At 30.1% G+C, this 57,671-nt stretch carries 53 protein-coding genes (1 of these 53 running past the window's edge); 27 read left to right on the top strand and 26 right to left on the bottom strand.

From position 1 onward, the window contains the following. On the bottom strand, nucleotides 1–669 hold the 5' portion of the coding sequence (locus ACW9UN_RS08655; RefSeq protein WP_459485825.1) for a cation:proton antiporter. The gene continues 570 nt to the left of window position 1, outside the view; 669 of the gene's 1,239 nt are visible here — the first part of the coding sequence; it begins with the start codon at nucleotides 667–669; its stop codon lies beyond the left edge, outside the window. Between the two features lie 250 nt (nucleotides 670–919). Between ACW9UN_RS08655 and ACW9UN_RS08650 the strand changes: the two genes are divergently transcribed. Then, entirely contained in the window at nucleotides 920–2,371 is a 1,452-nt protein-coding gene (locus tag ACW9UN_RS08650) for an L-lactate permease (RefSeq protein WP_459485823.1), read from the top strand. Nucleotides 2,372–2,436: 65 nt separating this feature from the next. Here ACW9UN_RS08650 and glyA read toward each other — a convergent pair whose 3' ends face one another. After that, nucleotides 2,437–3,711 (bottom strand): serine hydroxymethyltransferase, encoded by a 1,275-nt coding sequence (gene glyA, locus ACW9UN_RS08645; protein WP_459485821.1) that lies wholly within the window; start codon nucleotides 3,709–3,711, stop codon nucleotides 2,437–2,439. Nucleotides 3,712–3,908: 197 nt separating this feature from the next. Here glyA and fahA point away from each other — a divergent pair, with 197 nt between their 5' ends. Continuing rightward, entirely contained in the window at nucleotides 3,909–5,186 is a 1,278-nt protein-coding gene (gene fahA / locus ACW9UN_RS08640; protein ID WP_459485819.1) for a fumarylacetoacetase, read from the top strand. Between the two features lie 79 nt (nucleotides 5,187–5,265). On the opposite strand, the gene capB is transcribed toward fahA, so the two are convergent. The 3 genes from capB to ACW9UN_RS08625 all read right to left on the bottom strand — a co-directional run bounded on the left by capB (nucleotide 5,266) and on the right by ACW9UN_RS08625 (nucleotide 9,858). Continuing rightward, the gene (capB, locus tag ACW9UN_RS08635; protein WP_459485980.1) at nucleotides 5,266–6,510 is read right to left on the bottom strand and encodes a cysteate-C-fatty acyltransferase; all 1,245 of its coding nucleotides are present in this window, start codon (nucleotides 6,508–6,510) and stop codon (nucleotides 5,266–5,268) included. An 85-nt stretch (nucleotides 6,511–6,595) separates the two neighbouring features. Beyond that, the gene (capA, locus tag ACW9UN_RS08630) at nucleotides 6,596–7,591 is read right to left on the bottom strand and encodes a cysteate synthase (protein ID WP_459485817.1); all 996 of its coding nucleotides are present in this window, start codon (nucleotides 7,589–7,591) and stop codon (nucleotides 6,596–6,598) included. A 170-nt stretch (nucleotides 7,592–7,761) separates the two neighbouring features. Continuing rightward, complete coding sequence (locus tag ACW9UN_RS08625) at nucleotides 7,762–9,858, bottom strand: S9 family peptidase (protein WP_459485978.1); 2,097 nt, start codon at nucleotides 9,856–9,858, stop codon at nucleotides 7,762–7,764. Between the two features lie 138 nt (nucleotides 9,859–9,996). Here ACW9UN_RS08625 and ACW9UN_RS08620 point away from each other — a divergent pair, with 138 nt between their 5' ends. The 4 genes from ACW9UN_RS08620 (at nucleotide 9,997) to ACW9UN_RS08605 (ending at nucleotide 13,705) form a co-directional block, all read left to right on the top strand. Next, a complete protein-coding gene (locus ACW9UN_RS08620) occupies nucleotides 9,997–10,320 on the top strand; it encodes a YbaB/EbfC family nucleoid-associated protein (RefSeq protein ID WP_459485814.1) in 324 nt (107 codons plus the stop codon). Nucleotides 10,321–10,324: 4 nt separating this feature from the next. Beyond that, on the top strand, nucleotides 10,325–10,624 hold the full coding sequence (locus tag ACW9UN_RS08615) for a DUF2752 domain-containing protein (protein ID WP_459485812.1): 300 nt from the start codon (nucleotides 10,325–10,327) through the stop codon (nucleotides 10,622–10,624). Between the two features lie 9 nt (nucleotides 10,625–10,633). Then, a complete protein-coding gene (locus ACW9UN_RS08610) occupies nucleotides 10,634–10,966 on the top strand; it encodes a CCC motif membrane protein (protein WP_459485810.1) in 333 nt (110 codons plus the stop codon). A 135-nt stretch (nucleotides 10,967–11,101) separates the two neighbouring features. After that, the gene (locus ACW9UN_RS08605) at nucleotides 11,102–13,705 is read left to right on the top strand and encodes an AsmA family protein (RefSeq protein WP_459485809.1); all 2,604 of its coding nucleotides are present in this window, start codon (nucleotides 11,102–11,104) and stop codon (nucleotides 13,703–13,705) included. Nucleotides 13,706–13,721: 16 nt separating this feature from the next. Here ACW9UN_RS08605 and ACW9UN_RS08600 read toward each other — a convergent pair whose 3' ends face one another. Continuing rightward, nucleotides 13,722–14,171 carry a DUF5362 family protein gene (locus ACW9UN_RS08600; protein ID WP_459485806.1) on the bottom strand — a complete coding sequence of 150 codons (450 nt, stop codon included), beginning with the start codon at nucleotides 14,169–14,171 and terminating at the stop codon, nucleotides 13,722–13,724. A gap of 110 nt (nucleotides 14,172–14,281) precedes the next feature. After that, nucleotides 14,282–15,562: an ornithine--oxo-acid transaminase gene (gene rocD / locus ACW9UN_RS08595; protein WP_459485804.1), complete on the bottom strand. Its 1,281-nt coding sequence runs from the start codon at nucleotides 15,560–15,562 to the stop codon at nucleotides 14,282–14,284. Nucleotides 15,563–15,960: 398 nt separating this feature from the next. Here rocD and rlmD point away from each other — a divergent pair, with 398 nt between their 5' ends. Further along, the gene (gene rlmD, locus ACW9UN_RS08590) at nucleotides 15,961–17,412 is read left to right on the top strand and encodes a 23S rRNA (uracil(1939)-C(5))-methyltransferase RlmD (protein ID WP_459485802.1); all 1,452 of its coding nucleotides are present in this window, start codon (nucleotides 15,961–15,963) and stop codon (nucleotides 17,410–17,412) included. 142 nt (nucleotides 17,413–17,554) lie between these two features. Here the strand turns inward: rlmD and ACW9UN_RS08585 are convergent, their stop codons facing one another. Next, entirely contained in the window at nucleotides 17,555–20,536 is a 2,982-nt protein-coding gene (locus ACW9UN_RS08585) for a BspA family leucine-rich repeat surface protein (RefSeq protein ID WP_459485799.1), read from the bottom strand. A gap of 273 nt (nucleotides 20,537–20,809) precedes the next feature. Between ACW9UN_RS08585 and ACW9UN_RS08580 the strand changes: the two genes are divergently transcribed. The 9 genes from ACW9UN_RS08580 to ACW9UN_RS08540 all read left to right on the top strand — a co-directional run bounded on the left by ACW9UN_RS08580 (nucleotide 20,810) and on the right by ACW9UN_RS08540 (nucleotide 26,617). Beyond that, nucleotides 20,810–21,100 carry a 4a-hydroxytetrahydrobiopterin dehydratase gene (locus tag ACW9UN_RS08580; protein ID WP_459485798.1) on the top strand — a complete coding sequence of 97 codons (291 nt, stop codon included), beginning with the start codon at nucleotides 20,810–20,812 and terminating at the stop codon, nucleotides 21,098–21,100. Nucleotides 21,101–21,104: 4 nt separating this feature from the next. Further along, entirely contained in the window at nucleotides 21,105–21,557 is a 453-nt protein-coding gene (locus tag ACW9UN_RS08575; RefSeq protein WP_459485796.1) for a DUF6452 family protein, read from the top strand. After that, nucleotides 21,538–22,260 carry a DUF6048 family protein gene (locus tag ACW9UN_RS08570; RefSeq protein ID WP_459485794.1) on the top strand — a complete coding sequence of 241 codons (723 nt, stop codon included), beginning with the start codon at nucleotides 21,538–21,540 and terminating at the stop codon, nucleotides 22,258–22,260. The genes ACW9UN_RS08575 and ACW9UN_RS08570 overlap by 20 nt, the downstream gene beginning before the upstream one ends. 130 nt (nucleotides 22,261–22,390) lie before the next feature. Beyond that, nucleotides 22,391–23,338: an isopenicillin N synthase family dioxygenase gene (locus tag ACW9UN_RS08565; RefSeq protein ID WP_459485792.1), complete on the top strand. Its 948-nt coding sequence runs from the start codon at nucleotides 22,391–22,393 to the stop codon at nucleotides 23,336–23,338. A gap of 74 nt (nucleotides 23,339–23,412) precedes the next feature. After that, the gene (locus tag ACW9UN_RS08560) at nucleotides 23,413–23,736 is read left to right on the top strand and encodes a translation initiation factor (protein ID WP_459485789.1); all 324 of its coding nucleotides are present in this window, start codon (nucleotides 23,413–23,415) and stop codon (nucleotides 23,734–23,736) included. Nucleotides 23,737–23,795: 59 nt separating this feature from the next. Further along, the gene (locus ACW9UN_RS08555) at nucleotides 23,796–24,740 is read left to right on the top strand and encodes a DUF1835 domain-containing protein (RefSeq protein WP_459485787.1); all 945 of its coding nucleotides are present in this window, start codon (nucleotides 23,796–23,798) and stop codon (nucleotides 24,738–24,740) included. Then, nucleotides 24,741–25,610, top strand: a complete 870-nt coding sequence (locus tag ACW9UN_RS08550) for a nucleoside phosphorylase (protein WP_459485785.1) — start codon at nucleotides 24,741–24,743, stop codon at nucleotides 25,608–25,610. It abuts the gene before it with no gap. Then, on the top strand, nucleotides 25,610–26,470 hold the full coding sequence (locus ACW9UN_RS08545) for a substrate-binding domain-containing protein (RefSeq protein WP_459485783.1): 861 nt from the start codon (nucleotides 25,610–25,612) through the stop codon (nucleotides 26,468–26,470). Before ACW9UN_RS08550 ends, ACW9UN_RS08545 begins: the two co-directional genes overlap by 1 nt. Before the next feature lie 18 nt (nucleotides 26,471–26,488). Beyond that, nucleotides 26,489–26,617 carry a hypothetical protein gene (locus tag ACW9UN_RS08540; RefSeq protein WP_459485781.1) on the top strand — a complete coding sequence of 43 codons (129 nt, stop codon included), beginning with the start codon at nucleotides 26,489–26,491 and terminating at the stop codon, nucleotides 26,615–26,617. A gap of 92 nt (nucleotides 26,618–26,709) precedes the next feature. Here ACW9UN_RS08540 and ACW9UN_RS08535 read toward each other — a convergent pair whose 3' ends face one another. Together ACW9UN_RS08535 and pheT are read right to left on the bottom strand one after the other, a co-directional pair. Beyond that, a complete protein-coding gene (locus ACW9UN_RS08535; protein WP_459485779.1) occupies nucleotides 26,710–27,744 on the bottom strand; it encodes a quinone-dependent dihydroorotate dehydrogenase in 1,035 nt (344 codons plus the stop codon). Between the two features lie 233 nt (nucleotides 27,745–27,977). Continuing rightward, nucleotides 27,978–30,404 carry a phenylalanine--tRNA ligase subunit beta gene (pheT, locus tag ACW9UN_RS08530; RefSeq protein WP_459485778.1) on the bottom strand — a complete coding sequence of 809 codons (2,427 nt, stop codon included), beginning with the start codon at nucleotides 30,402–30,404 and terminating at the stop codon, nucleotides 27,978–27,980. Between the two features lie 133 nt (nucleotides 30,405–30,537). Here pheT and ACW9UN_RS08525 point away from each other — a divergent pair, with 133 nt between their 5' ends. Both ACW9UN_RS08525 and ACW9UN_RS08520 read left to right on the top strand, forming a co-directional pair. Further along, nucleotides 30,538–31,752 carry a TlpA disulfide reductase family protein gene (locus ACW9UN_RS08525; RefSeq protein ID WP_459485775.1) on the top strand — a complete coding sequence of 405 codons (1,215 nt, stop codon included), beginning with the start codon at nucleotides 30,538–30,540 and terminating at the stop codon, nucleotides 31,750–31,752. Nucleotides 31,753–31,885: 133 nt separating this feature from the next. Then, a complete protein-coding gene (locus ACW9UN_RS08520) occupies nucleotides 31,886–33,889 on the top strand; it encodes an LTA synthase family protein (protein ID WP_459485773.1) in 2,004 nt (667 codons plus the stop codon). Here the strand turns inward: ACW9UN_RS08520 and ACW9UN_RS08515 are convergent. From ACW9UN_RS08515 to ACW9UN_RS08495, 5 genes are read right to left on the bottom strand one after another with little or no spacing between them, the layout of a single operon-like run. Continuing rightward, complete coding sequence (locus tag ACW9UN_RS08515; RefSeq protein WP_459485770.1) at nucleotides 33,878–34,438, bottom strand: phosphatase PAP2 family protein; 561 nt, start codon at nucleotides 34,436–34,438, stop codon at nucleotides 33,878–33,880. The genes ACW9UN_RS08520 and ACW9UN_RS08515 overlap by 12 nt on opposite strands. A 1-nt stretch (nucleotide 34,439) precedes the next feature. Beyond that, nucleotides 34,440–35,597 (bottom strand): peptidylprolyl isomerase, encoded by a 1,158-nt coding sequence (locus ACW9UN_RS08510; RefSeq protein WP_459485766.1) that lies wholly within the window; start codon nucleotides 35,595–35,597, stop codon nucleotides 34,440–34,442. After that, nucleotides 35,598–36,326 carry an FKBP-type peptidyl-prolyl cis-trans isomerase gene (locus ACW9UN_RS08505; protein ID WP_439132163.1) on the bottom strand — a complete coding sequence of 243 codons (729 nt, stop codon included), beginning with the start codon at nucleotides 36,324–36,326 and terminating at the stop codon, nucleotides 35,598–35,600. It lies immediately after the preceding gene. 4 nt (nucleotides 36,327–36,330) lie between these two features. Further along, nucleotides 36,331–36,864 (bottom strand): gliding motility-associated peptidyl-prolyl isomerase GldI, encoded by a 534-nt coding sequence (gldI, locus tag ACW9UN_RS08500; RefSeq protein WP_439132162.1) that lies wholly within the window; start codon nucleotides 36,862–36,864, stop codon nucleotides 36,331–36,333. Then, entirely contained in the window at nucleotides 36,854–37,882 is a 1,029-nt protein-coding gene (locus ACW9UN_RS08495) for a DHH family phosphoesterase (RefSeq protein ID WP_459485763.1), read from the bottom strand. The genes gldI and ACW9UN_RS08495 overlap by 11 nt, the downstream gene beginning before the upstream one ends. 76 nt (nucleotides 37,883–37,958) lie before the next feature. Here ACW9UN_RS08495 and ACW9UN_RS08490 point away from each other — a divergent pair, with 76 nt between their 5' ends. Then, on the top strand, nucleotides 37,959–38,996 hold the full coding sequence (locus ACW9UN_RS08490; protein WP_459485761.1) for an alkaline phosphatase D family protein: 1,038 nt from the start codon (nucleotides 37,959–37,961) through the stop codon (nucleotides 38,994–38,996). A 46-nt stretch (nucleotides 38,997–39,042) separates the two neighbouring features. Further along, on the top strand, nucleotides 39,043–39,462 hold the full coding sequence (locus ACW9UN_RS08485) for a nucleoside-diphosphate kinase (protein WP_459485759.1): 420 nt from the start codon (nucleotides 39,043–39,045) through the stop codon (nucleotides 39,460–39,462). A gap of 100 nt (nucleotides 39,463–39,562) precedes the next feature. Here the strand turns inward: ACW9UN_RS08485 and ACW9UN_RS08480 are convergent, their stop codons facing one another. From ACW9UN_RS08480 to ACW9UN_RS08470, 3 genes are read right to left on the bottom strand one after another with little or no spacing between them, the layout of a single operon-like run. Beyond that, the gene (locus tag ACW9UN_RS08480) at nucleotides 39,563–39,883 is read right to left on the bottom strand and encodes a hypothetical protein (protein ID WP_459485757.1); all 321 of its coding nucleotides are present in this window, start codon (nucleotides 39,881–39,883) and stop codon (nucleotides 39,563–39,565) included. 10 nt (nucleotides 39,884–39,893) lie between these two features. After that, complete coding sequence (locus ACW9UN_RS08475; protein WP_459485754.1) at nucleotides 39,894–40,739, bottom strand: sulfurtransferase; 846 nt, start codon at nucleotides 40,737–40,739, stop codon at nucleotides 39,894–39,896. A gap of 3 nt (nucleotides 40,740–40,742) precedes the next feature. After that, a complete protein-coding gene (locus ACW9UN_RS08470; protein ID WP_459485752.1) occupies nucleotides 40,743–42,068 on the bottom strand; it encodes a dicarboxylate/amino acid:cation symporter in 1,326 nt (441 codons plus the stop codon). A 116-nt stretch (nucleotides 42,069–42,184) separates the two neighbouring features. Here ACW9UN_RS08470 and ACW9UN_RS08465 point away from each other — a divergent pair, with 116 nt between their 5' ends. Continuing rightward, nucleotides 42,185–42,823, top strand: a complete 639-nt coding sequence (locus tag ACW9UN_RS08465) for a DUF937 domain-containing protein (protein ID WP_459485750.1) — start codon at nucleotides 42,185–42,187, stop codon at nucleotides 42,821–42,823. Nucleotides 42,824–42,907: 84 nt separating this feature from the next. Here ACW9UN_RS08465 and rplI read toward each other — a convergent pair whose 3' ends face one another. The 7 genes from rplI to ACW9UN_RS08430 form a co-directional block, all read right to left on the bottom strand. Beyond that, nucleotides 42,908–43,354 carry a 50S ribosomal protein L9 gene (gene rplI, locus ACW9UN_RS08460; protein WP_459485749.1) on the bottom strand — a complete coding sequence of 149 codons (447 nt, stop codon included), beginning with the start codon at nucleotides 43,352–43,354 and terminating at the stop codon, nucleotides 42,908–42,910. A 15-nt stretch (nucleotides 43,355–43,369) separates the two neighbouring features. Further along, the gene (gene rpsR / locus ACW9UN_RS08455; RefSeq protein ID WP_397446619.1) at nucleotides 43,370–43,666 is read right to left on the bottom strand and encodes a 30S ribosomal protein S18; all 297 of its coding nucleotides are present in this window, start codon (nucleotides 43,664–43,666) and stop codon (nucleotides 43,370–43,372) included. A gap of 3 nt (nucleotides 43,667–43,669) precedes the next feature. After that, a complete protein-coding gene (gene rpsF, locus ACW9UN_RS08450) occupies nucleotides 43,670–44,011 on the bottom strand; it encodes a 30S ribosomal protein S6 (protein WP_459485747.1) in 342 nt (113 codons plus the stop codon). A gap of 238 nt (nucleotides 44,012–44,249) precedes the next feature. Next, a complete protein-coding gene (gene ald / locus ACW9UN_RS08445; RefSeq protein WP_459485745.1) occupies nucleotides 44,250–45,335 on the bottom strand; it encodes an alanine dehydrogenase in 1,086 nt (361 codons plus the stop codon). Between the two features lie 203 nt (nucleotides 45,336–45,538). Next, nucleotides 45,539–46,657 carry a hypothetical protein gene (locus tag ACW9UN_RS08440; protein WP_459485744.1) on the bottom strand — a complete coding sequence of 373 codons (1,119 nt, stop codon included), beginning with the start codon at nucleotides 46,655–46,657 and terminating at the stop codon, nucleotides 45,539–45,541. Between the two features lie 58 nt (nucleotides 46,658–46,715). After that, the gene (locus ACW9UN_RS08435) at nucleotides 46,716–47,534 is read right to left on the bottom strand and encodes a hypothetical protein (RefSeq protein WP_459485743.1); all 819 of its coding nucleotides are present in this window, start codon (nucleotides 47,532–47,534) and stop codon (nucleotides 46,716–46,718) included. After that, complete coding sequence (locus tag ACW9UN_RS08430; RefSeq protein ID WP_459485742.1) at nucleotides 47,521–48,081, bottom strand: RNA polymerase sigma factor; 561 nt, start codon at nucleotides 48,079–48,081, stop codon at nucleotides 47,521–47,523. The genes ACW9UN_RS08435 and ACW9UN_RS08430 overlap by 14 nt, the downstream gene beginning before the upstream one ends. A gap of 122 nt (nucleotides 48,082–48,203) precedes the next feature. Between ACW9UN_RS08430 and ACW9UN_RS08425 the strand changes: the two genes are divergently transcribed. Together ACW9UN_RS08425 and ACW9UN_RS08420 are read left to right on the top strand one after the other, a co-directional pair. Continuing rightward, nucleotides 48,204–49,346 (top strand): NAD-dependent epimerase/dehydratase family protein, encoded by a 1,143-nt coding sequence (locus ACW9UN_RS08425; protein ID WP_459485740.1) that lies wholly within the window; start codon nucleotides 48,204–48,206, stop codon nucleotides 49,344–49,346. A 74-nt stretch (nucleotides 49,347–49,420) separates the two neighbouring features. Continuing rightward, complete coding sequence (locus ACW9UN_RS08420) at nucleotides 49,421–51,058, top strand: DUF2135 domain-containing protein (protein ID WP_459485738.1); 1,638 nt, start codon at nucleotides 49,421–49,423, stop codon at nucleotides 51,056–51,058. 127 nt (nucleotides 51,059–51,185) lie between these two features. Here ACW9UN_RS08420 and priA read toward each other — a convergent pair whose 3' ends face one another. Next, the gene (gene priA / locus ACW9UN_RS08415; RefSeq protein ID WP_459485976.1) at nucleotides 51,186–53,627 is read right to left on the bottom strand and encodes a replication restart helicase PriA; all 2,442 of its coding nucleotides are present in this window, start codon (nucleotides 53,625–53,627) and stop codon (nucleotides 51,186–51,188) included. Nucleotides 53,628–53,716: 89 nt separating this feature from the next. On the opposite strand from priA, the gene ACW9UN_RS08410 reads away from it, so the two are divergent. The 4 genes from ACW9UN_RS08410 to ACW9UN_RS08395 form a co-directional block, all read left to right on the top strand. Continuing rightward, nucleotides 53,717–54,607 carry an alpha/beta hydrolase gene (locus ACW9UN_RS08410; protein WP_459485736.1) on the top strand — a complete coding sequence of 297 codons (891 nt, stop codon included), beginning with the start codon at nucleotides 53,717–53,719 and terminating at the stop codon, nucleotides 54,605–54,607. Nucleotides 54,608–54,617: 10 nt separating this feature from the next. Beyond that, nucleotides 54,618–55,472, top strand: a complete 855-nt coding sequence (locus ACW9UN_RS08405) for an alpha/beta fold hydrolase (RefSeq protein WP_459485734.1) — start codon at nucleotides 54,618–54,620, stop codon at nucleotides 55,470–55,472. A 557-nt stretch (nucleotides 55,473–56,029) separates the two neighbouring features. Continuing rightward, entirely contained in the window at nucleotides 56,030–56,863 is an 834-nt protein-coding gene (locus ACW9UN_RS08400) for a glycoside hydrolase family 16 protein (RefSeq protein ID WP_459485732.1), read from the top strand. 143 nt (nucleotides 56,864–57,006) lie between these two features. Then, the coding region (locus ACW9UN_RS08395; protein ID WP_459485730.1) for an IS256 family transposase at nucleotides 57,007–57,671 on the top strand (665 nt) is incomplete at its 3' end.

Below are 57,671 nucleotides of genomic sequence, written 5' to 3'. Positions count from 1 at the left end.
ATAACAGATATATCCTAAAATTCCACCTAGAGCAACTCCTCCAATAACCTCTTGACCAAACAATTTAAATACATTAAATGTTGTTTCATCATCAATACCAGATTGTGCAATTTGAAAAATTGTTAAAAAGACTACCACTCCTACTCCATCATTAAATAAAGATTCGCCAACAATTTTAGTTTCTAATTTTTTAGGTACTCCTGCTTTTTTTAAAATACCTAATACAGCAATAGGATCTGTAGGCGAAATTAATGCGCCAAATAGTAAACAGTAAATAAAATCTACAGATAAATTAAACAATTGCAAAAGACCAAAAATAGCACCACCTACTAAAAAAGTAGAAGTTAACACACCTAAAGTAGAAAATAAGAGTATTGGCCAACGTTGAATTTTTAACTGCTCAAAATTGGTATGCAAAGCACCTGCAAACAAAAGAAAACTAAGCATTTCATCTAACAAAACAGTTTTAAAATCTATTTTAGAAATGATTGATTTCTCTAAATTCAATAATGTAGGATCAATATAACTCAACAAAAATACACCTAATGTAAATAGTATAGTAATTACCATTAACCCGATGGTATTTGGTAATTTTAAAAAACGGACATTGATAAAGCCAAAAATTGCCGAAAGAAAAATTAATACTGTAGCTATAAAGTATGCGTCCATATTGTTTTTTTTCAAATTTATAAAAAAGAAATGCTAATAGTGCAAGGCCTTACATAAATTTTAACAATGAGTATAATTTTTAATAAAAGTAATTTTTAAATTAAAATTTTTCATTCGATGTTAAATTAATTGATAAATATCATAATCGCTAAATATTAGTAATACTACTTTTGGGCTTTGTAAACAGCGTATAAAGATAATTCCCATTTTTTTAAATACACTGAATGCACTTTTTTAAACCATTAATTTTATGAGCACTCTTTATTCAGTTCTATCGCTAACACCTATATTGGTGCTACTTTTAATTAGTTTATTAAAAGGTGTAAAAGCAGGTATTTATTCTGGTTTTATGATTACAACCATTTTATTTTTTATTTGGGATAGTAAATTAGTTGCTTTTCCTGCTGCTTTAATAACTGCTTTTATAAATACAATTTCAATTTTAATGATTGTTTTTGGTGCGTTGCTCCTACATTCTAATATGGAAGAAGTTGGTTTTATTGAACAGATAAAAAGTTCTCTAAAAAAAGCACATCATAATACGAGCTTTCAATTTTATTTTTTGGCTTTCTTTTTAACTGCTTTTTTTGAGAGTGTAGCTGGCTTTGGTACTCCAGGAGCTATTGTTCCTCTTTTATTAATTTCTTTAGGTTTCTCACCTATTTTATCTATTGTTGTGGTATTGTTAATAGATGGTTTATTTGCTATTACTGGCGCCATTGGTACACCAGTTATTGCTGGTTTTCAAGGTTCTTTAGAATTAGGAGCATTTCAAGTTAAATTAATTTACGTATATGCCTCCTGTTTTATGCTTGTTTCTGGTGCTATATTGTTGTATTTTATTCAACGTTTTGTAGTCAAAGAACATCCAGAGATTTCTGCATATAGTTGGAAATTGTATTTTAGTGTTGCCCTACCTTTTGTTGTTTTATCATTTTTTCTTCAAGAACTTACAGGAGTTATATCAGCAACTATAATGGGGGCTTTTTCGTATTTTTTCTTTTTTACTAACAAAAAATTAGATTGGAAACCATGGATACCTTATGGAGTACTCGTTATATTACTATTGATACCCAAAATAGTAACTGCTATTGAGCCCTTAATCTCTTTTAAATTATCGTTTGATAATATGTTTAATTCTGATGTAAGTGCATCATTTCAACCTTTTAGATCTCCACTTTTCCCTTTTGCTATTGCTTCGCTTTGTGCAGCTCTTTTGGGTAAAAACCATAAAATGAAGTTAAAACCAGTACTAAACAAAACGTTAAGTATTTTTTTAATTTTGTTTCCATCATTAGGCATTACGCAATTAATGTTATCTAGTGGTACAGAAATGCCTTCTATGATAGAAACTATGTCTATATTATTTTCAAAAACAGGCAATGCTTACCCATTAATTAGTCCTTTTATTGGTGTAATGGGTACTTTTATAACAGGTAGTACTACTGTTTCTAATATTATTTTTGGGTCTGTGCAATACAATTCAGCAGAAAATTTAAACTTCTCTACAGAATTAATTTTAGCTATGCAATTAAATGGCGCTTCTTTAGGCAATGCTATTTGCTTGTTTAATATTATTTCTGCAGCCGCAGTTGCTGGAGTAGATAAATACACAAAAATATTAAATAAGAATATTGGACCTATTTTATTAACTACCTTTATAACCTCGTTAATAGGTTTTATAATTTTATCTATAATTTAAAAATTGCAAAAAAAAAACACCACTTGAAACAAAAGTGGTGTTATTATTTAAAAAGAAAAAAGAACTTACATCACAAACAATCTGCGAGATCTCATCATCTCTGAGACACGTTCTCCAATTTCGTGTAAAGCTTCATCATTATCTGCATTTTGAATTGCTTCATCAATAAAATCAACAACCGCTTTCATATCTTCAGTTTTTAAACCTCTTGTAGTAATTGCAGGAGTACCTACACGAATTCCTGAAGTAACAAACGGACTTTTATCATCGAATGGAACCATATTTTTATTAACAGTAATATCTGCTTTACCCAATGCAATTTCAGCATCCTTACCAGAAATATTTTTGTTACGTAAGTCAATTAACATACAGTGGTTGTCAGTTCCTCCAGATATTAAATTATATCCTTTTGCTACAAATTCTTTTGCCATTGCAGCAGCATTTTCTTTTACTTGAATTTGATATTCTAAAAACTCATCTGTTAATGCCTCACCAAAAGCAATTGCTTTTGCAGCAATAACATGCTCTAAAGGACCTCCTTGATTTCCTGGAAAAACAGCAGAATTTAATAAGGTGGACATCATTTTGGGTTTTCCACTTTTTAACGTTTCTCCAAACGGGTTTTCAAAATCTTTACCAATCATAATCATTCCTCCTCTTGGCCCACGTAATGTTTTGTGAGTAGTAGTAGTAACAATGTGACAATGCGGAATTGGGTCATTCAAAATTCCTTTAGCTATCATTCCTGAAGGATGAGAAATATCAGCCATTAAAATAGCTCCAACAGAATCTGCTATGACTCTAAAGCGCTCAAAATCGATATCTCTAGAATAAGCAGAAGCACCAGCTATAATTAACTGCGGCTTTTCTTTGGTTGCAATTTCTTGAATTTTATCATAATTTAAAACACCCGTTTCTTTTTCAACTCCATAAAAAACAGGATTGTATAATTTTCCTGAAAAATTTACAGGAGAACCATGTGTTAGATGTCCTCCATGAGATAAATCAAAACCTAAAATTTTATCTCCAGGTTTTAAACACGCTGCAAAAACAGCCGTATTTGCCTGAGAACCAGAATGTGGTTGAACATTTACATATTCTGCACCAAACAATTCTTTAGCTCTGTCTATGGCAATTTGTTCTACAATATCAACAATTTCGCAACCCCCATAATACCTTTTTCCAGGGTATCCTTCTGCATATTTATTGGTTAATACAGAGCCTTGTGCCAGCATTACTTGATCACTTACAAAGTTTTCTGAAGCGATTAACTCTAAACCATTTAATTGTCTTTCTTTTTCCTCCTGAATAAGGTCAAAAATTTGATTATCTATTTGCATTATTGCTATTATTAGTTTAAAAGCCAAAAATAATTAAAATCGAGTACTTAAAGAAAGTATTTTGTTGATGTTTTCAACATTTTATTAATAATGAATTTGAATAGATTAAAGTAATCTTAAAATTGAATTTTTCATAGAAAATTTATTTTTTTTTGATAAAAAATTATGTAGGTTTGAGAAAAATAAAAATCTTTATAATGATCATAACAGCAAATAATCCTAAAAGAAAATCTTGGTTAAAAGTTAAAGAGAATTCCGATTTTCCTATTCAAAATATCCCCTTTGGCGTTTTTATAACAAGAGATGATATTATTACCATAGGAAGCAGAATTGGCGACTATGCTATTGATCTAGGTGCTTTTCATCAATTAGGTTATTTTGATGGTATACCACTAACAGACGACATGTTTTTACAAGACAATTTAAATGATTTTATTGCAGACGGTCGTAAAACATGGCGTTTGGTACGTAACAGAATTGCAGAAGTTTTTGATGTAACTAATGGCTCTTTAAGAGATAATGCCAACCATAAAGATAAAATTATCTTTAGAATGGATGAAGTTGAAATGTTATTGCCTGTTGCTATAGGTGATTATACAGACTTTTACGCAAGCAAAGAACACGCAACCAATGTAGGTTCTTTATTTAGAGATCCAGAAAATGCACTATTACCAAATTGGTTACACATACCAATTGGTTATCATGGGCGTAGTTCATCTATAATTCCATCAGGAACACCAATTAGAAGACCTTATGGACAAACAAAGCCTGCTGAAGGAAGTACAACCCCTGGTTTTGGTCCTTCTAAATTATTAGATTTTGAATTAGAAATGGCGTTTATTACAACTGATGCCAATGTTTTAGGTGATAGAATACCTATTGACGAAACTGAAGAATATATTTTTGGTTTGGTACAATTTAATGATTGGTCTGCACGAGATATACAAGCTTGGGAATATGCACCTCTTGGACCATTTTTAGGGAAGAGTTTTGCTTCTACCATTTCTCCTTGGATTGTTACTTTAGATGCTTTAGAACCTTTTAGAGTAGATAATCCTGAGCAAGTTTATGAGCCTTTACCGTATTTAAAACAAGAAGGAAAAGGTAGTTACGATATTAATTTACAAGTTGCAATTCAGCCAGAAAACGGCGATGAAACTGTTGTTGCCAATTCTAACTTTAAGTATATGTATTGGACCATGGCGCAACAATTGGCACATCATACCGTAAATGGTTGCCCTGTTGAAGCTGGTGATATGATGGGCTCTGGAACCATTTCTGGCCCTACTAAAGACAGTTATGGTTCTATGCTAGAATTAACATGGAAAGGTCAAAATCCTGTAAAATTAAAAGACGGCACAACCCGTAAATTTATAGAAGACAATGATACTGTAATTATGCGTGCTCATTGTAAAAATGATAAAGTACGTATTGGTTTTGGTGAATGTGTTGGTAAAGTTTTACCCGCAAAATAATTTATGAATATCAAGTAAAAAATCATCATAAAAAAACCGAGCATTTTGTGCTCGGTTTTTTTATGATGATTTAAATACATTAAGCAATACTCGCAGCTATATTTTTATATGTTCCGTTTTCTAATTTTTCTCTAATTGCAGTAAAGGCAGTAATGGTTTCATCTATATCTTCTTGTGTATGTGTTGCTGTTGGTATTAATCTTAAAATAATTAATCCTTTAGGAATTACTGGATACACCACAATTGAACAAAAAATTCCATGGTTTTCTCGTAAGTCATTTACCATAGCCATTGCTTCAGGGATATCACCTTTTAAAAACACAGGTGTTATACAAGTTTGCGTAGTTCCCAGATCAAAACCTGCATTGCGCAAGCCAGATTGTAAAGCATTGGTGTTTTTCCACAACTTTTCTTTTAATTCTGGCATGGTACGAATCATTTCTAAACGTTTTAAAGAACCTTTAACCATTGCCATTGGTAAAGATTTTGCAAACATTTGAGAACGTAAATTGTATTGTAAAAATTGAATTACGTCTTTATCTCCTGCCAAGAAAGCTCCTATTCCTGCCATTGATTTTGCAAAAGTTGCAAAATACACATCAATATCATCTTGTACACCTTGCTCAAAACCAGTTCCTCTACCTCCTTCTCCTAATGTACCAAATCCGTGAGCATCATCTACTAAAAGCCTGAAATTATATTCTTTTTTAAATGCAACAATTTCTTTTAAACGTCCTTGTTCTCCACGCATTCCAAAAACACCTTCAGAAATTACTAAAATTCCTCCGCCTGTTTTTTCTGCCATTCTTTTAGCACGTTTGATGTTTTTCTCAAAACTCTCCATATCATTATGCTTGTATACAAAACGTTTACCAGCGTGTAAACGAACACCATCTATAATACATGCATGTGTATCGATATCGTATACAATTACATCATTTTTGGTTACTAAAGCATCTATGGCAGACATAATACCTTGATAGCCAAAATTTAATAAATACGCTTTTTCTTTGTTTACAAATTCAGCACATTCACGTTCTAATTGTTCATGCAAAGGTGTGTGGCCAGACATCATTCTAGCACCCATTGGGTAAGCCATTCCATGTTCTAAAGCAGCTTCTCCGTCTACTTTTAAAACTTCTGGATGATTTGCCAAACCTAAATAATCGTTGATACTCCAAGTAACTACTTTTTTACCATTAAACGACATTCTATTTGAAATTGGCCCTTCTAATTTAGGAAAAACATAGTATCCTTCTGCCTTATCTGCCCATTTTCCTAAAGGTCCTTTATCTGCAATTATTCTATCAAATAAATCATTCACCATAATCGTTTTTTTTGATTTTGTTTCGAAGTGCAAATTAACCGCTTTTTTTGCAGTTTATCAAATTGTTAAGTAGTTTTAGTTTTTAAAGAAAGCCTTGCTTTTTCATCCAGGCATCGTTATAAATTTTATTCATATATCTAGAACCATGATCAGGAAAAATTAGCACTACACAACTATCTTTATTAAAATAATGTTGTTTTTCGTATTGTCTTGTGGCTTGCAATACAGCACCACAGGTATATCCACAAAAAATCCCTTCTTTTTTTACAATTTCTCTTGATGCAAAAGCAGCGTCTTTATCGCTTACTTTTTCGTAAATATCAATTACATCAAAATCAGTAGCAGTTGGAATTAAATTTTTTCCTAGACCTTCAATTTTATACGGAGATACCTCATTTAAATCTAACTCACCAGTTTCATGATACTTTTTCAATACAGAACCAATTGCATCTACTCCTAAAACTTTTATTTTTGGATTTTGCTCTTTCAAGTATTTTCCAGTTCCAGAAATTGTACCTCCAGTACCACTTGCAACTACTATATGTGTTACTTTACCTTGGGTTTGTTCCCAAATTTCTGGTCCTGTGGTTCTATAGTGCGCCTCTGTATTTAACTCATTAAAATACTGATTTATATACACCGAGTTTGAGGTTTCTTTATGAATTCTTTTGGCAACTTCGTAATATGATCTAGGATCATCTGCAGAAACATTTGCAGGACAAACATGTACTTCTGCCCCCATTGTTTTTAATAAATCGATTTTATCTTGTGACGATTTGTCTGATACTGCTAAAATACATTTGTAGCCTTTTACCAAACCAATCATTGCCAAACTATAGCCTGTATTGCCTGAAGTAGTTTCTACAATTGTTGCGCCTTTTTTAAGGATCCCTTTTTTTTCGGCATTTTCTACAATATGAAGTGCAATTCTGTCTTTCTGAGACAAACCAGGATTAAATGCCTCTAATTTAGCATAGTACTTACCTTTTAATTTCTTGGTTACCCTTTGAAGTTTCACCAATGGTGTTTCTCCAACCAAATCTAAAATAGTATTGTTTATCCCTTGATTTCTTGTCATTCTAAAATTCTAAAAAGTAAAACATCTTTAAGGTTTTAAATGATGAAGATATCTTTTGATACTCGATTGCTTCAAAAAGCTTAAAATGACGTCTATTTTTTAATTTTTAATCAGTTGCAAAAGTACGTAACCTATTTGAATTACAAAATTGATTTTACATGAATTAAATACTACTTTAATTTATTTTCTAGTGCTAGAAAGAAAGCGTAATCTTTTGCCGTTTCTTTTAAAGCTTCAAATCTACCTGAAGCACCTCCATGACCAGCTTCCATATTAGTGTGCAATAACAAAACGTTGTCGTCTGTTTTTAGTTCTCTTAATTTTGCTACCCATTTTGCAGGTTCCCAATATTGTACTTGGCTATCATGATAACCTGTGGTTACCAGCATATTGGGGTAATCTTTGGCTTCTACTTGATCGTAAGGAGAATACGATTTTATGTAATCATAAAATTCCTTTTCATTCGGGTTTCCCCATTCATCATATTCCCCAGTTGTTAACGGAATGCTATCATCTAACATGGTAGAAATTACATCAACAAAAGGTACAGCTGCTATAATTCCATTATACAATTCAGGGTTCATGTTTACAATAGCGCCCATTAATAAACCACCTGCAGAACCGCCCATTGCATATAAATGCTTGGCTGATGTATATTTTTTGTCAATTAAAAATTTAGAACAATCTATAAAATCGTAAAAAGTATTTTTCTTGTTTAACATTTTACCTTCTTCGTACCAAGAGCGTCCTAAATATTCACTTCCTCTAATATGTGCTAACGCATACACAAAACCTCTGTCTAATAAACTTAAACGTGTTGTAGAAAAACTATCAGGAATGGTATAACCATAAGAACCATAAGCATATTGTAAAAGTGGGGTATTTTCATTTAGCTTGGTATCTTTATGATAAACCAATGAAATGGCTACTTTTTTTCCATCTCTAGCTGTTACCCAAACTCTTTCGCTTTTGTAATTCTCTTTGTTAAATTTTCCGCCTAAAACTTCTTGTTCTTTCTTAACATCTTTGGTTTTATCTGCCATATTAAAATCGATTACTGAGCTAGGAGTTGTAAACGAATTATAAGAATAACGGATTATATCTGTATCAAATTCTGGATTACCATACACATTTGCAGAATAGGTTTCTTCATCAAAAGGCAAATAATAATCTTCGGTTTCATCCCAACGTTTTATTCTTATTTTATTTAAACCATTGGTACGTTCTTCAAGAACCAAATAATCTTTAAAAATTGAAAAATCTTCTAATAAAGTATCTTTTCTATGAGGAATTACATCTACCCAATTTTCTTTTGATGTTTTAGCAACCGAAGTTTTCATCAATTTAAAATTGGTAGCATTGTCTTTATTCGTTAATAAGTAAAAATGATCTTTGTAATGCGCTACATTATACTCTAAATCTTTTTCTCTTTTCTGTAACATTGTAAACTCTCCTGTAGGATTGTCTGCATCCAGATATTGAGCTTCAGTAGATAGTGTACTATAAGAGCCAATGATAATATATTTTTTTGATTTTGATTTGGTTACATAAGTACCAAAAGTTTCGTCTTTTTCGTGATATACTTCAACATCTTCTGAGGTTGGTGTACCTAAAACATGCCTGTATATTTTAGAACTTCGTAGTGTAGTTGGATCTTTTTTGGTGTAAAAAATAGTTTTATTATCATTTGCCCAAACAGATCCTCCTGTTGTATTATCAATAATATCCTTATAAATTTCTCCTGTTTCTAAGTTTTTAATCCGTAAAAAATACTGTCTTCTACTTACAGTATCTGTAGCAAAAACGGCCAACTTATTGTTTGGCGAAATATTTAAGCCTCCTAATTTAAAATAATCAAATCCTTTGGCTAATTTATTTACATCAAATATAATTTCTTCTTCAGTCTCTAAAGTTTCTTTTTTTCGACTGTAGATTGGGTACTGATTTCCAATTTCAAAACGAGTTATATAGTAATAACCATTACTTTTATAGGGTACAGAGGCATCGTCTTCTTTAATTCTACCTTTCATTTCGTTGAATAACTCTTCTTGAAATTCTAGGGTAAAACCTGTTACTTTGTTATAATATTCATTTTCTGATTCTAAATAATCAACTACTTTTTGAGTTTGCTCATCTTTAATTGGTGCTAATTTTTGATCGTCAGACAAACGCATCCAAAAATAATTATCTATTCTAACATCATTATGTTTTTCTAATTTTGTTATAATTTTATCTGCAATTGGTGGTTTTGCATCACTACTTTTCATCATAAGAATATCATTTTACAAGCGGATGCAAAAATAGCATATAATATTTATTCAAAACTGAATATTTACAACGTTTTTGCTCAGTTAATTTTATTTTGAAATTTGTAAATTTGTATCTAAAATTAAAACAAGTACACTATGTTTGGAGACTTATCTGGAATGATGGACAAATTGAAAAAGGCACAAGAAGAAGTAGAAAAAACAAAACTAAGATTAAACACTGTTTTGGTAGATGAAGCTTCTTCTGATGGTAAAATAAAAGTAACGCTAACTGCCAACAGACAAATTAAAAATATAGCAATTGACGAAAGTTTACTCAATGATGCTGAAGAGTTAGAAGATTATTTAATCATCACCTTAAATAAAGCTTTAGAAAAAGCCTCTAACATTAATGAAGTTGAAATGGCCAATGCTGCCAAAAGTGGAATGCCAAACATTCCAGGAATGAATCCTTTTAAATAAAAAAATGGGATTTGAAATTGAAGATTTTATGATACCCTGTTTAAACAAGTATCTTTTTGGGTTAGAATGCCCAGGTTGTGGTATTCAAAGAGCATTAGTACTTGTTTGTAAAGGGAATTTTATAGAAGCTTATAATTTATATCCAGCCATATATTCGCTATTACTTTTATTCATTTTTTTTCTGTTAAATTTAAAATTCAAATTTGCAAAAGGAAAAAAAATTATTATTAATTTAGCTTTTGTTAATGTAGCTATAGTAATTGTTAGTTATGTAATTAAAATGAAACCAATATTTATTAATTAAAAATTAAAAATGGAAAGAAAAAATTTACCCAATGCAACAGTTTCTTTAGTTTTAGGAATCTTATCAATTTTAACTTGTTTATGTTATGGTGTTCTTGGCTTGCCTTTAGGTATTGTTGCCTTTTTTTTAGGAAACAAAGCATTAAAAATAAATGCTACAGACCCAGATAACTTTAAAGGAGCTGGTAGCGCAAAGGCTGGTAAAATAACAGGTATTATTGGTATAATTTTAAATCTCGTGTTTTTATTGGCCATTGTTTGGCTAATTAATAAAATTGGATGGGATGCTTTTCAAGATCAAGAAGTAATGCAAGAACGAGTAAATGAATTATTTGGAGTTTAATCACTTAGACGATAAATTATACAAATCCAATCTGAATAAGGTTGGATTTTTTTTTGAGTTACATTTAACATCAAATAAACAAAAATGGTTTTTTAAATAAAGTAACTTTGTAACCATATAAAAAGACCTTTCATTATGAATCAAAAGAAAAAAAAGTCCTTAGGAAAAAGAATTTTAAAATGGAGTATAATTACCTTACTCGTTGTAATAATTGCTTTATTTTCTGCGCCATTTTTATTTAAAGATAAGATAGAGCAATTGGTTACAAAAACCGTTAACACCAATATCAATGCAACTTTTTCTTTCTCAGAAACCGATTTGAGTTTTTTTAGAGATTTTCCTTTAGCTAACATTTCAATTAATGATGTAATACTTGCCAATAAAGTACCTTTTACGGGTGATACTCTTTACCAAGCCAAATCACTAAACTTGAGCATGAAAATTACAGAACTTTTTAAAAGTGCTGATGAAACGATACAGCTAAAAAGCATCAAAACATCAAAAGGTACAGTAAATATTATATTTAATGAAAAAGGCGATGGAAATTTTGATATTGCGCTTCCATCTGACAACAAATCAACTCCAGAAACTTCAAAAAATACATTTTCTTTAAGTATTCAAGACTATGCTTTAGAAGATATGAACTTCAACTACATTGATAGAGGCTCTAATATGCAATTGCATTTAAATAGTATTAATCATACAGGAAAAGGAAATTTTGCAGATGATGTGTTAGATTTAGATACACAATCTAAAGCAATTTTATCTTTTGATTATGATAACGTAAACTATATACACGATGTTGCTATTTCTTTAGACGCAATTTTAGGCATTGATTTAAAAAATAGTAAATATTCGTTTAAAGAAAATACAGGTTACATTAATCAATTGCCTTTACATTTCGATGGTTTTATTCAATTAGTTGATGAAAATCAGTTATACGACATCAATTTTAAAACACCAACTTCTGGTTTTAAAAACTTACTGGCTTTATTACCCAAGCAATATTCTGGAAATTTAAACACCATACAAACTAAAGGGAATTTTGATTTAAAAGGAACTGTAAAAGGAACTTTATCTACAACTACAATTCCGGCTTTTGATATTTCTTTTGCCTCAAATAATGCAATGTTTAAATATGCTGATTTACCAAAAGCTGTGCAAAATATTAATATCGATGCCAAAATTATTAACAAAACAGGGTTGACTAAAGACACCTATATAAACGTAAATAATTTGAATTTTAAAATTGATGATGATGTATTTGCAACAAATGCTACTATTGCCAATTTAACTACAAACCCTAAAATTCAATTATCTGCTAAAGGTAAAATGAATTTGGCAAATATTGGTAAAGTATATCCTGCACCAATTCAACAAGAATTGGCAGGTATGTTAACTGCGGATGTTACATCGAGTTTTGATATGAATGCTATTGAAAAAGGATTATATCAAAACATTAAAAATGCAGGAACCATAGGTGTTGATAATTTTAAATATGATAGTAAAGATGTAGCGAATGCTTTTTACATCAACAAAACTGAAATCCGTTTTAACACAAACGCTATTGAATTAAGAGATTTTGATGCAAAAACAGGGAATTCAGACATTTCAGTAAAAGGTGGCTTAGATAATTTCTACGGATTTTTATTTAATGATGAAAAGTTAAAAGGAAACTTTAATTTAAAATCTAACAATTTTAAAGTTGATGATTTTTTAACCACAGAAGAATCTGCATCAACAGAAACCACAACAGAAAATAGACAACTAAAAATTCCTGCTTTTCTAAATTGTAAAATTGTAGCAAATGCAAAAAATGTAACCTATGATAATATCAATTTAAAAAATGTTTCAGGAACCATTTATGTTAAGGATGAAACTGTAAACTTACAAAATTTAAAATCTGATGTTTTTGGAGGTAAAATTGGTTTTGATGGTAATGTATCTACCAAAGGAAAAAGCTCATCCTTTAAAATGGATTTAGACTTAAATCAATTGAATATTTCTGAGTCATTTACCAATTTAGAAATGTTAAAATCTATTGCCCCAATTGCAAAAACCATTGGCGGTAAAATAAACTCTAAAATCGAAGTTTCTGGGAATTTAAATGATGATATGACTCCGAATTTAAAAACCATTACTGGTAATTTATTTGGTAAATTATTAGACCCAAAACTAGACGCAAGCAATTCAAAAACCTTGTCTTTGTTAGACCGTAAAGTAAACTTTTTAGATATAAGTAAATTAAATTTAGATGGAATTAACGCGTATTTTGCCTTTAAAGATGGACAAGTAAACGTAAAACCGATTCCTCTAAATTATAAAGATATTGGTATAGAAATTTCTGGAAACCACACTTTTAATAATACAATGAATTATGATGTTACCTTTGATGTTCCTGTAAAATATTTAGGATCAGAAGTTACCAGCCTTATTTCAAAATTATCAACAAAAGATGCAGCTAGTATAAAAAGTGTACCTGTAAAAGCCAATTTAACGGGTAGTTTTACCAACCCAAACTTTTCTACAAATCTAAAAGATGCCACCTCTAACTTAGTAAAAGATTTGGTTGAAAAACAAAAACAAAATTTACTTGATAAAGGAAAAAACAAATTAACAGATTTGTTAGGTGTAAAAAAAGATACTGCAAAAAAAGAGGATACAACCGATAAAATTAAAGGTGTTTTAGGTAATCTTTTTGGCAAAAAGAAAAAAGACACCACTAAAAATAACAATTAAGCGTTAATTCAAATTTTTAAATCAGAGAACCGGCAAAAATCGAAAAAACAAAGACCAATACGTACAATGAAATAACAATAATAGTAGTAACTCCAATGAATTTAAAGTGCGATTTTAAGTTCTTAAAGGCCTCAGCTAAAGTATCGTCGTTTTTAGTTGCCAAAGCTTCTTTCATTTTTCTTGAAAATTTAAACAAATACAAAACAGGAAAAATATAAAGAATTGCAGCTAAAAAATACACAATCATTAAATAGGTACCCATGTTAGAAATACCTTGTGCTTGAGTTGCCATATCTAACATGGGTGCATACACTGTACCCATCAAAATAGCGACTACTACAAACAATAAAATACTTATAAATCCTAAGATAGAAAAGAAAAAACACCATCTACCTATTTCTCTTAAAAAACCTTTCGATTTTGAAGTTAATACTAATTGCTCTAATTGGGTTAATGGGCTTTTCATCGTTTTTAAATTGTTTTAAATTGTAACTTATCAAAAATAAAAAAAAGAAGCCACAAAATCGCAACATTAAATTTGAGATTTTGTGGCTTGCACTAATTTATAAGTCAATATTATTCGCCAAAATCAGTAATTGTCTTTTTTATAATAGCAATACAATCACGTAACTGCTCTTCATTCATTACCAAAGGTGGTGCAAAACGAATGATATTTCCATGGGTTGGTTTTGCTAACAAACCATTATCTCTTAGTTTGATGCATATATCCCAGGCTGTAGAACTATCTTCAGAATCGTTAATTAAAATCGCGTTTAGCAAACCTTTTCCACGAACTGATTTTACCAAATCATTTGTTTTACAAAATTCTGTCAATTCAGTTCTAAATAGCTCACCTAATTTATCTGCATTTTCCGCTAAATTTTCATCTTTTACCACGTTTAAAGCAGCAATTGCCACAGCAGCAGCAATAGGGTTTCCACCAAATGTAGAACCATGATTTCCAGGTCTAATTACATTCATAATCGCATCATTAGCCAAAACTGCAGAAACAGGATATGCACCACCACTTAATGCTTTTCCTAAAATTAAAATATCTGGTTTTACTTCAGGAGTTCCAGAACAATTTTTATCTGCACAAGCACAATTTCCGCAAGTAGCTAATAAACGACCAGTTCTTGCAATTCCAGTTTGTACTTCATCTGCAATAAATAATACATTATAATCTTCACACAATTGTTTTGCAGCTGCTAAATAGCCTTCAGAAGGCACATATACTCCTGCTTCTCCTTGAATAGGCTCTACTAAAAAAGCAGCAACATTAGGATTATTTTCCAACGCTTCTTGCAATTCTTGTAAATTATCATATTCAATTTTAATAAAGCCTTTGGTATAAGGTCCAAAATTTTTACGTGCCACAGGATCGTTAGAAAACGAAATAATGGTAGTTGTACGTCCGTGAAAATTATTTTCACAAACTATAATTTCGGCTTTATTTTCATCAATTCCTTTTACTTCATACGCCCATTTTCTAGCTATTTTTAATGCAGTTTCCACAGCTTCTGCACCCGTGTTCATTGGCAATAACTTGTCAAATCCGAATAATTCTGTGGCGAATTTTTCATATTTTCCAAGCATATCATTGTAAAAAGCTCTTGAAGTTAAGCTTAATGTTTTTGCCTGATTCACCATTGCATCTACAATTTTTGGATGACAATGCCCTTGATTTACAGCAGAATAGGCAGATAAGAAATCATAAAACTTTTTCCCTTCTGCATCCCAAACATGCACACCTTCACCTTTACTTAAAACCACTGGCAGTGGATGATAATTATGCGCACCATACTTGTTTTCTAATTCAATCGCTTCTTGCGAACTTAATTTGTCTAAAACAGTCATTTTAATCACTTTAAATGTTTATACTAAAAACATTCCTGTTCTACCTTTATCCTTTCAGAAAGTCCTGAAAATTCAGCGTGGGAAAGAAATCATCCCTGAAGTTGTGCAAAAATAGTGAAAAAAAAATGCCCATCCTAACCTTCCCAAAGCGAAGGAACTCCAATTTATGTGGAGTTTTATTTGGGCGTTCCCTAAAGGTCGGGCTTTACGTTATATCCCTGAAACAAGTTCAGGGGATGCCACTTCAATCCCTAACGCATATTGCTATGCCTAAATTGAAGTTATCATAGCAATTGTATCGCTTTTTTTAGACTTCATAGGTTTTAAAAACCTGTAAAGTCTTTTCTAATTTCTATCAATAAGTTTTCATAATTTTGCAAACCCATAAAAACACAAAAATGCCACGTAGAGAACGCAATAAATTTGTAAAAAGAAATCAAGTTTTAGAATTAAAAATTGAAGATTACGCTTTTGGCGGAAAAGGAATTGCTAGGATTCATTCAGATGAAGGTAGTTTTGTGGTTTTTGTGCCCAATACTTTACCAGGGCAATTGGTAAAAGCACAAATTAAAAAGACAAGTAAAAAATACGCTGAAGCAAAATTAATGGATGTTTTACAACCTTCACCTGATGAAGTTGAAGTTCCATTTCAAGATATTCCTGGTGCACCTTACATTCAATTGCCTATTGAACTGCAACATCAATATAAAAAAGAAAGTACGTTATCTCTTTTTAAAAGAATTGGGAAAGTTGAGAATATTGATGATTTATTTGATGAATTTATCTCCTCTCCTAACGTTTTTCATTACAGAAATAAAATGGAATATGGTTTTTCAGCCATTGGTTATGACAGAATTGCAAAACGCGATAAAGACGAATTTACTTTAGGTTTTAAAAGACGTGGAGTTTGGTGGATGGGAGATAATCTGGACAAAGATTCTGGATTGTTTGACAAACAGCTGGAAGACAATTTAATAAACATCAGAAAATACTGCCAAGAAACTGGTTTAGATCCTTGGCATGGACCTCGTAAAGAAGGATTTTTCAGATATTTTGTAGTGCGTAAATCGTATAAAACTGATGAACTCTTATTCAATTTGGTAACCACTTCTTATGATTTGTCGAAGTTCGACCTCCAAAAATTTGCAAAATTTCTTGTAGAACTTTTTGGCAATAGAGTCGCAGGTTTATTACACACAATAAATGACGAAATTGGTGATAGAACCATTGCAACTTCAGGAAGTATCAGCCTAATTTACGGAAAAGACAAAATTGTTGAGGAACTACTGGGTTTGAATTTCGAAATTAGTATGAAAAGCTTTTTTCAGACCAATCCTAAATCCGCAGAAAAATTATATTCAAAAGTTGTAGAATATGTTTTAGAGGATAAAACCAAAGTAGACAATACTGTGGTGATGGATTTATTTTGTGGTACTGGAACTATTGGGCAAATTGTAGCATCAAAAAGTGAAAATGCAAAAATTGTGGGTGTAGATATTGTGGCATCTGCTATAGAAGATGCCAAAGAAAATGCTAAAAGAAACAAGATTAGTGGTGTAAAATTTTATGCCGCTGATGTAGGGAAATTTTTGCAACAACATCCTGAATATCAAAATAAAATAAAAACCATTATTCTTGACCCTGCAAGAGCTGGAATTGTGCCTAAAACCCTACAGAAAATCATCAACTTAAATGCAGATAGAATGGTTTATGTTTCTTGTAACCCTGCTACACAAGCTAGAGATACAGAACTATTAAGACAAGCTGGATATCAAATTAAAAAATTGAGTTTGGTAGATCAATTTCCACATACATCACATATTGAAACTGTTGTTTTGTTTGAGAGATAAAAGAGGCTCTCTGAAAAGTGATTAACTTGTCATTTTGAGCGCAGTCGAAAAATATCTTTTAATTTACAATCAATATTTTAACTATTTTGAGATTCTTCATTTCACTCAGAATAACACTTTTGCGATAGCCTCTTCTTATATTTTAATTTCCCGAGCATTTTTCAGGGTCTCCAAGGTTGGGTTTGTGTTCATCTGACCATTCTGGCAAAGTATCTTCTGAAAAATCAAAGTATTCTTCCACATTGCAAACGTTCCAAGAGCTAATATCTTGATTAAAGGACTTTGCATCTCCAAACATTCTTCTCATATTTTTCACATTACTCACATTCCAAGAACTAATATCTTTATTAAAAACCAATGTAGAATTAAACATAAACTCCATTGTGGTTACATTACTAACATCCCAAGAATCAAGATTTTGGTTGAAAAATTCTGCACCATAAAACATAGCTTCCATATTTGTGACATTGCTAACATTCCAAAAAATTAAAGGTTGATTAAAATCTCTTGTAGCAAAGAACATTTGCTCCATATTAACAACACTAGAAACATCCCAAGAGCCTATGTCTTTGTTAAAATCTCTTTGATTGAATAAATTAGACATGTCAGTTATTCCTGTGGTTACTACTTTTGAAACATCTTTCTTTGTTCTTACCATTTCTCTTAAAGCTAGCTCACCAACCAAAGTATACTCTATTCCGTTTAAAACACTTATTGTTCCTACAGTTATATTTTCTTTTGCTTTTATAGTAACTCCATTTTTATCAATGTAGAAAGCATTCTCTTTAAAACAATCTTTTTCTATAAAAAAAGGTTTTTTAGAACGGCTCCAGTTAGAAGAGGTGTTTGAAGAAAAACTTTCATATTCAAAAACTCCGCAAATACTCCAATTGCTAATATCTTGATTGAATGCTTTTGCTCCACTAAACATTCTAGACATTTTAGCAACATTGGAAACATTCCATGTGCTAATATTTTGGTTAAATGTAGCTGCGCCTTCAAACATACCTTCCATAACAGTAACATTGGAAACATCCCATGCAGTAATATTTTGATTGAATGCTATTGCACCAGCAAACATTTCGTTCATATTTTCTATGTTACTAACATTCCAACTGCTAATATCTTGATTAAAAGTTGACGCATCTTTAAACATCTCTCGTACAGTAATTACATTATTTAAATCCCATGAATTAATAAGCTGATTAAATGATGATGCGCCTAGAAACATAGCAATCATATATTTTACATTGCTAACATTCCAAGAGTTAATATTCTGGTTAAAAGATTCAGCACCAGAAAACATAAAATTCATATTTGTTACTTTACTTACATCCCAAGAACCAATATCTTGATTAAATGAGCTTGCTTCTGAAAACATACCTCCCATCGAAATTACGTTACTTACATTCCAAGAACTAATATCTTGATTAAATGAGGACGCTCTTAAAAATATACTTACCATCGAAGTTACGTTACTTACATTCCAAGAACCAATGTCTTGATTAAATGAGGTTGCTTCTGAAAACATCCTGTCCATAATTTTTACATTACCTACATCCCAAGAACCAATATCTTGATTAAAAGAATCTGTTTTAGAAAACATAGATTCCATTATAGTTACGTTACTAACATCCCAAGCATCTAAATTTTGATTAAATAATGTTGCTCCACTGAACATAAAATTCATATCTTCTACTTTGCTTACATTCCACGAATGTAAAGGTTGATTGAATTCTTTTGCTCCAAAGAACAAATTTTCCATGTCGATTACATTACTAACATTCCAAGCATCTATATTTTGGTTAAATAATGTTGCTCCACTGAACATAAAACTCATATCTTCTACTTTACTTACATTCCAAGAATGTAAAGGTTGATTGAATTCTTTTGCTCCATTAAACATTCGGCTCATATGAATTACATTACTAACATCCCAATTATTGAGATCTTGATTAAATGACGCTGCTCCCCTAAACATAGAACCCATTGAAGTTATATTACTTACATTCCAAGAACCAATATCCTGATTGAATGATGTTGCTTCATTAAACATGCCAAAAATACGCGTCACACTACTTACATCCCAAGAACCGATATCTTGATTAAATGAGCTTGCTTCCCTAAACATAAAATGCATATCTGTTACATTACTAACATCCCAAGAACCTATATCTTGATTAAAAGAAGGTGCTCTCCAAAACATTTGGCTCATATCTGTTACATCGCTTACATCCCAAGAACTAATATCTTGATTAAAAGTTCTTTGAAAAGTAAAAATACGTGACATATCAGTAATTCCAGTAGTTACCACTTTAGATATGTTTTTAGAAGTTTTAGCCATAACCCTTAATTCAATTTCACTGACTAAAGTATATTCAGCTCCATTAAAAATGGCTTTGGTACCTACAGCAACATCATCATACGCTTTTATAGTAACTCCATTTTCTGCAAAATAAAAAGCTGAATTTACAGCAAAGGTGTAGGTTTTACTATTGGTTGGAACGTCTGTTTGTTTGTGTTTTGAACCCTTGTAATGGGCAGTGTATTCCAATTCATCTCCTGCATTAAAAAATGGTGTACCTAAAGCTGATTTTGCTTGTAATGCTTTTTTCGAAGCTGAGATTGCTTCAAGACTAGCTTTTGAGGCTTTAGCCTGAGTAACCAATACTTTGGTTTGATAATTACGATTTCCCTGTTGTAGTTTTACAATAAAAACGCCTATACTACTTGGCGCAAAAGTTATTGTATGTAAACCCTGTCCAAATTCTCTATTTAGTAAAGCTATTTGTCTTCCTGTTACATCAAAAACAGAAATCTTGTGTTGTTGGGTTTGATTTGAGAAAAACTGAATACTTGTATTTCCTCTTGTTGGATTTGGAAAAACATTTTGAATACCTTCTTTTGAGGTTTGTAAAAAAGTATCTGTAGACAATACTCTTGTAGAGAGATTTACAATAAAATCATCTTTTACTACAAAAGAATTTCCTGTAGTTACATTGTTTATTGAAATACTATCTAAAGCAATGGTATTTACATTTTCATCTTTTGCCTCAAAAGACAAAACTATGTCTTGTGCTTTTACAAAAGACATAATAAAAAGAAAGCATAGAGTAAGGTTCATTTTCATAGTGCAGTATTTATTTAATACTACAAAAAAACAAAATAATTTACTTTTAAATTATTAATTAAGAGTGTTTTTTTATTAGTAAATGGAAAATTACCTGTGTTTGCTTTCTATTTATTTATCATGTTTACAATATGAAAAATATTATTTAAAAGATTAGAACGTTATTTAAAAAAATTGGTTTTATTTTAGCCCATGAAATATTTTTCCTGTATCAAAGCGTCAATGTTTTAATACTATAATCATTTTATAAATAAAAATTCTCCCAAAATGAAAAAATTAACAAACTTTGAAATTGAAAAAAGATTAGAAAACTTAACAGACTGGGATTTCTATGATAACGCATTACATACCGATTTTGAATTTGATAACTTTAAAGATTGTATGTCTGCCATGAACAGAATTGCATTTGAATGTGAAGCTTTAAATCATCACCCAGAATGGACAAATGTCTATAATACTTTAGATATATCATTAACTACTCACGATGCTGGTGGTGTAACAGAGTTAGATTTTAAATTAGCTCACCTAATCATCACTATCGTTGAAGTTGAAGAATAATACTATGAAAAAAATAGTTGGTCTTCTTTTCTTATTTATAACTATAATCACTGCCTGTGAAAAAGACGATTTTTGCACGCAAAACCCAGTAACATCAAAATTAATTCTCCGATTTTATGATGCTGATAATAAAACAACAACAAAAGAAGCTGAATCACTTTATGTTTGGGCAGAAGGAAAGGACAGCCTTTTTATAAACATTGCTACAGATTCTTTAGTACTGCCATTAAATAGCAACAGCAATCAGACCATTTATAATTTTTCAAAAAATGGAGTTATCGAACAATTGACTATAAATTATATGGCAGAAAATAAATATATTTCTCGCTCATGTGGTTTTAAAATTAGCTTTAATGATGTATCATTCTCTCTGTCAAATAATTGGATTACCGATTTTACTACAATAGAAACAACATTAGATAATCAAAATGCAGCACATGTTCAAGTATTTCATTAATTTTTTACTGTTATTTATTGTTGTTGATGCATTTTCTCAAGAACAACCTAAAGATAGTTTAGCCATTTTAAATGATTCTGTTGTGTATAAATCACCTTATGGAATTCGTCTAGGAATTGATATTAGTAAACCGATTTTGGCCTCTGTTGACGGTAATTACAATAACGGATTTGAAATTGTAGCCGACTACAGAATTAAAAAGCGTCTTTTCATAGCCGCAGAATTGGGTTATGAAGATGTAACTACACAAGAAGATTTTACAAATTCTACTGTTAATGGAACTTATATTAGGTTAGGAGTAAATTATAACTTGTATGAAAATTGGTTAGATATGAATAACGAAATATTAGCTGGTTTTAGATATGGATTAAGTATTTTCGACCAAACCCTAAATAACTATACAGCAAATGTTGTTAATGGCGAAAGTAATGGTGCGCCTTATTTTCCTGGAGAATTAGTTACATCAAATACAACTTCAAATTTAAATACACATTGGTCTGAATTTATGCTAGGGTTTAAGGTAGAAACATTTCAAAATGTTTTTGTAAGTGCAAGCCTTAGCTATAAAATTGCAATAAGTATAAAAGAACCTGATAATTTTAAAACCTTGTATGCTCCTGGTTTTAATAGAATCTTTGATAGTAGTACTGGTTTTGGGTTTAATTATACAATTTCTTACTTAATTCCGTTTTCTAAAAAATAAAATTACTGAGAATTTAGTACTTTTACCCTCAAAATAAAACAAATATCTAAATGTAAGGCTTTGATTTTTACGAATTTCCGAAACCTTTTTTTTGTAACTTTAAACGCTCGTTTAGTTAAATAAACTGAAAATGAATAACATACCTAGTGTAAATTTAGCTGATTTTTTATCAAATGATAAAATAAGAAAACAAAAATTCATTAATGATATTGGTCACGCTTATGAAAATATTGGTTTTGTAGCTCTAAAAGGTCATTTTTTAGATGATACTTTAGTTGATAATTTATATAAAGAAATCAAGAATTTTTTTGATTTACCAACAGAAATAAAAGAAAAATATGAAATACCAGGTATTGGAGGCCAAAGAGGTTATGTATCGTTTGGCAAAGAATCTGCAAAAGGTAAAAAAGAAGGCGATTTAAAAGAGTTTTGGCACTTTGGGCAATATGTAGATAAAGACTCTAAATATGCAAATGAGTATCCTGAAAATGTAATTGTAGAAGAATTACCAAACTTCAACGAAGTTGGTAAAAAAACATACCAAATGTTAGAAAAAACTGCAAAGTATGTATTGCGTTCTCTAGCTTTACACCTAGGCTTAGAAGAAACGTATTTTGATAATTACATCAAAAATGGGAATAGTATTTTACGCCCTATTCATTATCCACCTATAAAAACTGAACCAAAAGGAGCCGAAAGAGCAGCAGCACATGGAGATATTAATTTGATCACCTTATTAATGGGTGCTCAAGGAAAAGGTTTACAAGTTCAAAACCATAAAGGAGAATGGATTGACGCTATGGCAAAGCCAGATGAATTGATGATTAATGTTGGTGATATGTTATCTAGGCATAGTAATAATAAATTAAAATCAACAATACACAGAGTAACCAATCCACCAAAAGAAATGTGGGGTACTTCTCGATATTCAATTCCGTTTTTTATGCACCCTGTTTCTGATATGAAATTAGATGTTTTAGAGAATTGTATCGACGAAAATAATCCAAAACAATTTGATAACATTACAGCAGGAGAATTTTTAGAAGAACGTTTAAAAGAATTAGGGCTTAAAAAATAGTATGCAGTTAAACAGTAGCAGTTTGCAGTCAAATGCTTACTGAATACTGAATACTGAATACTGAATACTGAAAAATGGATTTAAAAGATCAACTTAAAAACTTATTTCCAGATCATAAGGAAACTCAAGAACCAGTTAAAGAAAAATCTAATATTTGGTTACAAGAAGATCCTATACTTTGCAAATACGAAAAAAGAAAAGGTAAACCAATAACCATATTAGAAGGTTATACAGGTGCTACATCAGATTTTAAAATATTAGCCAAAGAAATTAAAACTAAACTTTCTGTTGGTGGTAGTTTTAAAGATGATAAAATCATTATTCAAGGTGATTTTAGAGATAAAATAATGACGATGCTAAAAGAAAAAGGATTTAAGGTAAAACGTGTTGGGGGCTAGCGCTTTAAACACAAAAATCAACTAACATTAACAACTAAAACGAATTGTAAAATTAAATTATGGGGGCATCAATTTTACACATTACCAATGGTGATAGCACAACAAACTATCTGAAAAAATTAAAATTTTCTGGAGAATTTATTACTTGGCGAGAAATGCTTTGCGAAGGCAAAACAACAACAGACGTAGGTAGCGAAGCATTTTGGAAAAACAGATTTGATTTTTTTAAAACATCGTATAAAGTAAGTAAACAAAAGTTTATTGACTATACTTTAAAAGAATATAGAAATCTTTGCAATAAAAAGAGTCAAAAAGAAATAGTTTTATGGTTTGAGTACGATTTGTTTTGTCAAATTAATATGATTGGTGTACTAAGTTGGCTAAAACGTTACAGAAAAGGATACCACATTTCCTTGGTTTGTAGTGGTAAAGTTGGCAACTCTAAAACAATGTTTGCCTTACCTGAATTAAACGAAAAACAAATTCAAAGTCACTTTAAAAATAGAATAGAACTTACTCAAGATGATATTGAATATGCCGACTATATTTGGCAACTGTATTGTTCAGATTCTCCACTTCGACTAGAAACCGTACATAAATTTAATACCAATTCACCATTTAAATATTTAGCCTCTGCTATAGAGGCGCACTTAAAACGCTATCCGTCTATAGAAAATGGTTTAAATAATGTAGAAAATAGAATTTTAAAGACGGTTTATAAACAAAATCTAAAATCTAAAAATCAATTAATTGGCCAATTATTAAAAGATGAAAATGTTTATGGTTATGGTGATTTGCAATACGAAAATAAAATTAACGAATTAAGAAAATTATTTTATTCTTTTAACCCAGTTAAATTAACTAAAAAAGGAAAAGATGTTTTGCTTAATCAAGTGAATTTTTATGGCCAAATAAGAAATGATATTTCTTATCTTGGTGGCTCAAAAAAATACAGCTTTTTATACCATAATCAATCTGAGAAGTTGTTTCAAATAACCTCATAAATGCCTATTCAAAATTCTGAACTTATTTTAAATCCTGATGGTAGTATATATCATCTAAATCTAAAACCTAAACATATTGCGCCTACCATAATATTTGTAGGCGATCAAGATAGGGTTAATAAAGTAACACAACATTTTGATTCTATTGAGTTTTCTACGCAAAAAAGAGAATTTAAAACTACAACTGGTACTTTTAAAGGAAAAAGAATTTCTGTAATTTCTACAGGAATTGGTCCAGATAACATAGATATTGTACTCAATGAATTAGATGCTTTGGTTAATATTGATTTAGATTCTAGAAGCGTAAAAAAAGAGTTAACCTCTTTAAATATTGTTAGAATTGGAACTTCTGGGTCTTTACAAAAAGATATTCCTGTAGATTCTTTTGTAGTGAGTTCCCATGGTTTAGATTTAAATGGAATGTTACACTACTATCAAATTGAAAATATTAGAAATACTGATATTGAAAATGCCTTTCTAACACATACTAATTGGAGTTCTAACAAAGCTAAACCTCTTATTATTGACAATAGCAAACATTTAGAAGATAAACTATCTTCACATAAAACATACACTGGAATTACTGCAACTGCGGGTGGTTTTTATGGACCACAAGGCCGAATTTTAAGATTAGCCATTCAAGACAATAACTTAAACCATAAAATTGATAGTTTTAGATATAAAAAACATCGAATTACAAATTTAGAAATGGAAACTTCAGCAATTTATGGTTTATCCAAATTAATGGGGCATCATGCGTGTTCTATAAACGCTATAATTGCAAATAGAGCGAATGGAACATTTAGTGAAAACCCAAAGAAAGTTATTGCTAACTTAATTGAATATACATTGCAGAAATTGGTAGAATAATGACAAACTTAAAAGTTGGTGGAGTCCCAGAACATTTCAATTATCCATGGTACATCACTCTAAAAAACAAAGAATACAACAAACACAATATTAATTTACGCTGGCAAGATTATCCTGGAGGTACAGGCCAAATGTGCAAGGCTTTAAGAGATGGTTCTGTAGATATTGCTATTGTACTTACAGAAGGAATCATTAAAGATATAGGAGCAGGAAACCCTTCTAAAATTGTACAAACCTTTGTAAAAACACCTTTAATTTGGGGCATTCATGTTGGCGCTAAATCATCATTTAAAAAAATTGAAGACCTTAAAAATGCAACAATTGCCATCAGTAGATTTGGTTCTGGATCGCATTTAATGGCCATTGTAAATGCTTACAATCAAGGTTGGGATATCAATAATCTAAAATTTAAGGTGATAAAAAACCTTAAAGGTGGTATTGATGCGCTTACTCATGAAGAGGCTGATTATTTTATGTGGGAACATTTTACTACCAAGCCTTTAGTAGACAATGGTACTTTTAGAAGAATTGGCGATTGCCCTACGCCTTGGCCATGTTTTGTTATTGCTGTAAGAAATGAAGTTTTAGAAAATAATTTTGATGAAGTAAAAAAAGTTTTGGAAATTATTAATAATCAAACCAAAGACTTTAAAAAAAATCCTACTATTGATGAAATTCTAGCAAAAAGATACGAACAAAAATTAGAAGATATTCAAGAGTGGTTAAAAATTACAGATTGGAATGCTGGAAAACCAATTACTAAAAATTTAATTACACGTATTCAAAATAAAATGGTACGCTTTAACGTTATTGAAAAGAAGAAAAATTCGGGTGATTTCATAAAAAATATGTATTTTTAGCTCATAAAAAAGTAACCAATGAAAAAAGCAGTATTTATTGCAGTTTGTATTTTAGGAATTATTTGTTTTTCATCTTGTAGAAGTACATCTCAATCTTGTGGTTTAGCCGACAACCAAACAACAATAAACCAAGTTGATGTTGTATAGCATTAATTTGTTTCTTAATTTCGAATTCAATGAATCCACTTTTTAAGTGGATTTTTTATTTTGAGCGTTAAAAAGTTTAAGGAGAATAAAAATCAAGTGTTTTTTAAAATTGCCTTATTTATTTTTTTTACCAAACTTGGCCCTTCGTAGATAAAGCCTGTATATATTTGAACCAAATCTGCACCTGCTTCTAATTTCTCTAAAGCATCTTCCGCTGAATGAATACCTCCCACTCCTATAATTGGAAAAGCTTTATTCGATTTTTTAGCTAAATATTCAATTACTTTGGTACTTTGATTTTTAATCGGCTGTCCGCTTACACCTCCATTACCAATTTCTTGCAAACGTTCTGGAGTAGCTTTTAGATTATTTCTTGAAGTAGACGTATTAGAAGCAATTACCCCGTCAATTTTTGTTTCAGCAACCAATTCTATAATTTCATCTAACTGAGTATTATTTAAATCTGGCGCAATTTTTAAAAGAATTGGTTTTTGTTGTTCTTTTTGAAGGTTTAATTTTTGACATGCTGTAATTAACTCAACCAAATATTCTTTATCATTTAATTTAGCATGACTGCCAACATTTGGACAACTCACGTTTAATACAAAATAATCTACATAAGGATGCAAACCTTTAAAGCATTCTAAATAATCTGCTGTATAATTTTCTGGTAAAGTTTGTGTGTTTTTCCCAATATTACCACCAATAATTACTCTGCCTTTGTTGTTTTTTAACTTTTCTATTGCAGTTGATAAACCTTCGTTATTAAAACCCATTCTATTGATGATACCTTGATCATCTTTTAAACGAAATAATCTTTTTTTAGGATTACCTGCTTGCCCTTTTGGGGTTACTGTACCTATTTCTATAAAACCAAATCCGAAGTTAGCTAACTCATTATATAGTACCGCATTTTTATCAAAACCAGCAGCCAAACCAACAGGATTTTTAAACGTTAAGCCAAATAAATTACGTTCTAACTTTTTATTATTAACTTGATAAATACTTCTAAAAATACCAGAAACAAAAGGAATTTTACATAAAACTCGAATTAAAGAAAAGGTAAAATAGTGTATTTTTTCTGGATCGAAAAGAAAGAAGATCGGTCTAATTATTAGTTTATACATTTTGTGTGTTGCTATTCACTAAAAAATAAGATTCTTTTGTCATTTCCACCTTGTGGAGAAATCTATATAACTGTATTTTTTAGATTTCTCGGTTTCGTTTTACTCCACTCGAAATGACAATATAATATTCAAATTATTCAGTTTTACTTAGTTATGATTTTATTTTAATTTTAATAGATTCCTGCTTTCGCAGGAATAACAACCTAAAAAAAGCTCCAAAAAGGAGCTTTTGTTTATCGTAAAACAGCTTCTAAATTTTTCTCAAAACTTTGCTGTAATTTCTGCATAATTTTATCAATTTGTTTGTCTTCTAAAGTTTTGGTTTCGTCTTGTAAAACAAAACTTACTGCATACGATTTTTTACCTTCGGGTAAATTATCGCCTTCATAAACATCAAATAAATCAACTTCCTTTAACAACTTTCGTTCAGATTGAAATGCTAAATTATAAACTTCCTTAAATGCTATTGATGTATTTAATAATAATGCCAAATCTCTTTTAACCGAAGGAAATTTTGCTAAATTAGAAACTTTAACATTTTTTTTGCCTGAGAATTTCTGTACAGTATCCCAATTGATATCAGCAAATAATACCTCTTGTTTAATTCCGAATTCTTTTAATAAAGTACGTTTTACAACACCGAATTCTACTAACTTTATTTTTCCTAAACCTAAAGTAATTCCTTCTGAAAATACATCATTTTTAACAGGTGATGCTTTTAATTTTTGAATTCCTAATCGTTCTAAAACTGAAATTAATACACCTTTTAGGTAAAAGAAATCAGAATTTGTAGGGTTTGTTTTCCAAGAATCTTTAGTTCTACTACCTGTTACAAATAAGGTTAAATGCTTATCTTCTTGATACTTGCCATTGTATTTATGATAGGTTTTACCAAACTCATAAAACTTTAACGCGTTATTTTTTCTATTGATATTATAGGCAACAGATTCTAAACCACTAAATAACATCGATTGACGCATTACTGCCAAATCATTGCTTAATGGGTTTAACATTTCTACTTTGTCATCATCATTAATATGGTCTGAAAACGTATTATATTCTGGTTTTGTTAATGAATTTGCCATGGTTTCATTAAAACCTAAAGCACTTAATTGATTGGCAACAACGTTTTCTATTTTGGTTTGTTTATTTTCATCAAATGTTATTGACGAATTTAATTTATTAGAAAACTCGATATTATTGTAACCATATACACGTAAAATTTCTTCAATTATATCTGCTTCTCTTTGCACATCTGTTCTGTAAGAAGGTATGGTTAAACCTAAGCCTCCAGCAGTTTCGCTATTAATTTTAATTTCTAAAGAAGCTAAAATATTTTTAATTTTTTCTTTCGGAATCTCTTGACCAATTAATCGATATGCATTTTCATAAGACAAAAATACTTGAAAATCCTCCATTTTAATTGGGTAAAAATCCGAAATATCTGATGCCATTTTTCCTCCAGCATACTCTTCAATTAATAACGCTGCTCTTTTTAATGCGTATTTGGTACAATTGATGTCTATACCTCTTTCAAAACGAAAAGAAGCATCTGTATTTAAGCCATGTCTTTTTGCTGTTTTTCTAACAGATACAGGGTTAAAATAAGCACTTTCTAAAAAGATTGAGGTTGTATTTTCGGTAACACCAGATTTTAATCCGCCAAACACTCCACCAATACAAAGTGGATTTTCATCGGCATCACAAATTATAATATCATCTGCAGATAAAGATCTTTCTACTTCATCTAAGGTGGTAAATTTAGTACCTTCTTCTAAAGTTTTTACTATAATTTTATTTCCTTTTATTTTTTGAGCATCAAAAGCATGTAAAGGTTGCCCAAGTTCATGGAGCACGTAATTGGTAATATCTACAATATTATTTTTAGGCGTAATTCCAATAACTTTCAAACGGTTTTTAATCCACTCAGGAGATTCTTTTACTTCGATATCTGTGATAGTAATTCCACAATAACGAGGCACTAAATCCTTGTCTTCTACTTCAACATCAAAACGTAAGGTTCTTTCATCTACATGAAAATCGCTAACAGAAGGTGATATCAATTCTAATTTTAAATCTTTTTGAATTAGTCCTGCTCTTAAATCTCTAGCCACTCCATAATGGCTCATAGCATCAGATCTGTTGGGTGTTAAACCAATTTCGAATACAAAATCAGTTTCTATCTCAAAAACTTCGGCTGCTGGAGTACCTGGTTCTATTTTATCGTCTAAAACTAAAATTCCATCATGGCTGTTCCCTAAACCTAGTTCGTCTTCGGCACAAATCATTCCAAAACTTTCTTCGCCTCTTATTTTTCCTTTTTTAATTCTAAAGCCTTCACCTTTATCATCATATAAAGTTGTACCAACTGTAGCTACTAACACCTTTTGGCCTGCTGCAACATTTGGTGCTCCACATACAATTTGTACAGGCTCTCCATCACCTAAATCTACAGTAGTTACCTTTAGTCTGTCTGCATTTGTATGTTGCACACAAGTTAACACTTTACCTGTAACTACTCCTTTTAAACTTCCTTTTATCGATTCTTTGGTTTCAATTCCTTCAACTTCTAAACCTAAATCTGTTAATAACTCACCAGTTTTAGTTACTTCCCAATCTACTTGCAAAAATTGTTTTAACCAATTGTATGATATTTTCATATTTTTTTCTAATCAATTTGAGGATACAAATTTAACCATTTTTAAAGATTACGATATACTTATTTCGTAGAAATTAATTGCAAAAAAAATAAGCAAATTATTGTAAATTTGCACCTGATTAATAATTAAAACGATGAGATTTTTAATACTGATATTCAGTGTATTACTTTTGTTTTCTTGTAAAAATAAATCTATAAAAACCCTGGATAAAGGAACCTATAGAGCAATTTTAAAAGTACAAGACCAGCAAGAATTACCTTTTATTTTTAAAGTAGAAAATGATTCTTTGATCACAATTTTTAATGCTGATGAACAAATTATAGTTGACGAAATAACGTATAAAAATGATTCTGTTACCATTAAACTGCCTGCTTTTGAAGGTTATCTTGTTGCAAAAATTAACAAAAGTGGCTTGCTAGGTAGTTTTATTAAACCTAGTTTAGATAGAGTTGTACCTTTTAAAGCTACAAAAAATAGTGTTCGTTTTTTGTCTAATGAAAATGCAAATGTGAATATAACAGGAAATTGGGAAACCGTTTTTAGTGCAAATTCGGAGACTGATAGCTATATAGCAAAAGGTATTTTTAATCAAAAAGAAAATAAAGTAACAGGCACCTTTAGAACCACTACAGGAGATTATAGATATCTAGAAGGGATTATGGATGGAGACTCTTTAAAAATATCTACTTTTGATGGTGCCCATGCTTTTTTATTTACTGCAAAAGCTTCGGATTCTACCTTAAACGGATTCTTCTATTCTGATAATCACTGGAAAGAGCCCTTTACTGCAAAACTAAATAACGACTACAAATTGCCAAAAGAAGACGATTTAACCTTTATTAAAGAAGGATATGAATATTTTGATTTCTCTTTTCCGGATACTAGAGGAAGGGTGATTTCTTTAAGTGATACTGAGTTTAAAGACAAGGTGATTATCATTCAAATTATGGGAACTTGGTGCCCAAATTGTTTGGACGAAAGTAAATATTTGGTTAATTATTTTAAAGAAAATCCGAATAATAACTTACAAATTATTGCTTTAGCATTTGAGGTTGCAAAAACGAGATCTACTGCTTATCAAAGAATTAATCGTTTTAAAGAAAGAGTTGGTATTGAATACCCCATTTTATTAGCTCAGTTTGGTAATGAGGCAAATAAAAATCTAGCGGCTAAAAAATTGCCAATGTTAAATCGTGTAATTTCTTATCCCACCACAATTTTTTTAGATAAAAACAAAAAAGTACGTAAAATTCATACTGGTTTTAATGGACCAGCAACAGGAGAAAAATATACTGAATTTACAGATGATTTTGAACATTTTGTGGATTCGTTACTAAATGAAGACTAATTTGGTTAATAAAATTTACTCTAAAAGTTGATTTTACAAAATTCATTACTATTAGAATATCTGAAATAAAATAAATGAATCCGTTTTAATTCTTTTCAACGATAATAAATACCTTTGCTTTAAATTAAAACCAATGTTGAGAAAAATTCCTAATTACATCAAGTATATTTTCAGTAATTTTTTGTTGTTGCTCGTATTCAGCGTTATTTTTAGAATTATTTTTTATTATTTTTTTGCAGAATTAGAAACTGCAAGTATTTTTCAAAAACAAACTGCATTTTTGTTGGGCATACGCTTTGACATTAAACTTGCTTCAATTGCTATATTTCCTTTGGCTATTTTAATTTTAATTGTAAACAACCGCTTTTTTAAGTGTGCATTTTACAAAAAACTAGCCAACATTTATCTTGTACTCGTTTATACAATTCTTGCACTCTTTTATCTAACCGATTTTGGCTATTATGATTATTTGTCTGTTAGATTAGATGCAGCCTCTTTACGTTTTCTTGAAGATTTACAAATTTCATCACAAGTACTGTTAGAAAGTTACCCTGTTTTTAAAGGGCTTTTGGGACTATTGATTTTGGGTTTGTTAATCTATAAAACCTCTAAATACCTATATCAAAAATACAACAACAATCAAATTAACCTGAATAAAAAAATAAAAACTGTTTATTTTATAGCTACATTTTTAGTGTTAGCTTTTAGTATTTATAACAGTTTTACTCATTATCCATTACGTTGGAGTGAAGCTTTTTTCTCTAAAAACAGTAAGGTGAATCAGTTTGCCTTGAACCCTGTGTTGTATTTTTTTGATAGCTTTAAATTTAGAAGCGAAGGTGTAAATATGGAGGAGTTTAAAAAATATTATCCTGTTATTGCCAAAGATTTAAATTTAAAAAAAGATAGTGTTTCCTTTACACGTAAAGTTATTTTTAAAGATACTTTACAAACGAAACCCAATGTTGTTTTTGTAATGTTAGAATCTGTGGGTGTAAAACCATTAAGTTACTACGGAAACCCCATTAATTCATCGCCAAAAATTGATTCTTTAATTCCGAAAAGTTTAAGTTTTAACAAATTTTATGTGCATAGATCTGGCACAGCCGCTAGCGTGTTTGCAAGTGTTACTGGTTTACCAGATATTAATGATGTAAAAACTGCTTCTAGAAACCCTTTAATTATAGACCAACGTATTTTATTTGATCAATTTAAAGGATATGAAAAATTGTATTTTTTAGGAGGAAGTGCAAATTGGGCTAATATTAGAGGCGTTTTTCAAGCAAATATAAAAGGGCTTAAAATTTTTGAAGAAGGTAGTTACAGCACAGAAAACAGAGCAGATGTTTGGGGAATTGATGACTACGATTTGTTTAAAGAATCTGATAAGGAACTTAGAAAATTACACCAACAAAAAAAACCTTTTGTTGCCTATATACAAACAGCTTCTAATCATATTCCTTTTACAGTTCCTGATCAAAAAGAAAGTTTTACTCCACTTACAGATGATGAAATTTCTAGTAATTTATTGAAAAAATCTGGATTTAAATCTGTTGCTCAATTAAATGCGTTACGTTATTTAGATTTTAATATTGGTCGTTTTTTAGAAAGAGCTAAAACTTCTGGTTATTATGATGATACTGTTTTTGTGTTTTTTGGAGATCATAATACTATGATGAACAGAAATAAACAATACACAAACGAGCATGATTTAAATATCAACTTGCAACATGCTTTGCTTTTTATTCACGCACCAAAATTTGTAGAGCCAAAGGTATATACTAAAAATGCGAAATTAGTAGATCTTTTTCCTACAGTAATGAGTATTTTAAAAATAAACCATACAAATTATACTTTAGGTAGAAATCTTTTAGATACCGTTTCTTATAAAAACCCTTCTTCTTTTGTGTATTTAAGAATGAAAGGAGAACCAACAGTTGGAATTCTTCAAGATAGCTTGTATTACTATAAAACAAACATTTCTAAAACTAAAGGTTTGTTCAATTTAAAAAGTGAAAAGTTGGTAAATATAAAAGAAAAATATCCGTATAAAACTTTTCAGATGGATAGTCTTTTAAATGCTTACTATCATGCTACAAAGTATTTGTATTTTAACAATAAAAAATCAGGCAAATAATTTTTGGTCTAATTTTTTAAAGAAAAAATAATAAATATTTGCTAGCACTACTCCTGTTAAAATTCCTAATAAAATATCAATAGGAAAATGAACCCCTAAATACAATCTACTATAGGCAAATAGTAAAGGAAAAAGTAAGATTAAGTAAATACGTTTGTACTTTTTTCTTAACAATAAAACCACAAATACTGAAAAAAAAGTAGATGTTGTTGCATGACCTGAGATAAAACTATAACTCTGTGGCCTAATTAAAGTTCTCAGAGAATCTTTAATTTGCGGATCGTTATTTGGGCGCAATCGTGCAGTGTAATCTTTAATTATGTTAACAAATTGGTCTGAAAAAGCAACAAGTAAAATCATGGCCAAAATCATAAAACCCCCTCTTTTCCAACCAAAAGATTTTATAATTAAATAAAAGATTAAAACAAACAACGGGGCCCAATGCAATTGATTGGTAATTGCCAACCAAAATGGGTCCCATTGTTCGCTTCCTAAATTATTTAAAAAAACTAATAGTTCTTTGTCTTTTTGTATGATAGATTCGAACAAATTATTTTCCTATTTCTAAAATTTCTACTTCAAAAACTAAATCAGACTTTGCAGGAAAAGGTCCGTATTTATCTGGTCCAAAACCAATATGATAAGGAATAAATAATCTTGCTTTTTCGCCAACTCTCATGTCTTTAACTCCTTCTTTAAAACCGGTAATCATTGGTCTTTGTTCATCATCTAATTGAAACACAAAAGGTTGTCCTGTTTCTTCAGTAGATTGAATTTTTTTACCATCTGCAATATATAAAGTAAAATGGGCTTTTATAGGTTTATTACTTACTACTTTTTTACCAGAAGGGTTGCTTTTTAACATTAAAATACTTAAGCCTTTGTCTGTTTTTAAAGCTTTTTCTTCATCCATTTTCGCTAAAAAATCAGCTTTATCCATTAAATATTTTTCATATCTTAAGGCTTCTGCTTTAGCTTCCTCTTTTTTTCTGTCTTCTTTGCTAGCAGCATATTTTATCAGCTCATCGTTAAAAATTTCGTCTGCTTTAAATGATTTTGCGGCATTACCTAATCTTATAATTTTAATCGTTTTTATGGTATCAAACTGCGCAATACTATTTACAACTGCCATTCTTGTAGAATCAATTGCTTTGGCAAGAGCTACAGAATCTTTGATATTCATTTTTAAACTTTCTAATTGTTTAGAGTTTAGTACCGTTTTTCCAAAAACGGTATGTTTACCATCTAAATTGGGTATTGGTCTGTACGTAATAAAAAACTGACTTCCATTTGATTCTGGTCCTCCATTTGCCATTGATAAAATACCTGCATCATCATGTTTGTACAATAAGTTACCATTTTTATCTCTGGTAAATTCATCGCCAAATCGATAACCAGGCGTTCCTCTGCCTGTTTCTGTAGGATCACCTGCTTGAATTACAAAATTATTCACAACCCTATGAAAACGAATTCCATCATAAAATTTATTGGTTCTAATAGAGTCTGGTACTTTGGTATTGGTACCGTCTGCTAAAGACACAAAATTTGCGACAGTCATTGGTGCTGCATCAGCGTATAATTCCACTAAAATATCACCTTTATTGGTTTGTATTTCTGCATACAAACCATCGCTCAAATCTTTATATTTAGCAGATGTGCAACCTACAAGAATTAAAGAAAAAATAAAAATGTATAAAGCTTTCTTCATTTATGATTTGGTAATATCTAAAATTTCTATTTCGAAAATTAAAGCAGAAAAAGGCAGAATTAATTGACCTCTTTGTTGTGCTCCATAAGCCAATTCTTGAGGAATAAATACTTTGTATTTAGATCCTTTTTTCATTAAAGCCAATGCCTCATTAAAACCTGGTACAAAAATATTTGCTGCAGATTCGTAAGGTTGATTTCTATCTACTGTACTATCAAAAACTTTACCATCGATAGTAGTTCCATGATAATGTATTTTTACTTTATCGGTTGGTTGTACATTTTCTCCTTTACCTTCCTTTAAAACAATATATTGCAACCCACTTTCTGTACTTTGTACATTTTCTTTTACTTTATTTAAGGCTAAGAATTCTTCACCAGCTTTTTTAACGTGCCCGTATTTTTCTTCTGCTTCTTTAGCTGCTTTTTCTTGAGCTTCTTTCATTTTTTCTGCTTGTTGCTTTTGAAAAAATGCTCTTAGGAAATTATTTAACTCTTTTTGCTCTATTAACAAGTTGGTAGAGTCCATTCCGTTTCTATATCCTTGTAAAAATAAATCGGTGTCTGCTTCATTAAAGTTGGCTTTTACTTTTATAGCCATATCCATACCCAAAGCATAACTAGCTGAATCTATTTCAGTTTCTAAAGAACTTACATCTGGTTTTTGATTTCCACAAGAAACCATTATTGTTAAAACTGCAATAATTGCTAAACTTTTTAATACCCTCATTTTTCTATTTATTTATATTTATTAATGTTACTGTACTTTTAATTGATTGGTTGAGTCCAATTTTATTATTATCACCTGCAATACCATAAGCACTGTAAGATGGTAGCACAAATGTAATGGTTTCTCCTATTTTCATCAACTTTATTCCTTTTTGTAATCCAGAAATAAAATCTTCTTTATCTACTATGTAATTTTTAATTCCTAAAGCTTCTTTACTATAAATAATTGAATCATTTAAATCGGTAATTTCATATTCTAAAACTACTTCATCTCCTTTTTTTGGTGTTGGTAAATCTTCTTCTATTTTGTTAATATAAGTGTACCAAAAACCACTTGATGATTGTATATACCTATTTGTTGAATCTTTTTCTATTAATGCCAAAATTTTGTCATCTTCTATTTTATTCAATCTTTTGTTTTGCTGCATCGCTTCAAAATACAAAGTAGTAGAAGGTTTGGGGTTGACAGGTTTTCTTGGTTGTATTTTAGTACAAGAGTATCCTATAAACATCCATAAAACTAAAAAACTATATTTCATAAGAGGTTTCTAATTCTTGTTGATATTGGTTTAACAAACTTGTGAATTTGGTTACTGTTTTTGGCATTGATAAATCAGACCTTCCTCCTGCTGCGTTATCGTGTCCTCCGCCATCAAAATGATTTCTTGCAAACTGGTTTACAGAAAATTTTCCTTTAGATCTAAAAGAAATTTTTATAATTTCTTGCTCTTTATCTTCAATAAAAATGGCTGCAAAAATAATACCTTTTAAAGATAAAGCGTAATTTACAACACCTTCTGTGTCTCCTTTTTGAAAATCGAATCGTTTTTTTTCATCATCTGTTAGAGTAATATATGCCGTTTTGTAAGATGGTAAAATTTGCAAATTACTTAATGCTTGCCCTAATAATAACAATCTATTATACGAATTTGCATCATATACATTATTATGAATGATATCATTTTTTGCTCCTTTATCAATTAAATCGGCAATAATTCTATGCGTTTTACTTGTTGTAGATCTAAATCTAAAAGAACCCGTATCTGTCATTATTCCTGTGTATAAACAGGTTGCAATATCTGCATCAATTAATTGTAAATCATTATTCATTTCTATAAATTGATACACCATTTGGCATGTAGAACAAATATCGGTATCTGAATACATGTATTTTACATCATCTGGTTGTTGATGATGGTCTATCATAGCAAAATCATTTGGATATTTTTCTAATGTTTTTTGCATATCAGTGCCAACTCTGTGCAAGGTATTAAAATCTAATAGAAAAATAATATCAGAATTATGAATTGCTTTTTGCGATTGTTTGTTTTGCCAATCGAATCTACAAGTTGTATTTGATCCTGGTAACCAATGTAAAAAATCAGGATAATCATTTGGCATAACAACCTTACAAGTATGCCCTTTTTTATCTAAATAATGTTTTAAAGCTAATGTAGCACCAACAGCATCTCCATCTGGGTTTCTATGCCCAACAATTACTATTTTTCTTGGTGTTGTTAAAAACACTTTTAAGTCCTCTAATCCTTTTAAAATCATAGTGTGCGAATATACAATTTAATAACATTGTTTAAAATTTATTTTCTCTTACTTTTGACAATAAATACTGTTAAAAATGATAAAAATATTCTTAGCTAGCCTCTCTTTTTTGGCTTTAGTTTCTTGCAACACCCAAAAAACAACTTCCCAAAAAATAAACACTAACAAAACAGACTTTACAATTGCCTTTGGATCTTGTAACAAACAATATAAAACCAATATTTTATGGAAAGAAGTAATTAAAAACAAACCTAATCTTTGGATTTGGGGTGGTGATAATATTTATGCAGACACCTATGATATGGATGAATTGAAACAACATTATAGAACACAAATGAATCAAAAAGGATATAAAAGCTTGTTAAAAAAAATGCCGATTCTTGCCACTTGGGATGATCATGATTATGGCGTAAATGATAGTGGCGCTGAATATGAGAAAAAAAAAGAAGCTCAACAATTATTTTTAGATTTTATAGGAGTTAGTGCCAATAGTAGTAGAAGAAAACAAGAAGGAATATACCATTCTCAAATTTTTAAAACCAATAAAGGATCAATTAAAGTAATAGTTTTAGACACAAGATATTTTAGAACAAGCATCACCAAAGCTTTAAAAGATGATAAAAAAAGATATACTCCAAATACTTCTAAAAAAGGTACTATTTTAGGTGAAACTCAATGGAATTGGTTACAGAATGAGTTATCTACTACAACAGCAGATTTTAATATTATTGTAAGTAGTATTCAAGTTTTGTCGTCAGAACACGGTTTTGAAACTTGGGGCAATTTCCCTCATGAAGTTGAAAAACTAAAAAAAATACTTACAACATCTAAAGCAAAAAATGTATTACTGCTTTCTGGTGATCGACATATTTCTGAATTTTCTAAAACAATGGTAAACGGCCTTTCTTATCCTCTTATAGATTTTACTTCAAGTGGATTGACACATTCTTACACAAGTTATTCTGGAGAGCCAAATACATATAGAATTAAAAATGTGATTTCTGAAATTAGCTTCGGATTGCTAAAATTCAATTTTAAAAATCAAACCATTACCATGGAAATGCGCGGAAAAGACAATATTTTACAACAAAAGTTAACACAAATGTACGATTAACTTGCTATTAACATTAAAAACTGTATTTTTGCCAAAAATTAAGAAAATGGCAACAAACAGAACATTTACAATGATTAAACCAGATGCAGTTGAAAACGGTCATACTGGGGCTATATTAGAAAAAATTAATGCTGCAGGTTTTAGAATTGTAGCGTTAAAGAAAACACAAATGACAAAAGCTGACGCAGAAACTTTTTATGCTGTACATAAAGAGCGCCCATTTTTTGGAGAATTGGTTACTTTTATGACTCGTGGGCCAATTGTAGCTGCAATTTTAGAAAAAGATAATGCAGTAAGCGATTTTAGAACCTTAATTGGTGCTACAAATCCTGCTGATGCTGCTGAAGGAACCATTAGAAAATTATACGCTACTTCTATGGGAGAAAATGCTGTTCATGGTTCTGATTCTGATGAAAATGCTGCTATTGAAGGAAATTTTCACTTCTCAGGAAGAGAGCAATTTTAAGCTTAAACAATTTTTAGTATAAATTAAGAATTTTAGTGATTCTTTAGTCTAATATATTAGAAAACTCGCAACGTTACTGTTGCGAGTTTTTTTTTGAATATTAATCAATAATTTTTTTAAGAATACTAAACACCTTTTTTTCGATAACATCAACAGAGCCATCAGCAAAAAAAACATTTTTAATATCTTTTATTAAATCGTCTTTTTCAGCTTGTGTAAATTTATTTTCTGATAAATATTGCTGAATTTTATTCAAATTATGCTCGTCTGAATCTACAACAACCTCATTGTGAATTTTATAATACGTTTTTTGATTTACTCTTGATAAAATATACGCTTCCTCTTCTTCAGATTCAAAGTAGTTACAATGTGCAGCGTACAATAACACATACGCTTCAAACTCTTTTTTTGTCCAATTCATTATCTTTATATTATTTTTCTATTGGTAAACCTTTTGTAGCACCCCATTCTGTCCAAGAACCATCGTAAACCGCATTATTTTTAAAACCGGCTATTTCTGCTGCTAAAGCTAGAATAGAGGCTGTAATACCTGTTCCACAAGAAAAAATAAAATCTTTATTTTTTGGGTTAATCGCATTAAAAATACTTTCTAATTCTTCTGTCGATTTTAATTTTCCATCAACAAGAACATTAGAAAAAGCTAAACTTACGGAATTCGGAATATGACCACCTTTTATATCTGCTCTTGGTTCTGGAGCTGTAGCATAAAACCGACCTTTAGATCGTGCATCTGCAATTATAGTGTTATTATTTTCGATAGCAGATAAAACATCATTTGTATATTTTATTTTTTCAGCTTGATAATTCACTTTAAAATTACCTTTTACAATTTCACTTTCCATTGGTTTTTCAATTGGATATCCTTTTGATTTCCATTCAGGCAGACCACCATCTAAAACTGCAATATTAGTAAAACCCATCAACTGAAATAACCACCAAACTCTTGGTGATGAATAAACACCTAAATCATCATAAACAACAATACAACTGTTAGTATGAATTCCTATATCTTGTGCTTTTTTTTCAAATTCTTCAGCAGATAAAACTGTATTCGGAAAAGGTGCACTTGTATCTGAAAACACATTTTTAATATCAAAAAAAACGGCATTTTTAATCTGCATTTTGTCTTCTATAATATTGTTCTTTTTAGCAGTAACTTTTGGTAAAGTTGCATCTAAAATAATTAGGTTTTCATCATTTATATGATGATGTAACCAATCTGCAGACACTACTGGATGTATAATTTTTAGTGACATTATTTATTTTACATTTTCGTAGTTATCGTCCCAATTTTTAGGTTTTGGATCGTGTAATTTGTCTAATGACTTTGCAACCATCATAGACACTGTAGCATCACCTGTAACATTTACGGTAGTTCTACACATATCTAAAGGCCTGTCTACTGCAAAGATTAGAGCCAAACCAATTGGCAGTAATTCTGCAGGAAAACCAATAGATTCTAAAACTATTACCAGCATTACCATTCCAGCACTTGGTACAGCTGCAGAACCAATTGAGGCCAATAAAGCAGTGGCTACAATAACCACTTGATTTGAAAAAGTTAATCCTTCTGGCCAAATAACTTGCATAATAAAAACAGCTGCAATGGCTTGATACAAGCTGGTTCCATCCATATTTATAGTGGCACCTACTGGTAAAACAAAACTAGCAACTTCTTTATCAACTCCTATATGCTCTTCTACTCTTTCCATAGTTACAGGTAATGTAGCAGCACTTGAACTTGTTGAAAAGGCTAATAGTTGAGCCGGACTAATTTGTTGTAAAAACCAAATTGGAGACTTTTTTGTGTAAACGCTTACCAACAATAGGTAAAAAGCAATCATTAATAATAAACCACCAACTACACATAAAGCATAGACCAATAATTTTAAAAGTATTTCTGTATCATCAAAAGCAATAATTACGTTTGCTAATAAAGCAAAAACAGCATAAGGTGCAAATAACATGATTAAATCTACCATTTTCATTACCACCTCGTTTAAAGAATCGAAAAAATCCATTAACGGTCTGGCTTTTTTTTCTGGTATTAAGAGTAATGAAATTCCAACAAATAAAGCAAAAAAGATGATTTGCAACATACTTGCGTCTCCTAACGCTGTAAAAATATTGCTTGGAAAAATATCTACCAAAGCCTGTAAAGGTCCTGCATCATTTTGGGCTGAAGCTTTTGATATTTTATCTACAACACCAGTTGAAGTTTCATATTTTGCTTTAATTTTATCTATAGTATCTGAAGGCATACCTGTTCCTGGTTGTACCAAATTAACGATTCCTAAACCAATAATAATGGCTACTAATGTTGTACCCATATAAATTAACATTGTGCGTAACCCCATTTTTTTAATTTTAGAAATATCTTTTAAATCTGAAATCCCTTTTATTAAAGATGCTAAAATTAAAGGAACTGCAATTAATTTTAAAAGATTAATAAATATGGTTCCAAAGGGTTTGATCCAATCCGTTACAAAGTCTTTACCTCCATCCACAGAATTCATTATAAAACCAAAAATGATTCCAAGAATCATTCCTATTAAAATCTTCCAATGTAAAGCGAGTTTTTTCATTCCGTAGTTTATAAATTTTTAATGAAATTGAAAGATAAAAAAATAGTTTAAATTAAAGTGACTTTATTGCTATATTGTGTCATAATTTTAACGAATACAAATTTTAAAAACAAGACATGTCAGGAATTTTAGATTTATTAAATAGTGATTTAGGAAAACAAATAGTATCTGGTGTAGCTGGGGCAACTGGTAACGATTCAAATAAAACAAGTAGTGTACTAACAATGGCGTTGCCGGTTTTAATGAAAGGTATGGAAAGAAATGCAACTTCTCCAGATGGAGCAGCTGGTTTAATGAGTGCTTTATCTGGTAAACACAATGGCAGTATTTTAAATAATTTAAGCGGTTTGTTTAATGGTGGTGTTGATGAGGCTGTAAAGAAAGATGGTGCAGGAATTTTAGGGCATATTCTTGGTAATAAACAAGAAGGTGTTCAGCAGGTTATTGGTCAAAAAGCAGGAATTGATGCTAGCTCTGTTGCCAATATTCTAAAAATTGCAGCACCAATTTTAATGGGATATTTAGGAAAGAAAAAAAACGAACAAAATGTGAATTCTTCTGGCGATATTGTTGGTTTACTTGGTGGATTATTGGGTGGAAGCTCTGCTTCTTCAGAACAAAATTTTTTAGAAAAAGTTTTAGATGCTGATGGCGATGGTAGTGTTGTTGATGATGTAGCTGGAATGTTTTTAGGAGGCGATAAAAAGGAATCTGGTGGAATTGGAGGTTTGATTGGTGGTCTTTTTGGAAAATAATATTTTACCTAAATTATTTTAGGTATGTAAAACAAAAAAACTCGTTATTTCTAACGAGTTTTTTTGTTTTAAAAAGTAAGTAATTTATTCAGCAACTACTTCAAAAGAAATATCTACTACTACTTCTCTATGTAATCTTACAGAAGCTTCATACTTTCCTAATCTTTTTACAGAGCCACCAACAACTTTAATAAATTTCTTGTCGATTTCTGTACCTGCTTTTAATAAAGCTGCAGCTAAATCTATGTTGTTTACAGAACCAAATAATTTGTCTCCTGAACCTGTTTTAGATGCAATTTTAATTTCGTATCCTTTAATTGTTTCAGCTAACTCATTAGCATCAGCAATTAATTTAGCTTCTTTATAAGCACGTTGTTTTAAATTCTCTGCTAAAACTTTTTTTGCAGAAGAAGTTGCTAAAACTGCTTGTCCTGTTGGTATTAAAAAGTTTCTACCATATCCGTTTTTCACTTCAACGATATCGTCTTTAAATCCTAAATTTTCTACGTCTTGTCTTAATATCAATTCCATGTCTCTACGTATTTATTATTTTAATAAATCTCCAACGTAAGGCATTAACGCTAAATGACGCGCTCTTTTGATTGCTTGCGCAACTTTACGTTGATATTTAAGTGAAGTACCTGTTAAACGTCTTGGTAAAATTTTACCTTGTTCATTTACTAAATACATTAAGAAATCAGCATCTTTATAATCAATATATTTGATACCTTTTTTCTTAAATCTACAGTATTTAGCTTCTTTTTTTGTTTCTATATCTAATGGCGTTAAATATCTAACGTCAGCAGATTTACCACCTTTTGCTTGTTGTTCTATTGATGCCATACCTTATTTTTTTGTAGATTTAACACGTTCTCTTCTTTTCTCTGCCCAAGCAGCTGCATGTTTATCTAACTTAACAGTTAAATAACGCATAACGCTATCATCTCTTCTAAACTCTAGTTCAAAAGCGCTAATTTCTTCGCCAGCAACTTTAAATTCGAATAAGTGATAAAAACCACTTTTTTTCTTTTGGATTGGATATGCTAATTTTTTTAAGCCCCAATCTTCTTTTGAAATCATTTCGGCACCTTTAGAAACCAAATAGTCATTAAACTTTTGTACTGTTTCCTTTATCTGAGTATCAGATAAAACGGGATTCAAAATGAAAACAGTTTCGTAATGATTCATAATTAATAATTTATTGTTAATTTTAAGCGTGCAAATTTAGTGTTTTTTTTCCAATAAAATATCTATATCGATTAAAAAAGTTATGCCCTTGTTGTTTCACATCAAAAAAAATAAAAAATGAGAAGAAAAAAGAGACTGTTTCAAAATTAAGGCCTTCCATATTGTGTTATGTATATACTTACTTGCAACAGGAATTTTTGATTTCTCAGTAACCTATTTGTTCAAAAAAAAATCAATATTATTCATCAAAAATACCTTCTAATTCTTTGTAAACAATCTCTCCTTTTACAATATTTAATCCTTTTGCTAAAGATTTATCAACTTCACATGCCTTTTGCCAACCTAAATTAGCTAATTTTAAAATATAATTTAATGTTACATTAGTTAGTGCCATTGTAGATGTGTAAGGTACAGCACCAGGCATATTAGCTACACAGTAATGTACAACGTCATCAATAATATATGTTGGATGCTGGTGTGTAGTAGCTTTTGTAGTTTCAAAACAACCACCTTGATCTACAGCAACATCAACAATAACAGTTCCAGGTCGCATTTCTTTTAACATATCTTTGGTAATTAATTTAGGTGCCTTTCCTCCTTTTACCAGAACACCACCAACTATTAAATCGTGTGTTTTAATATATTCGCGAATGCTATATTCACTTGAAAAACCTGTAACAACATGGTTAGGCAAAACATCATTTACGTAACGCAATCGTTTCATGTTAATATCTAAAATTGTTACATGAGCTCCTAATCCTGCTGCCATTTTTGCTGCTTGAACACCAACAACTCCAGCTCCTAAAACCAAAACTTTTCCTGGTTGTACTCCTGGTACACCACCTAATTGAATTCCACGACCTTTAATTGGTTTTTCTAAATATTTTGCTCCTTGTTGTATAGACATTCTACCTGCCACTTCAGACATTGGAGTTAATAACGGTAAGGTACCTTCTTCATCTTCTACAGTTTCGTAAGCAATACATATGGCTTTACTGGCAATCATTGCTTTTGTTAATGGAACACTAGAAGCAAAATGAAAGTAAGTAAAAACAATTTGATTTTCTTGTATTAAAGAATACTCTTCTTCAATAGGTTCTTTTACCTTAACAATCATATCGCTTTTTGCGTAAACATCTTCAATAGATGGTAAAATAGTAGCCCCAACTCTTACATAGTCCTTATCAAAAAAACCACTTCCATCTCCTGCTGTAGATTGCACATATACAGTGTGATTGTGTTTGGTTAAAGCAAACACACCTGCTGGTGTCATACCTACTCTACTTTCGTTGTTTTTTATCTCTTTAGGGATACCAATTACCATGCTATTTGTATTAAAATTTCACGGTTTAAAAGTAAAACCTTTTTGTTATAATTATAACAAAAAGGTTTTAATATGTTATTTTTACGATTGCTTTATTTTTTTAATAAGTAAATTACGATAAAGCAATTTTTACTTACATTTTTTTAATATAAATAGGGTAATTTATAAAATTTGTAATCAAATAAATTGATTTTTTGAGTGTTTTAATCAAAATCGAAACGTATTCCCATCGAAATGTTTCTCGTTTCAGTATTTTGGAACAGTGGATTTAAATCATATTTTACATAAAAGCTGGTGTCTCTATAGCCGATATAAGTACTTAAACCGTAATTAAAAATATTCATGTTAAAATTATCATATTGCACTTCTTCAATTTCTATATTATTTACATCTCTATACTCTAAATATTGTCTTGTACCTAATTTAAAACCTGCAAAACCACCAACACCAATTCGCAAAGATCTGTTTGTTCTATCTCTTACATTGCCATTTTTGTATTTTTTGTTTTTAGACAAATCCCATTCTAAATGAACTGGAAAATTCATTTGTACATGGCGTAATCTACTATCTGACAATTGATCTGAAAACTCTTGGATTTCTGTCATATCGCCATTTTTAATATGAGTTCTATTACCTTCTAAACGTAAATTATTCCATAAAAATGAAATTCCATATTTAAAATATAGTTGAGAAGGTTTGTTAGAAAGCCGCGTTTTCCAAGAGAATCCTAATTCGTAAAAACGTGATCTCCAGAATTGATATTCAGAATTATTTAAAGTTGATAAATTATTATCATTCAATACATTATTAACTCCCATTGCAAAAATAAATTGTGTAGTTGTGCTTCTTTGATACTTGTTTTTGCGTTCCCAACGTTTTGTCTTTCTCTCTTCATTTTCCTCTTTGTCTCCTTCAGAAATATTGAATCTAAAGGTTTTATTACCTATTGTAAATGTATTATCATCATCATAACTATCCATTGGTTTTTTAGAGCTCTCGTCGTTACTTGCTATTTTTCCATTAGTTTTATCTTGCACCAATAATTGCAACAAACGTTCTTGTTCGCCTACTAATTTTTCTATTTGTCTTGCATGATATGCAGCTACTTCTTTCTTTAATGTTTTAGAAGTGACTTCTGTAATTTCTCCTTTTTCTAATTGCTTGTCTATAGCAATAACTTTTGCCTTTAAAGAATCTTTTTGCTGTTTGGTAATTTTTTCTATTCTTTTAGATATTTTACTTACTTCTCTCTCAAAAGTTTTTTCTTGAGATTGAACAATAGTTGTACATAACAACACTAGTATTAATAGTATTCTTTTCATTTTTAATGGTTTTAAAATTGTTGTTTTTAATTATAGATTTAGAATTAAGTAACGATTTTTAATCGTTTCTAGCAGCAATAGCAACTGCAATATCAGACACTCTTCTTTTAAGAGATTTCATGAAACTATTTTCAAAATAATCATCATCTATACTGCGTTCTACTTCTGCTAAAATAGTATTCGGATTTACTTTTAAATTCGATTTTTTGAGCTCACCTTTAATCGTATTTAGTACATCTTCTCTACTTAAATTATATTTTGCATAGTATGCTTGTACTTCTACAGGCTTGTGCGTAACTGCATACAATAAATCATCAGCATTTATTTTAATTGCGCTATTAGGGTTTTGTTTGAGTATTTTTTTTGATGAAAATTGGTCTTTAAACTCTTCTATTTCCTTTGCTATGGCAATAGCCTTATCATCAACCTTCGTATTTATGCTTTTATTTTTACCTCTTTTTTTGATGATATTTTTCTTATCAACTACTATTTTTTTACGATTTTTTGCTATTACTAGAGAATGATTAATATCTTTTGTTACTTCTAATGCTTCTTTTATCACTATATCCTTAGGAACTGGAACTTCATTAATCAATTGATCAATTTTTTTATCGATTACTTTTTTATCACTTGGTGTAATAACAATTTTATTTTTAGGCACAACAGTTTGTACATCATCAGAAAAAAAACTTACACCTATAGTAACCAATACTAAAATACTGGCTGCTGCACTGATATAAAAAAACCAACCAAATTTCTTTTGCTTTGGCTGTTCATCTAATTGTACAGACAAACGTTCCCAGGCAGAAGCTGATGGTGTAAAAGTTCTATTTTCTAACTTTTCTTTGATGCTTTTATCTAGTTTATTTAGTTTCATAAACTGCCTTATTCATTTTTAAATAATTACTTTGCAATAACTTACGTGCTTTAAATAATTGCGATTTTGATGTACTTTCAGAAATACCTAATTGATTGGCAATTTCTGAATGCTTATACCCTTCAATGGCAAATAAATTAAACACCATTTTATAACCTTCTGGTAATTGATCTATGAGTTTTTGAATATCTTCTACAGCTGTGTTTTCTAAACTTTCTGTAGCTGCATCATCAAATACATAATCTTTGTCAGATACATCAATCACATTTTTTTTACGGAGGTAAGAAATACAAGTATTTACCATAATTCTGCGTATCCAACCTTCAAAACTACCTTCGTTTTTAAACTTGTGTAAGTTGGTAAAAACTTTAAAAAACCCTTGTAACATTAAATCTTCTGCATGATGTAAATCTTTTACATATTGCCTACAAACCCCCAACATTTTAGGTGAGTGCTGCTCAAACAATTGTTGTTGCGCTTCTCTATTGTTGGTAATCGCTTTTTTTATGAGCGATTTTTCTCGGTTATGCAATTTTATAATTTTCAAGCCTTTTGGTTCTGTTTTAACTGCCTTACAAATATATAGACTACATCAATTTAAAAAAGGTTGCTTCACCAATTATTTTTTTTGGTTACCTTAGCTACAACCCAACAAAATCAAACACAAATATGCAAAACTCAAGAAGAAAATTTATAAAAAAAGGATTAGTTGCCACTGCCGCAATTCCTTTAATTAGTAGTGGTTTACTGTCATGTAAAACCAAAACATCCAATTCTTTATCTATTTTAATTTTGGGTGGTACTAGTTTTTTAGGTCCTCATCAAATAAAATACGCCTTAGAAAGAGGTCACAAAGTTGCAATTTTTACAAGAGGAAAAACCAAACCCAATGTTAATAAAACTGTTTTTGATAGCGTTGAACATCTTGTAGGTGACCGAGAAAATAATTTAAAAGCTTTAGAAAATAGAAAGTGGGATGTAGTGATTGATAATTCTGGACACAAAGCAACATGGACAAAAAAAACAGCAGAATTATTAAAAGATACTTGTGGTTTATACCTTTACACATCGTCTACAGGTGTTTACTTTCCTTACAAAACAGACAACATTAAAGAAAATCAAAAACTTGTTTTAAAAGTACCTGAAATTCTGGAGGATGAGGTTTTGAAAATGGAGTACGATTATGGAGTAATGAAAGCTAATTCAGAAATTGAAGCTATAAATGCCTTTGGCAAAGAACGTACAATAATTGTGAGACCCACTTATATGTTTGGTCCTGGAGATAAAACAGATCGTTTTATTCATTGGCCAATTCGTTTGGCGAAAGGTGGCGAAATTTTAGTACCTGGTAAAACTAATGATCCTGTGCAGTATATTGATGTTAGAGATGTTGCTGAATTTATGATTCGTTTGGCAGAAGATAAAATTGTGGGTACCTATAACGTTGTTGGGCCTTCTGAACAAGAAACCATGTTGGCATTTGTAAACAAAACGAAAGACACTTTTAATGCTGAAAATTCGATTATTCAAATTGATGATTATAATTTTTTAAAAGAACACAGTATCTATTATTTAATTCCTTGGATTATGCAAGATGAGTATAATTATGGGTCTGCACGAATTAATAATCAATTGGCACTTAAAACTGGTCTTACTTTTAGAGATACAAAAACCTCTATTAAAGACACTCATAATTGGTGGTATTCAGACAATTTAACAGATAAAAGAAGGGCTGAAGTAGAAACCAATAAAGCTTCTGTTTTAGTCCGTGAAAAAGAATTAATTAAACTATGGAAAAAACAAAAAATTTAATATTACAATTTATGATTTTTAAATTTAAACAAATATTAGGCATAAAATTTGATGCATTTAGTCTAAAATAACCCATGACAAACAAACTATTTTTACTAATACTTCTTAGTCCTTTACTTTTTTTTGCCCAGAACTCAGAAAACAACAACTACAAAACTATTTCCGGATTTATAAAATACAACAATAAACCTCTTGAAAACGTAACAATATTTGTAGAAAACACAACGCAATTTTCAGTTTCTAATGCTAAAGGTTATTATAGCATTAAAGCAAAAACTGGCGATAAGTTAAGTTTTAGCTACGTTGGTTTAGACAGCGTAGAAATATTGGTTGAAGACGTTACTAGTATTTTAAATGTAGTAATGAACATTAAAAGCAGCATTACAGAATTAAATTACAAAAAAGTAAAAAAACTTGGTGAAACGAATATTGGAGAACATTTAGAAATTCCTTTAGCAATTAAAATTGATGGCAATACTTTAAACAAAAACAGTGTGTCATTAACAAAAGCCATCCAAGAAAAGGCTCCTTATTTGTTAATACGTTATAATGATTTTGGTGAGGAGATTACCTATATAAAAGGTAAGGAAATGAATGGATCTGTACTTTGGAATATAGATGACGTTTACTTTGATATTCCTTTTGATATTTTTATTGATGAAGTTAAAGCCGTTTACATTATTAATCACCTTTATAAAAATCCAGAAATTAAAGTTTATACCAATATAGATTATAAAAAAATAAAAGGTATAAACTTCGATAATTATTATTTTAATGAAGATGAATATTATAATTATGATGCCATTGCTTACAGAAAAATTAAAACTAATTATCCATTTTTAAAAAAGTACAAAAAATTAAAAATCAATGAAGCTATTGATGTATTTACCAAAACCAATACTTTAGATAAAAACACAACCAACTTTCATTTTGCTTTATTCAATCACTTTAAAAAAGAAAAAAACAGCACCCCTTTTTTACTGCAAATTTTAGCGGATTATGAAAAAATGTTTGCTGACAACCCAGAAGGCTTAAAAGCATTGGCTTACAAATACCAAGAAATTAACCAAACACAAGAAGCATTAAGCATTTATAAAAAAATAATTGAATTAAGACCAAAACATCTACAATCTTACAGAGATTTGGCCAATTTATTTTTAGAATTGAAACAGTATAGAGATTTTTGGTTAACCTATAAAGTTTATTTTAAAAATGATTTTCATATTGATGAAAGTGATATTGGTGAAATTATTACTTCTGAAATTATAGCTACTTATAATTTAGATACAATTGAGAGAACTCACCTTCAAAAAATTAAAGTTGAAAATCCTACAAAAAATATTGAAAGTGATGTTAGAATTGTTTTTGAATGGAATACTACTGAAGCTGAGTTTAAAATTGAGTTTGTAAACCCAAATTTAGAAGTTTTTGAACTAGAAAATTCACTCGCTCAAAATCAAGGGTTAATTGAAGATCAAAAGCAAAAAGGGTACACCTCTAAAGAAATTTTTATTGATCATTTAAATTATGGTAATTATTTGGTAAATCTCACTTATTTAGGCAATAAACAATACAAGCCAACATCTTTTAAAGTAACGACGTATTACAATTGGGGACGACCAAATCAAACACAAAAAACTGCTGTTTTTGATTTTACTGAAAAAGATAAAAAAGTACAGCTGTTAAGGTTAAATCGTCGATTTTTGAGGTAAATATTATTAATTTAAAAAATTAAAATGTGTTCATTTTTATAACTAAATAATATATCCTGATAAAAAATCAAGATTATTTCAACTGGCATTTTTATTTTCGATTTTAATCTTGATAAATTGTTTTGCACTAATACGCGTCCACATCAATAATAAAACGAATGGGTCTAAAATCTTTTACAGCTTCAAACGTATTTCTAATCTTGATAACTTGATTTTTTGTATTCGCTAAACTTTGTTTTGGCGGAATTTTTATGACTAAATTTTTTATATACTGATTTCGAATTCTTGCAATTGCAGGTGCAGTCGGCCCTAAAACGTGTTCACCAAAAGAAGTATACAACGCTTTAAACAACCAATTGATTCCTGTATCTACTTTATTATAATCTCTATGTTTTAAAGTGATTTTTATCAATCTATAATAAGGAGGATATTTATATTGCCAACGTTCTTGCAATTGCTCTTTATACATTTCTGTATAATTTGTAGTAGAAACTTGCTGTAATATTTGATGATAAGGATTGTAGGTTTGAATGGCTACATTTCCTTGCTTTTTACTTCTACCTGCTCTACCAGAAACTTGCACCATCATTTGATAAGCTCTTTCATGTGCTCTAAAATCAGGAAAATTTAACATGGTGTCTGCATTTAAAATACCTACCAAAGAAACATTATCAAAATCTAATCCTTTAGACAACATTTGTGTACCCACTAAAACATCGATTTCTCTGGCTTCGAAAGCACCAATTATTTTTTGATAACCGAATTTACCACGAGTGGTATCTAAATCCATTCTCCCAATTTTATAATCCGAAAACAATTCTTTAAGCTTTAATTCTATTTGTTCTGTACCAAAACCTTTGGTGTCTAACGTATTGCTACCACAAGCTGAGCAAGAATTTGGCATGGCTCTTTGATAACTGCAATAATGGCAACGTAATTCGTGTTTGAATTTATGAAAGGTTAAACTAACATCGCAATTAGGACATTGAGGTGCCACTCCACAAGTTTTACATTCTACAACAGGTGAATAACCTCGTCTATTTTGAAACAAGATTACTTGTTCTTTTTCGTCTAAAGCCTCTTGAATTAATTTTAACAAACGATCAGAAAAATGCCCTTTCATTTCTTTTTTCTTTTGTTTGTCTTTTACGTCTATCAACTCAATTTTTGGTAATTGTACATTTCCATGACGTCTATTTAATGCTACAAAACCATATTTATTTTGTTGTGCATTAAAATAACTTTCTAAAGACGGAGTTGCAGAACCTAATAATATTTTTGCTTGATGCATTTTTGCCAAAACAATAGCAGCATCTCTTGCATTATATCTTGGTGAAGGCTCAAATTGTTTGTAAGAAGTTTCATGTTCTTCATCAACAACAATCAATCCTAAATTAGAAAAAGGAAGAAAAATTGATGATCTTGCTCCTAAAATAATTTGTGCTTTTGTTTTGTTCTCTAATACATTATTCCACACTTCTACTCTTTCGTTCATAGAATATTTAGAATGAAAAACAGAAATTTGTTCTCCGAAATAAAACTGCAAACGAGTTATAATTTGAGTAGTTAAAGCAATTTCTGGAAGTAAAAATAAAACCTGTTTACCCGTATCTAAAACCTCTTGAATTAATTTGGTGTAAATTTCAGTTTTACCAGAACTCGTAATTCCGTGTAAAAGTGTAACATCTTTTTTGGTAAAAGTTTCTTTAATTTCTTTAAAGGCCTTTTGTTGAAACTCATTTAAGGTTTTAAGTGAATTTGTATCGCCTTTAAAATTAATTCTATCTGTTTGAATTTCGTAAAACTCAAAGATATTTTTATCTACCAAAGATTTTAAAACTGCTGATGAAACGTTTGCTTTTGTTTCTAAATCTTTAGCTTTTATCGGTTTTTTTGTTGTTGCTAATTGAAAAAAAGTTAAAACTGCTTGACGTTGTTTTTTGGCTCTAGATAAATCTTCTAATAAAGAATTTAAAGCATCATCAGAAGTATAAGCTGCATGTAAACGAACATATTTTACCAATTTGGGTTTGTATTGTTCGTAAATTTTTTCTTGAATGTAAATGGCCGATTTTTTTATCAACTCATTTACTGTGGGCATCACTTTTTTCTTACCTAAAATGTCTGCAACCTGATGAATGGTTAATTGAGATTGATGTTGTAAAGCTTCAAAAATTAAAAACTCGTCATCTTCTAATTCACTATCATCATTAAAAGCTTCGTTTTTATAAACAATTGTTTCACTTTCTAATAAAAATGCAGAAGGCAAAGAAGCTCTATAAACATCACCCAAACTACACATATAATAATTTGCAATCCATTGCCAATGTTTTAATTGCAATTCATTTACCAAAGGTGTATCATCTAAAATTTGATGAATCTGTTTAGCTTCGTATAAGGTGGGTGGGTTTTGGTGAATTTCAAAAACCAAACCTGTAAACAATTTGGTTTTGCCAAAAGACACTGCTACTCGCATTCCTTTTTGCAAATAGTTAGCTTCCTGATCAGTAACACTATAGGTAAATGTTTTCTGAATTGGTATGGGTAATATGACGTTTATAAAATAAATATTCTTAAATGTTTAACATTAAAAAACTCAAAGCTAACTAAAAATTACTATCTTTATCTAAAATATTTAGCAATTAATCCCCCAAACGTATGACTGCTGAAAACTGGAAAGACAAAGGTAAATTTGTTACCATAGACGACAAAAAAGTTTTTGTTATAGATATTAACCAACAAAATCATGCTGGCACTTTAGTAATTATTCATGGATATCCTACATCTTCTTACGATTATTATAGAATTATACCAGAACTTTCGCACTACTTTAGAATTGTAATTCATGATCACTTAGGCTTTGGCTTTTCTGATAAGCCAGATTCTTTAACCTATTCTTTAATAGATCAAGCCGATATTGCTTTACGACTCTGGACCAAATTAGGTTTAAAAAGTGTTTCTATACTAGCACATGATTATGGTACCTCTATTGCTCAAGAAATCTTATCTCGTAAAAATCATAATTTAATTCCGTTGCGAATTAATAAAATATACCTGTGTAGTAGTAGCATGAGGTTAGAGTATTTGCACTTAAGAAATATAGATAAACTTTTAAAAGATAAAAAAATAGGACGTTACATTTATAGGCTTACAAGTTATGGCTATCGTAAAATTAAAAGAAAGTTAAAGAGAGAAGACATTAACTACAACATTCAAAAAGATTACGATATAAAACAAATGTGGAATCGAATGAATTCTACTGAAGGCCAAAAAGAAGTACATTTTCTAAGTAATTTTATCAATGAACGTTATACCTATTGGCACAGATGGACCAATGCTTTAAAAGAAGCTTCTGTACCTGTTCGAATCTTTTGGGAAAAAACCGATCCAGTTGCCGTAAAAGAAATCGCTATTGTTTTAGCTACAGAAGATGTGAGTAAACATCTTGTTTGGATTGAAAATGTAAAACATTACTCTATTATAGAAACTCCAAACAGTTGGATAAAGTTGGTTTTTGAACATCAAAATAGAGCAAAACCTGTTTTTTAAACACATACTTATGAAACTAAAAGAATGGGCTGAAAAAGGACAAATGGTTTCTGTTTTAGGTAGAGATGTATTTGTAATTGATATAGGAAAAAGCAATAATACACTTGTAATTTTGCATGGCTATGGAACATCTTCTATAGACTATCATAAAGTTTTACCTAAATTAATAGAAAACTACAGAGTAATTATTCAAGATTTTGTTGGTTTTGGTTTTTCTGAAAAACCTGTTAATTATTATTTTAATATTCTAGAACAAGCAGATGTTACCTTAGAATTATGGAGGCTATTAGAACTTCAAAATATTACACTTTTATCTCATAACTATGGAAGTCTCGTTGGTTTAGAGATTTTAAAAAGAATAAAAATTAGGTTTACTGAAATAAAAATTCAAAAATTGGTATTTTTAAATAATACCATTTCTTTTAATTATAAAAATAACTCTACTGATAATGTTCAGCCTTTAGAAGAATTTTCTAAAATTACGCGTTTAATGTCTTGTACATTTTCATTATACAGAAAAAAGATGAAGGCATTTTTCTTTGACGAAACAAAAATATCAGATGAAGAAATTAAAGTAAAATGGAACTTATTACACCACAATAATGGCGATAGAACTATTAATTTTTTGTATGATTATAATACTGAAAGTAAATTATTGTGGAACAGATGGTTTAGTTATTTAAAACAAAATAAGATACCCACAAAAATAATCTCTGGCAAAAACGATACTATTTTTATGGAAAATGAGGCTAAACTTTTAGCTGAAGAGTTTCAAAACAGTACTTTGAACTTTATTAACAACTGTGGCCATTATCCTATGTTAGAACAACCAGAAGAATTTTTAACGTTAGTTTTAGAGGAATAATAAAAGTGTAAATAAATTGATAAAAAAGATGAAATTTTAAACTCATAAAAAACATGAGTTAAACCATAACTTTATGTTTTTTAAAGCATAAATTTATGTATTAAATTTAAGTCAAATTATTGTGTTATGCACTTAATTTTAATCTTATTTTCTTTATTAACTGCCCACAAATTATTTATAATTGTAAAAAAAGAAAAAAAAGCAATCGTTAATAAGGTATAATCTATAAATTGATCAACAAAAGTGTTTAAGGAAATTGTATTTAAAAGCTCTAATAACATGATAATTATATTTAGTATTACCCAAAAGTAATTATAATCCTTGTTTAATTTTTTTTTATTATTCGAATGGTATTTATAGTTCGTTATACTGTTTTTTTTATCCGATTAAAGAAAATGTAAACTTTAAAATGTTATTAAAAACATTGTACTTTCTGTCCTTTTTTATTCATACATCCACCTAAAATAAGTACTAATTTTAAACATATTATCTTTTAATTTACAAACTATTTAACAAAATCGTAATTTTACTATCTTGTTGTAACATTTAATCCAAAAATGTATAAAATTTCGCATAAATCGTTTTCTATTATTGTCTCTTTAATTGTATTACTGTATTCTTGCAATCAAAGTAGAAACATGAAAAACACAAATAAAGTATATCAATTAGTTTGGGAAGATAATTTTAAGAGAAAAAAATTAGACACTACAAAATGGAATAGACAGGTAGAACCTGCAGGAAGGTTTAATAAAGAGTGGCAAAGATACACAGATAGTGAAAAAAACGCCTACATAGAAAATGAACAACTTGTTCTTAAAGCCATTCATAAAAGTGATATTCATGCAGAAAATGAATATACTTCTGCTCGATTAAATACAGCTGGAAAGTTTGATTTTACCTATGGTAAAATTGTTGCAAAAATAAAATTACCAAGTGGTAAAGCTATATGGCCAGCATTTTGGATGTTGGGTTCTAATATTGATGAAAATGGAGGTGATACACTTTGGCCATTTACAGGCGAAATAGACATCTTAGAACTTTGGGGATCTGACAGTGCTAGTATTGTGGAAGCAAACGTACATTATGCTGATGCATCTGGTAAACACACACAAATGGGCGCTGAAGGGTACCATTTAAAAAATGGTAGCTTTTCTGAAGATTTTCATGAGTTTGAATTGGAATGGACCGAGGAAGAAATGATTTGGCGTGTAGATGGAGAAAGTTATCATACTTTAACAATTACAGACAAAAAGTATTATGCATTTCACAAAGATTTTTTTCTACTTCTAAATATTGCGGTTGGAGGCGAAATTGCAGGATACCCAGATGAAACTACTCCTTTACCACAAAAAATGATTGTAGATTGGATTAAAGTATATCAGAAACAATAAAATCAGGTACTAAACCAAAAAGTGTGTAAGTAAAGTTATTCTGAAATTTTTCTAGAGCAATATTTCAATTGCTCAATGAGGAAAAATTTCGGAAATAACTTTACGATAAAATAATCATTAAATTTATAAACACACTTTTATTTATGAAACCAGAAGATTTATTAAACGACAAAGACTTTTTAAAACAATTTAAAACAGGTTCAGAACTGACCAGTTTTATAGAACAGCTTCACAAACGAGGAGTTGAAAAAATATTAGAAGGAGAGTTAGATGCTCATTTAGATTATGATAGGCATCAAAAAAGTAACAACTCTAACTCACGTAATGGTTATGGAACTAAGACTATCAAAACCAATTTAGGAGAAACACAAATCCAAGTTCCAAGAGATAGAGACGCTTCTTTTAATCCAATGCTTATTAAGAAACGAGAAAGCACAGCTGATGGCGTTGAGAATTTGATTATTTCTTTGTACGCCAAAGGAATGAGTACCACAGACATCGAAGAACAAATAAGAGAATTATATGATTTTAATATCTCTAGTTCAGCTATTTCAAGAATTACAGATAAAATTACAGCAGATATTATCGCTTGGAAAAACAGGCCTTTAGAGGCTCTATATTTGATAGTTTGGATGGATGGTATCGTTTTTAAGGTTCGTGAAAACTCCAAAGTGATTAGTAAAACCATCTATATTGCTGTTGGGTTACGTGTTGATGGTAAAAAAGAAGTGTTAGGGCTTTGGCTGGGTAAAAACGAATCTTCCTCTTTTTGGATGACCGTTTTAACCGATATAAAAGCGCGTGGAAC

The sequence above is a fragment of the Polaribacter litoreus genome, assembly GCF_054584775.1.
Note: the sequence above shows the minus strand (reverse complement) of the source record. Positions and strands in the feature narration are given on the sequence as shown.

Coding starts and splice junctions, on each gene's coding strand:
- ACW9UN_RS08650 (WP_459485823.1), top strand. CDS start 920: ATGAGCACTCTTTATTCAGTTCTATCGCTAACACCTATATTGGTGCTA.
- glyA (WP_459485821.1), bottom strand. CDS start 3,711: ATGCAAATAGATAATCAAATTTTTGACCTTATTCAGGAGGAAAAAGAA.
- fahA (WP_459485819.1), top strand. CDS start 3,909: ATGATCATAACAGCAAATAATCCTAAAAGAAAATCTTGGTTAAAAGTT.
- capA (WP_459485817.1), bottom strand. CDS start 7,591: ATGACAAGAAATCAAGGGATAAACAATACTATTTTAGATTTGGTTGGA.
- ACW9UN_RS08625 (WP_459485978.1), bottom strand. CDS start 9,858: ATGAAAAGTAGTGATGCAAAACCACCAATTGCAGATAAAATTATAACA.
- ACW9UN_RS08620 (WP_459485814.1), top strand. CDS start 9,997: ATGTTTGGAGACTTATCTGGAATGATGGACAAATTGAAAAAGGCACAA.
- ACW9UN_RS08615 (WP_459485812.1), top strand. CDS start 10,325: ATGGGATTTGAAATTGAAGATTTTATGATACCCTGTTTAAACAAGTAT.
- ACW9UN_RS08610 (WP_459485810.1), top strand. CDS start 10,634: ATGGAAAGAAAAAATTTACCCAATGCAACAGTTTCTTTAGTTTTAGGA.
- ACW9UN_RS08605 (WP_459485809.1), top strand. CDS start 11,102: ATGAATCAAAAGAAAAAAAAGTCCTTAGGAAAAAGAATTTTAAAATGG.
- ACW9UN_RS08600 (WP_459485806.1), bottom strand. CDS start 14,171: ATGAAAAGCCCATTAACCCAATTAGAGCAATTAGTATTAACTTCAAAA.
- rocD (WP_459485804.1), bottom strand. CDS start 15,562: ATGACTGTTTTAGACAAATTAAGTTCGCAAGAAGCGATTGAATTAGAA.
- rlmD (WP_459485802.1), top strand. CDS start 15,961: ATGCCACGTAGAGAACGCAATAAATTTGTAAAAAGAAATCAAGTTTTA.
- ACW9UN_RS08585 (WP_459485799.1), bottom strand. CDS start 20,536: ATGAACCTTACTCTATGCTTTCTTTTTATTATGTCTTTTGTAAAAGCA.
- ACW9UN_RS08580 (WP_459485798.1), top strand. CDS start 20,810: ATGAAAAAATTAACAAACTTTGAAATTGAAAAAAGATTAGAAAACTTA.
- ACW9UN_RS08575 (WP_459485796.1), top strand. CDS start 21,105: ATGAAAAAAATAGTTGGTCTTCTTTTCTTATTTATAACTATAATCACT.
- ACW9UN_RS08570 (WP_459485794.1), top strand. CDS start 21,538: ATGTTCAAGTATTTCATTAATTTTTTACTGTTATTTATTGTTGTTGAT.
- ACW9UN_RS08565 (WP_459485792.1), top strand. CDS start 22,391: ATGAATAACATACCTAGTGTAAATTTAGCTGATTTTTTATCAAATGAT.
- ACW9UN_RS08560 (WP_459485789.1), top strand. CDS start 23,413: ATGGATTTAAAAGATCAACTTAAAAACTTATTTCCAGATCATAAGGAA.
- ACW9UN_RS08555 (WP_459485787.1), top strand. CDS start 23,796: ATGGGGGCATCAATTTTACACATTACCAATGGTGATAGCACAACAAAC.
- ACW9UN_RS08550 (WP_459485785.1), top strand. CDS start 24,741: ATGCCTATTCAAAATTCTGAACTTATTTTAAATCCTGATGGTAGTATA.
- ACW9UN_RS08545 (WP_459485783.1), top strand. CDS start 25,610: ATGACAAACTTAAAAGTTGGTGGAGTCCCAGAACATTTCAATTATCCA.
- ACW9UN_RS08540 (WP_459485781.1), top strand. CDS start 26,489: ATGAAAAAAGCAGTATTTATTGCAGTTTGTATTTTAGGAATTATTTGT.
- ACW9UN_RS08535 (WP_459485779.1), bottom strand. CDS start 27,744: ATGTATAAACTAATAATTAGACCGATCTTCTTTCTTTTCGATCCAGAA.
- pheT (WP_459485778.1), bottom strand. CDS start 30,404: ATGAAAATATCATACAATTGGTTAAAACAATTTTTGCAAGTAGATTGG.
- ACW9UN_RS08525 (WP_459485775.1), top strand. CDS start 30,538: ATGAGATTTTTAATACTGATATTCAGTGTATTACTTTTGTTTTCTTGT.
- ACW9UN_RS08520 (WP_459485773.1), top strand. CDS start 31,886: ATGTTGAGAAAAATTCCTAATTACATCAAGTATATTTTCAGTAATTTT.
- ACW9UN_RS08510 (WP_459485766.1), bottom strand. CDS start 35,597: ATGAAGAAAGCTTTATACATTTTTATTTTTTCTTTAATTCTTGTAGGT.
- ACW9UN_RS08505 (WP_439132163.1), bottom strand. CDS start 36,326: ATGAGGGTATTAAAAAGTTTAGCAATTATTGCAGTTTTAACAATAATG.
- gldI (WP_439132162.1), bottom strand. CDS start 36,864: ATGAAATATAGTTTTTTAGTTTTATGGATGTTTATAGGATACTCTTGT.
- ACW9UN_RS08495 (WP_459485763.1), bottom strand. CDS start 37,882: ATGATTTTAAAAGGATTAGAGGACTTAAAAGTGTTTTTAACAACACCA.
- ACW9UN_RS08490 (WP_459485761.1), top strand. CDS start 37,959: ATGATAAAAATATTCTTAGCTAGCCTCTCTTTTTTGGCTTTAGTTTCT.
- ACW9UN_RS08485 (WP_459485759.1), top strand. CDS start 39,043: ATGGCAACAAACAGAACATTTACAATGATTAAACCAGATGCAGTTGAA.
- ACW9UN_RS08480 (WP_459485757.1), bottom strand. CDS start 39,883: ATGAATTGGACAAAAAAAGAGTTTGAAGCGTATGTGTTATTGTACGCT.
- ACW9UN_RS08475 (WP_459485754.1), bottom strand. CDS start 40,739: ATGTCACTAAAAATTATACATCCAGTAGTGTCTGCAGATTGGTTACAT.
- ACW9UN_RS08470 (WP_459485752.1), bottom strand. CDS start 42,068: ATGAAAAAACTCGCTTTACATTGGAAGATTTTAATAGGAATGATTCTT.
- ACW9UN_RS08465 (WP_459485750.1), top strand. CDS start 42,185: ATGTCAGGAATTTTAGATTTATTAAATAGTGATTTAGGAAAACAAATA.
- rplI (WP_459485749.1), bottom strand. CDS start 43,354: ATGGAATTGATATTAAGACAAGACGTAGAAAATTTAGGATTTAAAGAC.
- rpsR (WP_397446619.1), bottom strand. CDS start 43,666: ATGGCATCAATAGAACAACAAGCAAAAGGTGGTAAATCTGCTGACGTT.
- rpsF (WP_459485747.1), bottom strand. CDS start 44,011: ATGAATCATTACGAAACTGTTTTCATTTTGAATCCCGTTTTATCTGAT.
- ald (WP_459485745.1), bottom strand. CDS start 45,335: ATGGTAATTGGTATCCCTAAAGAGATAAAAAACAACGAAAGTAGAGTA.
- ACW9UN_RS08440 (WP_459485744.1), bottom strand. CDS start 46,657: ATGAAAAGAATACTATTAATACTAGTGTTGTTATGTACAACTATTGTT.
- ACW9UN_RS08435 (WP_459485743.1), bottom strand. CDS start 47,534: ATGAAACTAAATAAACTAGATAAAAGCATCAAAGAAAAGTTAGAAAAT.
- ACW9UN_RS08425 (WP_459485740.1), top strand. CDS start 48,204: ATGCAAAACTCAAGAAGAAAATTTATAAAAAAAGGATTAGTTGCCACT.
- ACW9UN_RS08420 (WP_459485738.1), top strand. CDS start 49,421: ATGACAAACAAACTATTTTTACTAATACTTCTTAGTCCTTTACTTTTT.
- ACW9UN_RS08410 (WP_459485736.1), top strand. CDS start 53,717: ATGACTGCTGAAAACTGGAAAGACAAAGGTAAATTTGTTACCATAGAC.
- ACW9UN_RS08405 (WP_459485734.1), top strand. CDS start 54,618: ATGAAACTAAAAGAATGGGCTGAAAAAGGACAAATGGTTTCTGTTTTA.
- ACW9UN_RS08400 (WP_459485732.1), top strand. CDS start 56,030: ATGTATAAAATTTCGCATAAATCGTTTTCTATTATTGTCTCTTTAATT.